At 72.8% G+C, this 57,671-nt stretch carries 41 protein-coding genes (1 of these 41 running past the window's edge); 14 read left to right on the top strand and 27 right to left on the bottom strand.

Translation table 11 applies throughout. The features are described 5' to 3' along the window. Window positions 1-699, bottom strand: partial view of an LCP family protein gene (locus tag ACFWRO_RS18465; protein ID WP_384511375.1) — the 5' portion only. The gene continues 258 nt to the left of window position 1, outside the view; 699 of the gene's 957 nt are visible here — the first part of the coding sequence; its start codon is at window positions 697-699; the stop codon falls past the left edge of the window. A gap of 357 nt (window positions 700-1,056) precedes the next feature. On the opposite strand from ACFWRO_RS18465, the gene ACFWRO_RS18460 reads away from it, so the two are divergent. Continuing rightward, window positions 1,057-2,532: a sugar transferase gene (locus tag ACFWRO_RS18460; protein WP_384511372.1), complete on the top strand. Its 1,476-nt coding sequence runs from the start codon at window positions 1,057-1,059 to the stop codon at window positions 2,530-2,532. A gap of 21 nt (window positions 2,533-2,553) precedes the next feature. Here ACFWRO_RS18460 and ACFWRO_RS18455 read toward each other — a convergent pair whose 3' ends face one another. Then, window positions 2,554-3,522: a GDP-L-fucose synthase family protein gene (locus ACFWRO_RS18455; RefSeq protein WP_384511369.1), complete on the bottom strand. Its 969-nt coding sequence runs from the start codon at window positions 3,520-3,522 to the stop codon at window positions 2,554-2,556. A gap of 126 nt (window positions 3,523-3,648) precedes the next feature. On the opposite strand from ACFWRO_RS18455, the gene gmd reads away from it, so the two are divergent. The 3 genes from gmd (at window position 3,649) to ACFWRO_RS18440 (ending at window position 8,353) form a co-directional block, all read left to right on the top strand. Next, on the top strand, window positions 3,649-4,662 hold the full coding sequence (gene gmd / locus ACFWRO_RS18450) for a GDP-mannose 4,6-dehydratase (protein WP_384511366.1): 1,014 nt from the start codon (window positions 3,649-3,651) through the stop codon (window positions 4,660-4,662). Window positions 4,663-4,848: 186 nt separating this feature from the next. Further along, window positions 4,849-7,572 carry a DNRLRE domain-containing protein gene (locus ACFWRO_RS18445; RefSeq protein WP_384511363.1) on the top strand — a complete coding sequence of 908 codons (2,724 nt, stop codon included), beginning with the start codon at window positions 4,849-4,851 and terminating at the stop codon, window positions 7,570-7,572. 79 nt (window positions 7,573-7,651) lie between these two features. Then, the gene (locus tag ACFWRO_RS18440) at window positions 7,652-8,353 is read left to right on the top strand and encodes a hypothetical protein (RefSeq protein WP_384511360.1); all 702 of its coding nucleotides are present in this window, start codon (window positions 7,652-7,654) and stop codon (window positions 8,351-8,353) included. A 77-nt stretch (window positions 8,354-8,430) separates the two neighbouring features. On the opposite strand, the gene ACFWRO_RS18435 is transcribed toward ACFWRO_RS18440, so the two are convergent. Together ACFWRO_RS18435 and ACFWRO_RS18430 are read right to left on the bottom strand one after the other, a co-directional pair. Beyond that, window positions 8,431-9,576, bottom strand: a complete 1,146-nt coding sequence (locus ACFWRO_RS18435) for a glycosyltransferase (protein ID WP_384511357.1) — start codon at window positions 9,574-9,576, stop codon at window positions 8,431-8,433. Continuing rightward, entirely contained in the window at window positions 9,573-10,109 is a 537-nt protein-coding gene (locus ACFWRO_RS18430) for a WcaF family extracellular polysaccharide biosynthesis acetyltransferase (protein ID WP_384511354.1), read from the bottom strand. The genes ACFWRO_RS18435 and ACFWRO_RS18430 overlap by 4 nt, the downstream gene beginning before the upstream one ends. A 158-nt stretch (window positions 10,110-10,267) precedes the next feature. Here ACFWRO_RS18430 and ACFWRO_RS18425 point away from each other — a divergent pair, with 158 nt between their 5' ends. Beyond that, window positions 10,268-11,803, top strand: a complete 1,536-nt coding sequence (locus ACFWRO_RS18425) for a hypothetical protein (RefSeq protein ID WP_384511351.1) — start codon at window positions 10,268-10,270, stop codon at window positions 11,801-11,803. Here the strand turns inward: ACFWRO_RS18425 and ACFWRO_RS18420 are convergent. From ACFWRO_RS18420 to ACFWRO_RS18410, 3 genes are read right to left on the bottom strand one after another with little or no spacing between them, the layout of a single operon-like run. Beyond that, complete coding sequence (locus tag ACFWRO_RS18420; RefSeq protein ID WP_384511348.1) at window positions 11,776-13,017, bottom strand: hypothetical protein; 1,242 nt, start codon at window positions 13,015-13,017, stop codon at window positions 11,776-11,778. The genes ACFWRO_RS18425 and ACFWRO_RS18420 overlap by 28 nt on opposite strands. Next, a complete protein-coding gene (locus ACFWRO_RS18415; RefSeq protein WP_384511345.1) occupies window positions 13,014-14,747 on the bottom strand; it encodes a lipopolysaccharide biosynthesis protein in 1,734 nt (577 codons plus the stop codon). The genes ACFWRO_RS18420 and ACFWRO_RS18415 overlap by 4 nt, the downstream gene beginning before the upstream one ends. Beyond that, window positions 14,744-15,949, bottom strand: a complete 1,206-nt coding sequence (locus ACFWRO_RS18410) for a glycosyltransferase family 4 protein (protein WP_384511549.1) — start codon at window positions 15,947-15,949, stop codon at window positions 14,744-14,746. The genes ACFWRO_RS18415 and ACFWRO_RS18410 overlap by 4 nt, the downstream gene beginning before the upstream one ends. Before the next feature lie 197 nt (window positions 15,950-16,146). Between ACFWRO_RS18410 and ACFWRO_RS18405 the strand changes: the two genes are divergently transcribed. After that, on the top strand, window positions 16,147-16,638 hold the full coding sequence (locus tag ACFWRO_RS18405; protein WP_384511342.1) for an adenylyltransferase/cytidyltransferase family protein: 492 nt from the start codon (window positions 16,147-16,149) through the stop codon (window positions 16,636-16,638). On the opposite strand, the gene ACFWRO_RS18400 is transcribed toward ACFWRO_RS18405, so the two are convergent. The 4 genes from ACFWRO_RS18400 to ACFWRO_RS18385 form a co-directional block, all read right to left on the bottom strand. Then, window positions 16,619-17,377 carry a CDP-alcohol phosphatidyltransferase family protein gene (locus tag ACFWRO_RS18400; protein ID WP_384511340.1) on the bottom strand — a complete coding sequence of 253 codons (759 nt, stop codon included), beginning with the start codon at window positions 17,375-17,377 and terminating at the stop codon, window positions 16,619-16,621. The two genes, ACFWRO_RS18405 and ACFWRO_RS18400, sit on opposite strands and share 20 nt — an antisense overlap. A gap of 88 nt (window positions 17,378-17,465) precedes the next feature. Further along, window positions 17,466-18,164, bottom strand: coding sequence for an ABC transporter ATP-binding protein (locus ACFWRO_RS18395; RefSeq protein ID WP_384511338.1), 699 nt, complete (start codon window positions 18,162-18,164; stop codon window positions 17,466-17,468). A 35-nt stretch (window positions 18,165-18,199) separates the two neighbouring features. Next, window positions 18,200-19,681, bottom strand: a complete 1,482-nt coding sequence (locus tag ACFWRO_RS18390) for an ABC transporter permease (protein ID WP_384511335.1) — start codon at window positions 19,679-19,681, stop codon at window positions 18,200-18,202. Window positions 19,682-19,977: 296 nt separating this feature from the next. Continuing rightward, complete coding sequence (locus ACFWRO_RS18385; protein WP_384511333.1) at window positions 19,978-21,186, bottom strand: ROK family protein; 1,209 nt, start codon at window positions 21,184-21,186, stop codon at window positions 19,978-19,980. 96 nt (window positions 21,187-21,282) lie between these two features. Here ACFWRO_RS18385 and ACFWRO_RS18380 point away from each other — a divergent pair, with 96 nt between their 5' ends. Both ACFWRO_RS18380 and ACFWRO_RS18375 read left to right on the top strand, forming a co-directional pair. Then, window positions 21,283-21,846, top strand: a complete 564-nt coding sequence (locus ACFWRO_RS18380) for a winged helix-turn-helix transcriptional regulator (RefSeq protein WP_384511330.1) — start codon at window positions 21,283-21,285, stop codon at window positions 21,844-21,846. Continuing rightward, window positions 21,843-22,775: a ketopantoate reductase family protein gene (locus tag ACFWRO_RS18375; protein WP_384511327.1), complete on the top strand. Its 933-nt coding sequence runs from the start codon at window positions 21,843-21,845 to the stop codon at window positions 22,773-22,775. Before ACFWRO_RS18380 ends, ACFWRO_RS18375 begins: the two co-directional genes overlap by 4 nt. Before the next feature lie 30 nt (window positions 22,776-22,805). Here the strand turns inward: ACFWRO_RS18375 and ACFWRO_RS18370 are convergent, their stop codons facing one another. Continuing rightward, the gene (locus ACFWRO_RS18370) at window positions 22,806-23,378 is read right to left on the bottom strand and encodes an antibiotic biosynthesis monooxygenase (RefSeq protein WP_384511324.1); all 573 of its coding nucleotides are present in this window, start codon (window positions 23,376-23,378) and stop codon (window positions 22,806-22,808) included. Window positions 23,379-23,675: 297 nt separating this feature from the next. On the opposite strand from ACFWRO_RS18370, the gene ACFWRO_RS18365 reads away from it, so the two are divergent. Next, window positions 23,676-24,677, top strand: coding sequence for a LuxR C-terminal-related transcriptional regulator (locus tag ACFWRO_RS18365; RefSeq protein ID WP_384511322.1), 1,002 nt, complete (start codon window positions 23,676-23,678; stop codon window positions 24,675-24,677). Between the two features lie 19 nt (window positions 24,678-24,696). On the opposite strand, the gene ACFWRO_RS18360 is transcribed toward ACFWRO_RS18365, so the two are convergent. Together ACFWRO_RS18360 and ACFWRO_RS18355 are read right to left on the bottom strand one after the other, a co-directional pair. Next, window positions 24,697-24,957 carry a hypothetical protein gene (locus ACFWRO_RS18360; RefSeq protein ID WP_384511320.1) on the bottom strand — a complete coding sequence of 87 codons (261 nt, stop codon included), beginning with the start codon at window positions 24,955-24,957 and terminating at the stop codon, window positions 24,697-24,699. Further along, window positions 24,954-26,231 (bottom strand): amidohydrolase, encoded by a 1,278-nt coding sequence (locus ACFWRO_RS18355; protein WP_384511318.1) that lies wholly within the window; start codon window positions 26,229-26,231, stop codon window positions 24,954-24,956. The genes ACFWRO_RS18360 and ACFWRO_RS18355 overlap by 4 nt, the downstream gene beginning before the upstream one ends. Here ACFWRO_RS18355 and ACFWRO_RS18350 point away from each other — a divergent pair. Together ACFWRO_RS18350 and ACFWRO_RS18345 are read left to right on the top strand one after the other, a co-directional pair. Beyond that, entirely contained in the window at window positions 26,224-26,457 is a 234-nt protein-coding gene (locus tag ACFWRO_RS18350; RefSeq protein WP_384511316.1) for a hypothetical protein, read from the top strand. The genes ACFWRO_RS18355 and ACFWRO_RS18350 overlap by 8 nt on opposite strands. 83 nt (window positions 26,458-26,540) lie before the next feature. Continuing rightward, a complete protein-coding gene (locus tag ACFWRO_RS18345; protein ID WP_015609023.1) occupies window positions 26,541-26,717 on the top strand; it encodes a thiazolylpeptide-type bacteriocin in 177 nt (58 codons plus the stop codon). Between the two features lie 92 nt (window positions 26,718-26,809). On the opposite strand, the gene ACFWRO_RS18340 is transcribed toward ACFWRO_RS18345, so the two are convergent. The 12 genes from ACFWRO_RS18340 to ACFWRO_RS18285 all read right to left on the bottom strand — a co-directional run bounded on the left by ACFWRO_RS18340 (window position 26,810) and on the right by ACFWRO_RS18285 (window position 45,797). After that, the gene (locus tag ACFWRO_RS18340) at window positions 26,810-28,789 is read right to left on the bottom strand and encodes a TOMM precursor leader peptide-binding protein (RefSeq protein ID WP_384511313.1); all 1,980 of its coding nucleotides are present in this window, start codon (window positions 28,787-28,789) and stop codon (window positions 26,810-26,812) included. Continuing rightward, the gene (locus ACFWRO_RS18335) at window positions 28,786-29,541 is read right to left on the bottom strand and encodes an ABC transporter permease (protein ID WP_384511311.1); all 756 of its coding nucleotides are present in this window, start codon (window positions 29,539-29,541) and stop codon (window positions 28,786-28,788) included. The genes ACFWRO_RS18340 and ACFWRO_RS18335 overlap by 4 nt, the downstream gene beginning before the upstream one ends. Window positions 29,542-29,605: 64 nt before the next feature. After that, a complete protein-coding gene (locus tag ACFWRO_RS18330) occupies window positions 29,606-30,592 on the bottom strand; it encodes an ABC transporter ATP-binding protein (protein WP_384511308.1) in 987 nt (328 codons plus the stop codon). A gap of 14 nt (window positions 30,593-30,606) precedes the next feature. Beyond that, window positions 30,607-31,743, bottom strand: coding sequence for a metalloprotease (locus tag ACFWRO_RS18325; protein WP_384511306.1), 1,137 nt, complete (start codon window positions 31,741-31,743; stop codon window positions 30,607-30,609). Next, on the bottom strand, window positions 31,740-32,819 hold the full coding sequence (locus ACFWRO_RS18320; RefSeq protein WP_384511304.1) for a lantibiotic dehydratase C-terminal domain-containing protein: 1,080 nt from the start codon (window positions 32,817-32,819) through the stop codon (window positions 31,740-31,742). The genes ACFWRO_RS18325 and ACFWRO_RS18320 overlap by 4 nt, the downstream gene beginning before the upstream one ends. Beyond that, window positions 32,816-35,575 (bottom strand): lantibiotic dehydratase, encoded by a 2,760-nt coding sequence (locus ACFWRO_RS18315; RefSeq protein ID WP_384511302.1) that lies wholly within the window; start codon window positions 35,573-35,575, stop codon window positions 32,816-32,818. The genes ACFWRO_RS18320 and ACFWRO_RS18315 overlap by 4 nt, the downstream gene beginning before the upstream one ends. 13 nt (window positions 35,576-35,588) lie before the next feature. After that, a complete protein-coding gene (locus ACFWRO_RS18310; RefSeq protein WP_384511299.1) occupies window positions 35,589-37,178 on the bottom strand; it encodes a SagB family peptide dehydrogenase in 1,590 nt (529 codons plus the stop codon). A gap of 44 nt (window positions 37,179-37,222) precedes the next feature. Then, window positions 37,223-39,190: a TOMM precursor leader peptide-binding protein gene (locus tag ACFWRO_RS18305; protein ID WP_384511297.1), complete on the bottom strand. Its 1,968-nt coding sequence runs from the start codon at window positions 39,188-39,190 to the stop codon at window positions 37,223-37,225. Beyond that, a complete protein-coding gene (locus ACFWRO_RS18300) occupies window positions 39,177-41,558 on the bottom strand; it encodes a TOMM precursor leader peptide-binding protein (protein WP_384511294.1) in 2,382 nt (793 codons plus the stop codon). The genes ACFWRO_RS18305 and ACFWRO_RS18300 overlap by 14 nt, the downstream gene beginning before the upstream one ends. Before the next feature lie 5 nt (window positions 41,559-41,563). Beyond that, a complete protein-coding gene (locus ACFWRO_RS18295) occupies window positions 41,564-43,387 on the bottom strand; it encodes a BTAD domain-containing putative transcriptional regulator (protein WP_384511291.1) in 1,824 nt (607 codons plus the stop codon). 11 nt (window positions 43,388-43,398) lie between these two features. After that, complete coding sequence (locus tag ACFWRO_RS18290; RefSeq protein ID WP_384511288.1) at window positions 43,399-43,719, bottom strand: hypothetical protein; 321 nt, start codon at window positions 43,717-43,719, stop codon at window positions 43,399-43,401. A 257-nt stretch (window positions 43,720-43,976) separates the two neighbouring features. After that, window positions 43,977-45,797 carry an ABC transporter ATP-binding protein gene (locus ACFWRO_RS18285; RefSeq protein ID WP_384511285.1) on the bottom strand — a complete coding sequence of 607 codons (1,821 nt, stop codon included), beginning with the start codon at window positions 45,795-45,797 and terminating at the stop codon, window positions 43,977-43,979. Window positions 45,798-46,001: 204 nt separating this feature from the next. Between ACFWRO_RS18285 and ACFWRO_RS18280 the strand changes: the two genes are divergently transcribed. Genes ACFWRO_RS18280 through ACFWRO_RS18270 form a run of 3 tightly spaced genes read left to right on the top strand, consistent with a single transcriptional unit; the run spans window position 46,002 to window position 55,036 of the window. Beyond that, window positions 46,002-46,871 carry a hypothetical protein gene (locus ACFWRO_RS18280; protein ID WP_384511282.1) on the top strand — a complete coding sequence of 290 codons (870 nt, stop codon included), beginning with the start codon at window positions 46,002-46,004 and terminating at the stop codon, window positions 46,869-46,871. Next, window positions 46,868-50,032, top strand: coding sequence for a caspase family protein (locus ACFWRO_RS18275; protein WP_384511280.1), 3,165 nt, complete (start codon window positions 46,868-46,870; stop codon window positions 50,030-50,032). Before ACFWRO_RS18280 ends, ACFWRO_RS18275 begins: the two co-directional genes overlap by 4 nt. Before the next feature lie 24 nt (window positions 50,033-50,056). Continuing rightward, on the top strand, window positions 50,057-55,036 hold the full coding sequence (locus tag ACFWRO_RS18270) for a hypothetical protein (protein WP_384511277.1): 4,980 nt from the start codon (window positions 50,057-50,059) through the stop codon (window positions 55,034-55,036). 89 nt (window positions 55,037-55,125) lie between these two features. Here the strand turns inward: ACFWRO_RS18270 and ACFWRO_RS18265 are convergent, their stop codons facing one another. Further along, entirely contained in the window at window positions 55,126-57,321 is a 2,196-nt protein-coding gene (locus ACFWRO_RS18265) for a discoidin domain-containing protein (protein ID WP_384511274.1), read from the bottom strand. Window positions 57,322-57,671 lie beyond the last annotated feature (350 nt).

Raw genomic sequence — 57,671 nt, 5'->3', positions numbered from 1 at the left:
GAGGTCGTCGAGCAGTTCCGCCGTCCTGACCGGGTTGGTCAGGTTGCGGGTGGTCATGGCCTTGGTGAGGACGGCGCGCAGGAAGTTCTGCTGGCGCTGGGTGCGGTCGAGGTCGCCGCGCGGCAGGTTCTTGCGCTCGCGTACGTAGACGAGGGCCTGCTCGCCGTTCATGTGGCGGACCGTGCCGTCGACGCGGAGGTCGACCCCTCCGACGGTGTCGGTGAGCTGCTTGAACCCCTCCCAGTCGATGATCGCGAGGTGGTCGACGCGGACGTCGGTGAGGCGTTGGACGGTGTCGATGAGGAGGGGCGGGCCGCCCCAGGAGAAGGCGGCGTTGAGCTTGGACGTGCCGTGTCCGGGGATGGCGACCCAGGAGTCGCGGGGCAGCGAGACCACGTAGGCGCCGGAGTGGTCGGCCGGGAGGTGGACCAGCATCATCGTGTCGCTGCGCTGGGCACCGTACTTCCAGGTCGGGGCCTTGGCGTCGCGTCCGGTGGTGGGCAGGTCGGAGCGGCTGTCGACGCCGACGAGCAGGAAGGTCAACCCGCCCTTGGAGGGGGCGGGTTGCTCGGCGGGCGGGACGTGGGTGGGGAAGGCGCCGGGGATGCGGTCGACTTTGCCGGTGTAGTGCTCGACCGCCCACCAGCCGGCGCCGCCCGCCAGCAGGATGCCGATGCCGAGGAGGGCGAGCGCGCCCAACAGAACGCGTTTCGGGCCCACTCGGCGCTTACGTGGCGTGACAGGGGGTGTGCTTTCCGCCACATCTCTAGCGCTCTCCCCCATGCCGACCTCGTCCCCCTCCACCACATCCCCACCTCTTCTTTTCATGGCCTCACGTGCGTCAACTCCCGTTGGACAGACGTATCATGCGTCCGGCCGTGACCACACCGGCCCCGATGTCACGAGATGAATACGCCATCACCTTCTGAGGTCGTTCGCGTGAACTGCAGCGGACGTGCGTCTGTATGTCGTACTGTTCCGGCGTTGCGACGCTTGTTCGTCGATCAGGGGGTCGACGAACAAGATGGCGAACGTCGACACGTGCCTGGGGGGTACATGTGGCATGCCCGCACCACTGAGACCAACTCCACTGGATCCGCAGCCGGTTCACCGGCCGCCGCGACGCGTTCCCGCACGAAGGCGGGCTGGTATCCGGTCGTCGCGCTGACCGTCGACGCCCTGGGGGTGGGCGTGCCGGTGGCGCTGGTTCTCCGGCTCCAGCATCAGCCGTACGCCTATGCGGGCGCCGTCGTCGCCGCCCTGTCCTGGGTCGCGGTGCGGGCGCTGCGCCGGAGGTACGCGCGGCGGGAACTCGGGGAGTCGCGGGGCAGCCTGCCCGTGCTGCACGACTGGCTGATCCTGCTGGGCGTACTGGCCGTGCTGCGGGCCGCCGCCGATCTGCACCACCCGGCGCTGCTCTGCCTCGCGATCCTGCTGCCCGCGCCCGTACTCACGCTGATCTGCTCGAAGTTGACGTGGCATCACCTGGTGGCCGCGCGCCGGGAGGCGCAGGTGGTCACCCGCGTGCTCGTCCTCGGCGAGCCCGCGGCGGCCGGTGACGTGGCGGAGCATCTCGCGGGGCGGACCGAGCACCCGTACGTGGTGGTCGGCGTGGTCGCGATAGGAGAGGGGCCGGTCCGCACCGGCGCCCCCGTCGCGGTGCGCCTGGGGGCCACGACGCCGGAGGCGGCGGACGGCGACACCTGTCATGTCCTCACCGCAGCGCGCGAGTTGGAGGCGGACATCGTGCTCGTCGCGGCCGGTCCCCGGATGGCGGGCGAGCGGTTGCGTCGGCTGTCCTGGGGGCTGCACGACGCCGGGACCGAACTGGCCCTGGCGCCAGGCCTGGTGGAGTGCGCGGTCAAGCGCCTGGAGACCACATCGGCGGCCGGGCTCGCGCTGCTCCGGGTCGCTCCACCGCTGCGCAGCGGCGTACAGCCGGTCCTCAAGTCGGTGATGGACCGGGCGGGCGCGGCCTTCGGTCTGCTGGTCCTCTCGCCGGTGTTCCTGGCGATCGGCGCGGCCGTGCGGCTCGGCTCGCAGGGTCCGGTGTTCTACCGGCAGGTGCGGGTGGGCCAGGGCCGGGAGCCGTTCGTCATGTGGAAGTTCCGCACGATGTTCCTGGACGCCGACGCCCGCAAGGCGGAGCTGGAGCGCGCCAACGAGCACGACGGTCTGATGTTCAAGATGCGCCGCGACCCGCGCGTGACGCGGGTGGGCCGGCTGCTGCGCCGCACCTCGCTCGACGAGCTGCCCCAGTTGATCAACGTCCTGCTCGGCTCGATGTCGCTGGTCGGGCCGCGTCCGCCACTGCCGGAGGAGGTGGCGCGGTACGGGGACGTGGAGCTGCGGCGCCTCGCCGTGCGGCCGGGGATGACGGGTCTTTGGCAGATCAGCGGCCGTTCGGACCTGTCGTGGGACGAGACGGTCGAGCTCGATCTGCACTACGTGGACAACTGGTCGTTCACCAGTGATGTGGATGTCATGGCCCGTACGTTCCGCGCCGTCGTCGACGGTCGCGGAGCGTACTGACGGGCCGGCCGCCGCATGAGATCAGCGCTGTTCCCGCCACCAGGCGTAGGTGGCAGCGATGCCGTCCGGCAGGGCGACGGCCGGCTTCCAGCCGAGGCCGGTCAGCCGGGTCACGTCGAGGAGTTTGCGCGGAGTGCCGTCGGGCTTGCTCGTGTCCCAGGCGATCCGGCCCTGATATCCCGTCACCTCGGCGACGGTTTCGGCGAGTTCGCGGATCGTGAGGTCCTCGCCGCAGCCGATGTTGACCGGCTCATCGCCGTCGTAGCGGTCCAGCAGGACGGCGCAGGCGGCGGCGAGGTCGTCGACGTGCAGGAACTCGCGGCGCGGGGTGCCGGAGCCCCAGAGGGTGATCTCCTCCCTGTCCTCCTCGCGGGCCTCGTGGAAGCGGCGGACCAGGGCGGGCAGGACGTGCGAGCTCTCCAGGTCGAAGTTGTCGCCGGGGCCGTAGAGGTTGGTCGGCATCGCCGAGACGTAGGCGGTTCCGTACTGCTTGCGGTACGCCTGGATCTGCACGATCCCGGCGATCTTCGCCAGCGCGTAGGCCTCGTTGGTGGGCTCCAGCGGGCCCGTCAGGAGGGCGTCCTCGGTGATGGGCTGGGGGGCGAGCCGGGGGTAGATGCAGGACGAGCCGAGGAAGAGCAGCCGGGCGACGCCGGCGGCGTGCGCGCCGGCGACGACGGCGAGCTGGATCCGGAGGTTCTCCTCCAGGAACTGCACCGGGTAGGTGCTGTTCGCCATGATCCCGCCGACCTTCGCCGCAGCGAGCACGACGGCGTCGGGGCGGGTCTCGGCGAGGAAGGCGGCGGTCCGCTCGGCGTCGCGCAGATCGAGTTCGGCGCGGGTCCTGGTGATCACCTCGTGCCCGTCGGCGGTGAGGCGGCGGGCGATCGCGGAGCCCACGAGGCCGCGGTGGCCCGCGACGAATATCCGGGCCCGCTCGGGCAGGTACGACGTCGTTGCTCTCGGGGCGGCGCTCGTCGATTCAGTCATGGCCCGGATCATGCCAGGCCGAGGGGGGCTTTAGTACATCAGATCGGGATAAACGGCCTGTAACACACCATTTCCGTATGACACGGATCGGCTGGGGGCCGGTCCGTCAGGGAGGGGCAGCAACGTATGGGCAAGACCGCACTCATCACCGGCGTCACCGGGCAGGACGGTTCGTACCTGGCCGAACTGCTGATGTCCAAGGGCTATACCGTGCACGGCCTGGTCCGCCGCTCGTCGAGCTTCAACACCGAGCGGATCGACCACATCTACCAGGACCCGCAGCAGGCGAACCGTTCCTTCGTCCTGCACCACGCGGACCTCTCGGACGGTGTGGCGCTGGTGAACCTGCTCCGCGACATCCGCCCCGACGAGGTCTACAACCTGGGCGCGCAGTCGCATGTGCGGGTCTCCTTCGACGCCCCGCTGTACACCGGTGACGTGACCGGTCTCGGCGCACTGCGGCTCCTGGAGGCGATCCGGGCGAGCGGCATCGACACCCGGATCTACCAGGCGTCCTCCTCCGAGATGTTCGGCGCGACACCGCCGCCGCAGAACGAGGGGACCCCGTTCCACCCGCGCAGCCCGTACGGCGCCGCGAAGGTCTTCGCGTACTGGGCGACGGTCAACTACCGCGAGGCGTACGGGATGTTCGCGGTGAACGGGGTGCTGTTCAACCACGAGTCGCCGCGCCGGGGCGAGACCTTCGTGACCCGCAAGGTGACCCGGGCGGTCGCGCGGATCAAGGCGGGGCTGCAGGACCGGCTCTACCTGGGCAACCTCGACGCCGTGCGCGACTGGGGGTACGCCCCCGAGTACGTCGACGCGATGTGGCGGATGCTCCAGCGGGACGAGCCGACCGACTACGTGGTGGCGACCGGAGTCCCGTCCACGGTACGGCAGTTCGTGGAGACGGCCTTCGCGCACGTGGGGCTCGACTGGTCCGAGCACGTGCGGTACGACCCCAAGTACGAGCGCCCCAGCGAGGTGGACGCGCTGATCGGCGACGCGAGCCGGGCGCGGGAGCTGCTCGGCTGGAAACCCGCCGTCCACGTGGAGGAGCTGGCCCGGATCATGGTCGACGCCGATGTCCGGCTCGTGGACGACCAGTTGGCCGGTGCCACGGTGCGCATCGACCGCTGAGCTGCGGTTTCCGGCCCAGTGGACGCCCGTGGGGCGGTGGCGGCCCAGGCGGCTGCGGGGCCGGATGGTACGGGATTCGCCAAGTGGCCTTATCCGGTTGTCAGTTCGTCGTACAGTTCGCATTCATCAGATGGCAGTTGCACCACTTCACGCCACATTGACTGGGCTATCACGCCTGGGGGGAACATGCGTAGATCCTGGGGGCTCACCGCTGCCCTCGTCCTGACCGTCGCGGCCGGAGCCGGGGGCTCGTTGGCCCCGACGGCCGCGGCCCTGACGCCGCCGGTGGCCTTCACCGCGGACGATCTGCCGACCTGGCAGACCAACGGTGTCGTCTGGGCTCTGGCCGAGACGAACGACACCGTCTTCGTCGGCGGCACCTTCTCCGAGGTGCGCCCGCCCGACGGTACGGCCGGCGCTCCGCGGAGCGCCGTCAACTTCGCGGCGATGGACGCGGCCACGGGCGCGCCCACCGACTGCACCCTCTCCTTCACCGTCGGAAGCGGCACCGCGACCGTGCGGACGCTCGTCGTCTCGCCGGACAAGAAGACGCTGTACGCGGGTGGATACTTCGGCGCCGTCAACGGCACCCCGGTCTCCAGCCTCGTCGCGATCGACGTCGCCACCTGCACGCCGAGGGCCTCCTTCACCCCGAGCTTCCCCGCGACCGTGCGGGCGCTCGCCGTCACCGACACCACCATCTACGCGGCCGGGGACTTCGGCACCGTCGAGGGGCAGACCCGGGAGCGGTTCGCGGCCATCACCACCGCCGGCGCGCTGCTGCCGTTCAGGGCCGACGCCGACGAGCCGGGCCGCGCGATCGAGGTGACACCGGACGGGCAGAACGTCCTGCTCGGCGGCGACTTCTTCACCGTCAACGGCGCCAACTCGCACGCCCTGGCCGTGGTGAACGCCACGACCGGCGCCCTGACGAAGGCGTACCCCAACGGCTGGATCCCGCAGAACTCCGTCGTCAAGGACATCGAGACCGACGCCACCGGGTTCTACACCGGCAACGAGGGCACCGGCGGCGGGGTCTTCGACGGGCGGATCGCCCTGAACCTGTCGAACTTCGAGCAGCGCTGGCGCGACACGTGCCTGGGCGCCACCCAGGCCGTCCGCTCGTACGAGGGCGTGCTCTACAGCGCCTCGCACGCCCACGACTGCTCCAGTGTGGGCGAGTTCCCCGACGGGCGCCGCTACCACCTGCTCGCCCAGCCGACCACGTCGACCGGCAAGCTCGGCTGGTTCCCCGACACCAACGACGGCATCGGCGAGGGCATCGGCCCGCGCGCCTTCACGGTCTCGGGCACCGGCGCCACCAAGTACCTGTGGGTGGGCGGTGAGTTCACCACCACCAACGGGGCGCCCGCGCAGGGTCTGACCCGCTTCGCGTCGGGCCCCGACACCGGCGCGCCGACCGTCCCGGTCGCCAGTGCCGCCGCCGTCGGCCCGAACTCGGTCCAGATCCGCTGGCGTTCCAGCCTCGACCTGGACGACTCGAGGCTGACGTACAAGGTCTACCGCAACGGTGCCGCGACCCCGATCGCGACCGTCCAGGGCAACTCGCTGCACTGGTCGCGCCCGCAGGTGTCGTTCAAGGACACCGGTGTGATCCCGGGCCAGACCTACAGCTACCGGGTGACCGCGGGGGACGACGCCGGCAACACCAGCGCGCTCTCGGCGACGTCCACGGTGACCGTGCCGACCTCCCCGGAGCCGTACGCCTCCCGGGTGATCGCGGACGGGGCGTCGCTGTACTGGCGCTTCGACGAGTCGACCACGCCGTACGCGGCCGACTCCTCCGACGGCGGTGACAACAGCGGTCTGTACGTCAACGCCCCCGCGCTGCGCCAGACCCCGGGCGCAGTCTCCGGTCCCTCCACGGCCGTCGCGCTCAACGGCTCGGACGAGCAGATCCACAGCGACCGGCGGCAGTCCGTCACCGGCCCGTTCACGATCGAGACCTGGTTCAAGACCACCACGAACCGCGGCGGCAAGCTGATCGGTTTCGGCAACAACACCACGCGCAACAGCGGCAGTTACGACAAGCACCTGTACATGACCAACTTCGGCAACATCGTCTTCGGTGTGTACAGCGGCTCCACGCGCACGCTCACCTCCCTCGGCTCGTACAACAACGGTGCCTGGCACCACGCCGTGGGCACCCAGGGCCCGGAGGGCATGCGGCTGTACATCGACGGCAGGCTGGTCGGCTCCAACAGTGTGACCACGAACCAGAGTTACGACGGCTACTGGCACGTCGGCGCCGACAACCTCGGCAGCTGGCCGCTGCGTCCGACGAGCAGCTTCTTCGCCGGCCAGCTCGACGAGGCCGCCGTCTACCCGACGGCGCTCACCGGCACGCAGGTCTCCCAGCACCACAGCCTGGCCTCCGCGCCCGCCGACACGGTCACCGCCGTCACGGCCACGGAGGACACCTACGCCAACGCGGGCGCGCCCGGCACGAACTACGGCACGTCCAGCTCGCTGGCCGTCCGCGGCACCTCGGCGTACGAGTCGTACCTGCGGTTCCCGCTGCCCGCCGCCCCGGCGGGCAAGGTCCTCAAGAGCGCCCGGCTCGCGGTGAAGACGACCACGATGACCGGCGCGGGCTCGACCGACTCCGTCTCGGTCGTGCCCGTCACGGGGGCGTGGGCCGAGGACACGGTGACGTACAACAACCGGCCCGCGCTCGGTTCGGGTCCGGTCGGGACGCTGAGCGGGGCGGTGGACGGGTCGACCGTCTACTCGGCCACGCTGGACACCCCGGCGATCGCGGCGGCGCTCGGCGGCTCGTACAGCCTGGCGCTGACCAGCACCGGGACCGATCCGCTCTGGCTCTGGTCGTCCGAGGCGACGGCGGCGGAGGGCACTCCGGAGCTGGTGCTCACCTTCGGCGCGCCGTAACCGGTCACCGTCCTTCCATCACCGGATGCGGGGCCCGGCCGACCGGGCCCCGCATCCGACGTACCACGGGAGTTCCCTCATGCGTCGACCTCTTCACCGGCGCCCGGCAGCGGCACCGGCGGCGGCCGTGCTCGCCGCGCTGCTCGCCCTGACCGCCTGCTCGTCCCCGAGCGACGGTGGATCCACCGAAGCTCCGCCCAAGGCGGCCGGGCCCACGCGGTCCGCCGCCGTGCCCGACCGGCAGGCCGAGGCGGCGGAGAGCGCCGGTCCGACCGCCTCCGCCACCGCGTCCAAGGGGCCGGTCGTGCCCGACGCGCAGCTGAAGCCCGTCACGGGTTCGTTCACGGAGAAGGAGAAGAAGTATCTGAGCGGGCGGGTGCCGGTGAACACGGACCCGGCCGCCGTGCTCCAGACCGGGCAGGAGTCCTGCCAGCGCCTTCAGCGCACCGCGAAGCGGGACAAGGACGCGGCCGTCGGCGCGATCGTCGCCGGGGACATCCCGGACGCCGAGGCGGTGATCACGCACCTGTGCACCGCGCAGCAGCCGCTGCTCGTGACCGCGAGGACCGGCTTCGGCGAGGGTACGGTCAAGGCCCCGCAGGCCGGCACCTACCGCGCCCTGACCACGAATCCCGCCTGCGCGTGGCAGGCCCTCGGCGCGGACGGCAAGGTCCTCGCCTCCGGTCCCGCGCCCGGCTCCCAGGGACCGGTTCGCGCGAACGTCCCTGCGGGGGCTAAGGAGTTCACCTCCAGCGCGTGCTACGCCTGGCTGCCGGCGTAGCGCGGTCACGAAGACACGCGGAGAGCCCGGTGCCGGTCCGAGGACCGCACCGGGCTCTCCCGCGTCCGGAGCGGGGGTCAGCGCGGGCCGGCGGCCCGCTCGTACACCCCGAGCAGGGTGTCCAGGACCGCGTCCATCGAGAAGGCCTCGGCGGCCAGCTTCCGGGCCGCGGCCGACGCGGCGTCGTTCTCGCCCGGCTCCAGGAGCTCCCGTACGGCCGGGGCCAGGCCCGCCGCGTCCGTGACCACCCGGCCGGCGCCCGCCTCCGTGATGTCCCGGGCGAGCCCGTTGGAGGTGGTGACGACGGCCGGGGTGCCCACCGACAGCGCCTCCAGGACGGACATCGGGAAGGGCTCGTCGACCGAGGGCAGGACGTACACGTGCGCCCGGCGCAGCTCCTCCAGCATCCGCTCGGAGGTCAGCGGCCCGGGCAGGCTCACCCGGTCCCCGACGCCCAGTTCGGCGACGAGAGCGTCCACGGCGGCCCGCTCGCCCTCGTCCGGTCCCGCCAGGACGAAGGTGGCGTCGGGGTGGTGGCGCAGGATCTCCGGGACGGCCGCCACGAAGTCGGTCGGCCGTTTACGGGCCTGGAGCCGGGCCGCGTACAGGATGCGGGGCGGTCCGGTCGGCGCGGGGCGTGGCTCCTGCGCCGGTACGCCGTTGACCAGGCGTACGGCTCCGGGGAGCGGGCCGCCGACGACCGCGTCCAGGTCCCGTCGCTCGCGGTCCGTCAGGTACAGGACGGCGGAGGCGCCGCGCAGCACGCGCCGGACGGCGACCGCGTCCAGGAGCTTGGCGAGCGGCTTGTCGCTCGGGTCGACCATGCCGTGTGTCTGGAGCACCAGCGGGCGGCCCGCCCGGAGCGCGGCCAGGGCTACGGGCAGGGTCACGAGGTCGCGGGCGAGGTGGACGTGGACGACGTCGGCGTCCTTGACCAGGGCGGCGGCCCCGGCGAGGAGCGCGGGCGAGGTGATGCCGCTGAAGCCGAGCGGGAGGACGGAGCGGGCCCGGTAGAGCCGGGCGGGCACGCCGTCGACGTCGGTCGGCAGCGGGCCCGGGAAGCCGTCGCCGAGGGCGGTCAGTCGGACCCGGTGGCCGCGTGCGGCGAGGCCCTTGCCGAGGTTCACGGCGACCCGGACCGGCCCGCCGAAGGCGTGCGTGGGGCTGTGCAGCGTGACCGCGTGCAGGACCTTGAGGCTTCGGGCGCCCCCGGGGCCGCTCACGCGGGCACCGGAACCGGTCGGCGGCCGTCGGCCGTGTGCAGGGTGAGCTCCGGGAGGTCCTTGTGGAGCGTCGTACCGGCGGCGACGACCGCGTGCCGGCCGACGGTGACGCCGGCGAGGACGGTGGCGCGGGCCGCGACCCAGGCGCCGTCCTCGACGGTGATCGGGGCGTTGCGGTAGCGGAAGTCGGCGGCCCGGTGGTCGTGGCTGCCGGTGCAGAGCAACGCCTCCTGGGAGACGCAGACTTGGGCGCCGAGCGTGATGGGCTCCAGGTTGAGCAGCCAGGCGCCCTCGCCGATCCAGGTGTGGTCGCCGACGGTCAGCTTCCAGGGCCACAGGACTCTGACCCGGTGCCGTATGAGCACGCCGTCGCCTATGGTCGCGCCGAAGGCCCGCAGCAGCCCGACCCGTAGCCGGGCCGGGCAGAACCAGGCCATGAAGACCGTGTTCATCACCGCGAACCAGAGGGCCTGCACGAGTCTGCCGCGGCCCTTGTCGTATCCGGCCAGAGTGAAGGCCGGTAGATTCCGCATGAGTTCACCCCCACCGGCGCCTCCCCAGGCGCCCGCCGATCAGACTAACGGTTGCCGGGAGGTGACAGGGGGGCGTCGGTAGACTGGCGCGAAGTGATGGTCCGGGGTGGGGACTTCGAGATCCGGGGAGCCGTGGCTCCCGGGCTCCAGGGGGCGCGATGACGACCGAAGTGCGCGGTACGGACACCCCGGCGCGACCGGATCCCGTCGTACCCGATCCCGCCGTGAACGATCCCGTCGTACCGGCGCCGTTGCTGCTCGCGCCCGCCGTGTCACCGCGCACGCTGCTCTCGCGGGCGCTCTCGATCCCGCTCGTGCTCGGCTTCACGGTGTTCCTGCCGCTCCTGGTGGCGATCCAGCCGGGCGCGGGCGTGCACGACGCCGCGTACTACCTCCAGATCGCGCTGACCATGTACGCCGGGGCGCGGCTCTCGGCCATGATCCTCACCAGTCGGCGCAAGCTCCTGCAGGGCTCGTTCTGGCTCTTCGTCTACATGGCGATGGGGGTGGCGCCGCTCGCCCAGGCCGTCCTGGGCCGGGTGCCGACGCCGGTGGTGGGTCCGCGCTCCGATCTGACGATGGCGGTGGCCCTCGTCCTGGTCGGCTGCGCGGCGTTCGACGTCGGGTCCCTGCTGGCCCGGGGCCGGCCGGGGACGTCCCGAAGGGCGGAGGGGCGGCCGGCCCTTGTGCACCGGCGGCGGCTGTATCTGCTCGTGCTGCTCGCCTTCGCGTGCAGCGGTCTGTTCGTCATGAAGCTCGGCGGGCCCGCCGTGTTCTTCTCCAGCCGCCAGGAGATCATCGCGGGGATCGAGGAGGCCGGCGTCTCACAGGCGGACTCGCAGGCCGGTCAGGCGTTCCTGCGCGGTTTCGGGACCGTGCCCGCGCTCTTCGCGCTCCTCGTGTACAGCCGCTGGCTGGTCACCTCGCGGCGGGCCAGGCGCCGTCCCATGGTGGTCGCGGTGTTCCTGGCCCTGGTGGCGCTCAACCTCGTGGTGAACAACCCCATTTCGAACCCCCGTTACTGGTTCCTGACGGTGATGTTCTCGCTGCTGTTCACGGTCTTTCCGGTGAGCGCAGCGATGTACCGGTCGGCGCTGAGCCTGGGGGTGGTGATGGCGCTGATCGTCTTCCCGTTCTCCGACCGCTTCCGGTACGACGAGAAGAACTACCGCCCGGTCGAGACGACTTCGGTCCTGGAGCCCCTCGCGCTCAAGGACTACGACCAGGTGGGCATGTTCGCCAACACCATCACGCTGGTCAACTCGGGCAGCCGGCACCGGTACGGCCGTCAGCTGGCCGGGTCCGTGTTCTTCGCGGTGCCGCGCTCGGTGTGGCCCGGCAAGCCGCGCGACACCGGGGTGATGGTCGGCCAGTGGATGGGGACGGTGAACACCAATCTCTCCTCCCCCGTCTGGGCCGAGCTGTGGATCGACTTCGGGGCGGTCGGCATGGCCGCCGGGATGACGGGGCTCGGCTACGCGGCGGCCCGGGTCGACGGACGGTTCGCCCGCCGGGGCACGCGCAGGGCTCCACCGGGCAGTCTGATCTCCCTGGTGGTGCCGCTGGTGGCGGGCTACTCCTTCATCCTGCTGCGCGGCCCGCTGCTCCAGGCCTCGGGCCGGGTGGCGATCGCGCTGATCTGCATCGCCCTGGTCACCACCTGGCGTCAGGACAAGGGCGCGGCACTGCGCTGATCCTCCGGACTCGTCGCAACGGGCTCCGGGTGGGTGCGCTTCACCCGGATCCACGCGGCAAGGGCCTTCAGCGCCGAGCCGGCGGCGAGGCCCCAGGCCGCGCCGGGGGCGCCGGCGAGGGCGTAGCCGGCGAGCATCAGCGCGACGGAGAGCAGGGAGAAGACCACCTGGACGCCGAGCGTGGCGCGGGGGCTGAGGACGCGCAGGGTGACCAGGGCGCAGGTGCCGGCCGCCATCACCGCGTACTGGCCGCCGGTGGCAGGCAGCAGCTCGGCGGTGGACTGCCAGGTGACGCCGAGGAGTTGGCGGCCGACGCGGTCGGGGAGGGCGTACAGGACGGCGGCCCAGCCGAGCGCGACGAGGGCGAGGACGGCGGCGAGCGCGGCGGCTGCCCGTACCGTCGCGCGGCGGGAGCCCGTCCGGCCGAGGAGCGGCGGTCCGAAGGCGTTGACGGAGGTGAAGAGCGTGTTGAGCGGGCCGAAGAGGGTGGTCGCGCCGCGCAGCGCGCCGACGACGAGGGGGCTCGCGAAGAGCCCGAGGCCGAGGACGGCGAGCTGACTCGAGCCGCTGCCGACGGCGAACTCGACGACGAAGCGACGGCCGAGGTGGTCCCTGCGGAGATACCGGCGGGGGGTGCCCGGCCGTTTCCGTACGTACGGGTGCAGCAGGGCGAGCCCGAGGAGCGCGGCGGGCAGGGCCGAGAGGCCCCAGACGAGGACGAGTTGGGCCGGTGAGCTGCCGTGCGGCTGGAGCAGCAGGGCCGGTACGACGCAGGCGAGCCGGAGCACGTCGGCGGCGAGGGCCCGGTGGGGCGCGCGGAGGGCGGAGAAGCCGTAGCGCAGGCCGTCCTGGACGAGGACGACCGGGAGGACCGCGCCGAGGGCGAGCACGGCGAGGCCGGTGGGACCGCCGATGATCGCGCCGGCGGCCAGGAGGAGGACTCCGGCAGCCGTGGAGGCGACGGCGGTGAAGGTGACGGCGGACCGGACCGCCGCGCCGACCTCGGGCTCCTCGCCCTTCTCCAGGACGACGCTCTGGCCGACGAAGGCAGCGCCGAGGCCGAGGAGCACGGTGAAGACGATGTACACCATGGAGAAGGCAGCGAAGCCGTCCGCGCTGGAGGCCCGCGCCGCGATCACCAGGACGGCGATGTTGGTGAGGCTGGCCGCCGCCTGGTCGAGGACCGAGGCGGCGACGGTCACGGCACGTCTCAACGGTCGCCCGCGCGGATGTCGCCGGTGCGCAGCTCCTCCGCGCGGAGTGCGCGCAGGGCGACGGTGTCGGAGCCGTCGCCGAGGAGGATCTGCTCGGGTTCGGCGGCGAACTCCTCGGGGGCGGGCGGCGGCGTGTACCGTCGGCCGCCGCCGGACCCGCGATGGCCCTTGTCCTGCTTGGCGGGGCGGCGGCGCCTGCGCCCGGAGTGCACGACCGCGCCGAGGACGGTGCCGCCCGCGCCCGCTATCAGCTCGCGGATGCGCTGGAGGTCCGTACGGTGGACGGCGCGCTGGTCGCAGACGATGAGGACGCCGTCGACGCGGTCGACGAGCGCGAGGGCGTCCGCGTAGTTGAGGACGGGCGGGGCGAGGACGACGACGGTGGCGTTCGGCGAGTCGGCCTCGGCGATGAGCCGGGTGACGCGGGGGCCCGTGAGGGCGCGCGCCACGTTCCGTACGCGCTCGCCGGGGACGAGGCCGAAGGAGCCCGACTCGCCCGCGTCGACGGAGAGTTGGCGCCCGGTGGGCCAGCCGTTCTCCTCGTGCTCCGGGTTCTCCACCGGGCTGCTCCAGCGGGGCGCGGTCGCCGCGTGGGCGCGGAGCCGGCCCTTGAGGGTGGGGTCGCGCAGGTCGGCCTCGATGAGCAGGACGTCCTTGCCGGTCTCGGCGAAGGAGGCGGCGAGGTGGGAGGCGACGGAGACGGCGGCCTCGTTGCAGCCGCGCGGGGCGACGACGAGGAGGCGCCGTCGGTCGGCGAACCGCTGGTCGTAGGCGAGCCGGAAGGCGACGGAGCGGTACTCCTCGGCGGCCCGGGCGTCCGTGTGGTCCTCGGCGAGGAGGACGTCGGTGGAGCCGCGGGGCAGGGTGCCGAGGACGGGGGCGCGCACCGCGCGGGCCACGTCGCCGGCGGAGCGGGGCGCGGGGTCGAAGACGAGCCGGACCCAGGCGCCGAGCAGGCCGAGCGCCACGCCGACTAGGGCGCCGAGACCGAGGCTCATGGGCAGCCCGGGGCCGTCGGAGTAGCCGGGGGCGGTGGCGACGCGGATGACGGTGCCGGGCGACATGTCGAGGGACTTGAGCTGGCTGATCCGGGCATCGAGTTCGTTGATGCGGTTGAGCAGGTTGGTCTTGACGCCGTACTCGGCGTCGCGGGCCGCCCCGTCGGGCATCCGGTCGAGTTCCTTGGTCTTCTGGTCGTGCTTCTTGGCCACCTCGTCGAGCTGCCGCTGCTGCCCGGCGAGCATGGTGGCCCGTACGTCGGTCCACTGCTTCTGGCGCAGCGCGAGGTAGGCCTGGGTGACGGCGTTGGCCCGGTCGGCGGCTGCCTGGGGCGTGTCGGCGGTGTAGGTGAACTGGAGGACCTGGCTCTGCGGCGGGTTGGTGACCTGGAGGTCCTTCTGAAGTCGGCCGATGGTGCCGGTCCAGCCCAGCTTCTTCGCGGCCTGTTCGGCGACGCTGCTGCTGAGGGCGGTCTGCCGCTCCGACCCCATGTTGAGAGTCTTGTCCTGCGAGATGCTTGGGTTGAAGGGGTCGTTGACGGGAGCGCGCAGCACGACCTGGCTGGTGGCCACATAGATGTCGGCGTTGGACATCCCGAACCAGACGCCGCCGAGCAGTCCGATGCCGATGCCGGCGATGATGATCGCGCGGTAGCGCAGGAGTTGACGGAACTGGTCGCGCAGCAGCTCCGGTTCGTCGTCCTCGACCGCGGTGACGTGCGAGTGTGTCACGTGCTCGGACCCCCCAGAGCCTCGTCGATCAGTGCGTCGATCCGGGCGAGGCCGGCCGCTCGGGTCAGATGGGCCTCGACGTGGCGGGGCCCCTGTGCGCCGAGCGCGTCGGCGGCCGTCGGATCTGAGCCGAGTCTACGGATTTCGGCCAGCAGCGCGTCGGGATCCTCCGGAGGTACGAGCACTCCGGCACCGGAACGGAGGACTTCCTGGGCGGTGCCGCCCTCGGCGGCGACGGAGGCGACGACGGGGCGTCCGGCGGCGAAGTACGAGGTCAGCTTGGACGGCACGCTCATGTCGAGGACCGAGGCGCGCTGGGTGACGGCGAGCACGTCCGCCGCGGCGAGGGTGTCGGGGAACTCGTCGTCGCCGACGGGCGCCATGAAGTCGAGGTTGGGGACGTCGGCGCCCAACTCCTCGAGGTGGGCTCGCTGGTTGCCGTCGCCGAGGAGGACGATCCTGATCTTCGGCTCGCGTCGGGCCGCTTCGACCAGGACGTCGAGTCCCTGCTTGAGGCCCATGTTGCCGGAGTGCAGGACGACGGTCTCGCCGTCGCCCCAGCCGAGCCGGTGCCGGGTCTCGTCGCGGGAGCCCGAAGGACCGGCCACATGGGACCAGTTGGGGACGAGCCGGATGCGGCGGGGGTCGACGCCCATGGCGGCGACCTTGTCGACGAAGGTCTCGTGGATGACGCCGACGAGCGCGGCCCTGCGCAGCGCGTACGTCTCCGCCCGGGCGGCGAGCGCGGCGGCGCGGTCCCCGCCCCGGATGCCGCTCTGCGCGGCGGCCGCGCCCATCAGGTCCTGGACGACGGGAACGTACGGAACGCGCCAACGGGCAGCGAGGCGGGCGCCGATGACGCCGCCGGCGAGGCTGGGCATCTGGGCGAGCACGGCGTGCGGGCGGGCCATGCTCGGCGGCGCGAGGAGTCCGTGGGCGAGCACGCTCGCCTCGAACGCGGCGCGTTTCAGGGCGGTTTGGCGGGCGGGGACGGTGTGGCGCCGGCGGTGGACGACGACCCCCGCTCGTTCCTCGGTGCGGCGCCACGCCTTGGCGTAGGCCGGGTCCAGGGACCAGGCGGGGTAGTGCGGCATGCCCGCGAGGACGTGGGTCTCGTGACCGCTCGCCGCCCAGTGCTCGGCTATCTGCGTGGCGTACGGGCCTATCCCGGCGTGCTCGGGGGCGTAGTTGGTGGAGACCATGAGCAGCCGTCTGCGCGTCGCCCGATTCCCCAAGTCGCCGCTCCCTGACGTCACTTCGTCCACGCGACCGCCCCTCTCCCCCAGTGACGCGAACCGGACTTCACCCTAGTCGTTCACCCACTCTCAACGGAACGTGCACGCTATCGTCGAAACTCCTTCGCGCTGGGGAGCGCGAACGCACCTGGGGGGTTTGGCACATGACCGCAGGAAGGCCGTATCGCGTCGGCTACGCACCGGGGGCCTACGACCTCTTCCACATCGGGCACCTCAACATCCTTCGCCACGCGCGCAGTCAGTGCGACTACCTGGTGGCGGGGGTGGTCTCGGACGAGATGGCGGAGCTCGCCAAGGGCCGCCGGCCGGTGATTCCGCTGGTCGAGCGGTTGGAGATCGTGCGCAACGTGAAGTACGTCGACGCGGCGTTCGTGGAGACGGTGCCGGACAAGCTGGAGACCTGGAAACAGGTCAGGTTCGACGTGCTGTTCAAGGGTGACGACTGGCGCGGGACGCCCAAGGGGGACCGTCTCGAGCGGGACTTCGCGGGGGTGGGGGTGGAGATCGTCTACTTCCCGTACACGATGCACACCTCCAGCACCCAGCTGCGGCGCGTGCTCGACCTCCTGACGCAGGAGGCCGAGCCGGGCACCGGAGTCGGCGGGATCAGCGGGGTCAGCGAGGGGCTGCGCTGAGTTCGCGGAACCACTTGGCGAGGAAGGCGAGGAGGAACACGGCGCTCGCGACACCGAGCGCCGTGTAGCCCCAGCGGAACGCCGTTCCGCCGCCGAGGAGCAGGAAGACCAGGCAGAAGACGCCGTGGTCGACGGGGAGCAGGGCCACCGCGCGCAGGGTCGAGGGCTGGGCGGCCGGGGTGCCAGGCGCCGGGCGGGGCTTCAGCTTCTCGGTCAGCAGTCCGCCGAAGAAGGTGACCACGGCGGCGAGTTGGAAGCCGAGGGGAACCAGGAACCAGCCGTCGTCGGCGGTGCCGAAGTGGCCGGGGTGGCGGTAGAAGGCGATCAGCACGGCGAGGTGCAGCGCGGTGATCTTGGCGCAGTCCACGACGTGGTCGAGCCACTCCCCCGCGGGGCTGCCGCCACCCCGCAGCCGGGCGAGCTGTCCGTCGGCGGAGTCGAAGGCGAAGCCGACGGCGAGCCCGAGCCAGACCAGCAGACCGAGCGTCCAGGAGGGGGTGCCGAGGGCCAGAGCGGCGACGCCGGCGAAGCTGAACCCGGCGCTGATCAAGGTGACTTGATTGGGAGTCAGGCCCAGCGCGTACGAACCGGCCGCGAGGAGGCGGCCCACCGGTCGGTTGACGAACCGGGAGTAGAGCGAGACCCCCTTCGCGGACTTCTGGGCGGATCTCAACTCGCTCAGCGCGCCGCCGATCGTTCCCGTTCCTGTTCCCGTTCTCGTTCCGGTTCCCGTTCCCACGAACCCCCCAGGACCTTTGTGCGAGTTTCGTACTTTCGTACGTGATGGCGCACATCATGGCATCACCAGGGGGTTCGCGGGGGCGGGTCTAGGCCTCCACGGCCTCCGCGTGGCGGTTTTCCTTGATCGTGATCCGGCCCTTGCGGATCGTCGCCAGACGCGGGGCGCGGCGGGCGATCGCGCTGTCGTGGGTGACCATCACGAAGGTCAGGCCGTGCTCCTTCCAGAGCCCTTCGAGGAGGTCCACGATCTCGTCGCGCATGGACTCGTCGAGGTTGCCGGTGGGCTCGTCGGCGAGGAGCACCTTGGGGCGCTTCACCAGGGCACGGGCGATCGCGACGCGCTGCTGCTGGCCGCCGGAGAGCTCGGACGGCAGATGCGCCCGGCGCTCGCCGAGGCCCACGGACTCCAGTGCCTCCGCCGCCATCGTGCGCCGCTCGCCCGCCTTGATGCCCATGGGGACGAGCGCGGTCTCCACGTTCTCCTGGGCGGTGAGCGTGGGGATGAGGTTGAAGGACTGGAAGACGAAGCCGATGTTCTGGCTGCGGACGGCCGTCAGCCGGCTCTCCGGCAGTTTGGCCAGATCGACACCGTCGAGGACCACGCTGCCCGAGGTGGGCCGGTCGAGACCGCCCAGCATCTGCAGCAGCGTGGACTTGCCGCCGCCGGTGGGCCCCTGGATGACCAGACGGTCGCCCTCCCTGATGGTCAGATCGATGCCGGCGAGCGCGTCGACTCTCTCCTGGCCCCTGCGGTACTGCTTGGTGACGCCGGTGAGTTCGTACATGGTGCAACTCCTGCGATACGTGAAGGGGGTTCGGGCTACTCGACGCGGCGCAGCGCGTCCGCCGGCCGCAGGCGCGAGGCGCGCCAGGCGCCGAAGCCGCCCGCGACGAGCCCGCCGCCGAGTGCGAGGAGGACGGCGAGGCCGACGGTCGTGACGCTCACGGGTGCGGTGAGGGCGATGTCGAGGGTGTTGCCGCCCGCCGCGCCCTCGCGGACCGCGCTCATGCCGGGGCCGCCGAGCATCCGGCCGCCGCCCTGGCCCCCGGCCGTCAGCGCGCCGCCGCCGAGTTCGGCGGTCAGGGTGGGGCTGACGGCGGTGACCAGGTACGCGCCGGCGAGGCCGACGGCGATGCCGAGGGCGCCTCCGATCAGGCCGTTGACGAGCGCCTCGCCCATGACCTGCCGGGTGACCCGGCCGCTCTTCCAGCCGAGCGCCTTGAGCGTGCCGAACTCGCGCACCCGGCGGCTGACGGCCGAGGAGGTGAGCAGCCCGGCGACGAGGACGGCGGCGACCAGGACGGCGTACGAGAGCCACTTGCCCACGTTGGTGGCGAGGTTGGCGGCGGTGTCGAGGGAGCCGGAGACGGTCTCGGCGAGGTCGGCGGAGGTGGTGACCGTGGTGCCGGCGACGTTCTTTTGGATGGCGGACTTGACGGCGTCGATCCGCGTCGAGTCGGTCGCCTTCACATAGACGGTGGTGACCTTGTCCTTGGAGTCCGACAGGGTCTGCGCCTGCTTGAGCGGCAGGTAGACCTGGGCGGCGGACTGGCCGCTGTCTGCGGTGGCGATGCCGATGACCTCGAACTTCACCGCCTTGACCGTGAGCGTCTCGCCGACGGCGAGGCCTTCCTGCTTGGCGTAGGCGCTGTCGACGACGACGGCCTTGGCGTCGGTCTCGGTGGTCTTGAAGGTACGGCCCGCGGTGATCGTGGAGGTGGTGAGGGGGCCGAGGTCGGGGGTGGTGACGTCGGTGCCGTAGAGGGTGAAGGAGTTGACGTCGAAGGCGGCGCCGCCGCCCTCGACACGACCTCCGCCGCCGTTCCCTCCGCCGGCACCGTTGCCACCGTTTCCACCGGGCTGGGCGGGCTGCGCCTGCTGGAACTCGCCGCGCTCGAACTCGCCGTCGATCTTGAGGTTGGTGAGGCTGAGGCCGCCGACGGCCTGGGCGACACCGTCCTGCTTCGCGACGGTGGTGACGGTCGACGCGGCCAGGGTCTGGAAGCCCTGGACCATCAGCCGGTCGCTGCTCTGCTCCTCGCCGTCCTCGCCGGCGTCGAACTCGAACCGCGGCCGCTGCGCCTGCTGACCGGCCTGGGGCTCCTCGCGGGCCTTGGTGACGGTCAGATCGGTGCCGAGACCGTAGAGGGACTCCAGGACCTGGGTCTGGGCCTGCTTCATGCCGGCGGTCACGGAGTTGACGACGATGACCAACGCGATCCCGAGCGCGAGCCCGGAGGCGACGACGAGCGCCGCCTTTCTGCGACGGCGCAGCTCGCGCCGGAGGTAGGTGAAGAACATGAGCGCGAAGCTAGGGGCGCGCGGTGATGGCTGGATAAGGCCCACGTGAGAGTGGGATGAGAGTCGCTACGAGGGGCCGGGTGGACGTGCGGCACGGGGCCGGCGCGCGCCCGGCGGCCGGATGAATGGGCGGCATGGGCCGCCTGGCGAACGGCGGACGTGCGGCGGGGGGCGGACGGCAGGACGAGCTGACCGCCGCGCAGTCCGAGCCGCGGACGGCGGACGAGCGGACGGCAGGACGCGTAGACCGCCACGCGGGCCGACGGGCGGACGCGCGAGGCCGCGACCGCGAGCCCTCAGGGCGTGTACGCCAAGGGGTCGTCGAGGACCTGGCGCATGACGAACGCGGCTGCGCCGCGCGACGCCGGGGTCGCCGGGGACGCGGGGCGGAGGCGGCCCGCCGCCGGGGTCCAGAGGCCGGAGACCACGCGGCGGGCCAGTTCGGCGTCGACGGCCGGGCCGAGACGGGGCATCAGCCGGGGGTAGATCCCGCCGAGGACGACCGCCTCGGGGTCGAGCAGGTTCACCGCGCCGGAGAGGGCGAGGCCGAGCATCCGGCCCGCCTCCTCGACGGCGGCCACCGCGCGGGGCTCCCCCGCGTCGGCGGCGCGCGCCAGCTCCTCCACCCCGGCGGCCCCCGCCGCCCGCAACAGCGCCGACTGGCCCGCGTACTGCTCCAGACACCCGCGCGAGCCGCAGCGGCACAGGGGGCCGTCCGCGTCCACGGGCAGATGGCCGATCTCGCCGGCGAAGCCGTGGGCACCGCGCAGCAGTTCGCCGTCCACTACGATCGCGCCGCCCACCCCGATCTCGCCGGTCAGGTACAGGAAGCTCCGTACGTCACCGAGGGCGCCGAACCACAGCTCCGCGAGCGCGGCCGCGTTCGCCTCGTTGTCGGAGGTGACCGGCAGCTCGGCCTGCCCCGGCCACCGCCCCGCTAGGGCCTCGCCGAAGAGCTTGTCGGCGGGCACGCGGTTCCAGCCGAGGTTCGGGGCCTGCTGGACGGTTCCGTACGAGACGAGGCCCGGCAGGGCGAGCCGTACCCCGGTCGGGCGCAGCTCCCGCTCGGCGGCGCTCCGCAGGGCCTTCGCCGCGAGCCCGGCGGCGCGCGCGAGGACCTCGGCCGGTTCGGCCGCCCGGTTGTCGAGGGGCTCCGCGACCCGGACCCGGTCGGTTCCCGCGAGGTCGACGACGCACACGGACACGTAGTCGACGTTGATCTCGACCCCGAGCCCGGCCGGACCGGTGCCGGCGGGCTTCAGGACCGTCCCCGGCCGCCCCGCCTGTCCGCTGAAGGTCTTGCCCGACTCGACCAGGAAGCCCTGCTCCATGAGCTGTTCCACCAGGGAGGAGACGGCGGCGCGGGTGAGGCCGACGCGCGCCGCGACGGCCGCGCGGGTCGTCTCGCCCGCGTCGTGGACGGTGCGCAGGACGAGGCTCAGATTGTGGCGTCGCACGCTCGCCTTGTCGGCCTTGGGCTCCCGGATCGGTGGAGTCTTCTTCATTGCGCCCGAGCCTAATCCCCCTCCGCCCCCTTCTCCTTCATCCCCGTTCCGGGAAAAGAGTTCAACCACCGAACTCTCTGCGCTACTGTCTGCCGCATGCCACTCCCCCGCGACTACAGCGGCCAGAGCTGCGCCCTCTCGCGCTCCATGGAGGTCGTCGGTGAGCGCTGGACGCTGCTGATCGTGCGGGACGCCTTCTTCGGGGTCCGCCGGTTCGGCGAGTTCGCCGCCCATCTCCGGCTCCCCCGCGCCGTCCTGGCCGACCGGCTCGCCACGCTCACGGAGTCGGGCGTCCTCGCCCGCCTTCCGGACACCGGACGCCGCGAGGTCTACGGCCTCACCCCCAAGGGCGTCGCGCTCTGGCCCGCCGTCCGCGCGCTCACGTCCTGGGGCGACGGCTTCTACGGTTCCGCCCGCGGCCCCCGCCGCGTCTTCCGCCACGTCGACGACGACGCGCCGATCGCCGAGGACGGCCGCTGTACGGAGTGCGGGGCCCCGGTCCCGGTCGGCGACGTCCTCGTGGCACCGGGCCCCGGCCTCGCGCCCCCGGCCGACGGCGACGACCCGGTGACGGCGGCCCTCGCCCGCCCGCACCGACTGCTCCGCCCCCTGCTCGCACCGTCCACCGCGCAACGTTCCCCGAGAGGTCCGCACTCATGAAGATCCTGGTCGTCGGCGCCGGAGCCACCGGAGGCTACTTCGGGGCGCTGCTCGCCCGTTCCGGACAGGACATCACCTTCCTGGTCCGCCCGCGACGCGCCGCCGAGCTGGGCCAGCGCGGCCTGCGCGTCGTCGGCCGGGGCGAGGAGTGGTCCGTCGCGCCCCGGCTCGTCACGGCCGACGCGCTGGACACGACGTACGACCTCGTCCTGCTCTCGGTGAAGTCCACCGCCCTGGAGCAGGCGATGGAGGACGTCGCGCCGGCCGTCGGACCGGACACCGTGATCGTGCCGCTGCTTAACGGCCTCGCCCACATCGACGCCCTGAACGCCCGGTTCGGTGCCGCGCGGGTCCTCGGCGGCGTCGCCAAGGTGGTCACCACGCTCGACGAGCACGGGGACATCGTCCGCCTCGCGCCGATCGCCCATCTGACCATCGGCGAGCAGGACGGGACGCCCACCGCGCGCGTGGAGAAGGTCCGGTCCGTCCTCGCCGAGGCCGGCATCGACGCCCTGGTGCCGGCGGACGTGCTGACGTCCATGTGGCACAAGTGGGTCTTCATCACCACGTTCGGCGCGGTGACGAGCCTGATGCGCGGCACGGTCGGGGAGGTCAACGCCGTCCCGGGCGGCGCGGAGCTGGGCCCGGCCGTGCTCGCCGAGGCGGCGGCGGTCGCGGAGGCGGCAGGCCGTCCCGTACCGCAGGCGGAGCGGGACCTGACGCTCGGCATCGTGACCGCCACCGGGTCGCCCATGGTGCCCTCGCTCTACCGGGACCTGGTCGCAGGGCGGCCGACGGAGGTCGAGCACCTCTTCGGGGACCTGGTCGCACGCGCGCGTGCCCTGGCCGTACCCACTCCGCTGCTCGACCTGGCCACCCTCCACCTTCGCGTCCACCAGGCGCGGGTCACGGCTCCCACCGCGCCCTGAGGACGACCCCAGCACCCTGAAGAGAACCCCTCAGCGGCTCAGCCAGCCCCTGAGGAGCCTGCTCACGGCCGGCATCGACACGTACGTCATCAGGACGTTGAAGACGCAGGCGACGACCGCGCTGCTCAGCGCGAGCGGCAGCGCGGTCAGCCGGGGCACCAGGAACCAGCCGCCGAGGAGGGAGATCGGGTAGATCGCGAGCGTCGCGCTGATCGCCATCTTCCACCGCGGCGGCGCGGGCCGGGTCGAGCCGGGCTTGGCGAACCAGGTCTCCATGCCGGTCAGTTTCCGCCGGGCGACCTCGGTGTGGTGGTGCCCCTCGCAGTCGGCGAACCAGGCCGCCCGCTCCGGCGACTCCTGCCAGATCCGGCAGGCCTCCGCGTCCCGGAACCGGTGGACGAGGAACCAGGGGGCGTCGCCTCCGGACGAGCGGAAGAGGCCGTACCCGAGATGTCCCGGGAAGGCGGCCGCGCTCTCCAGGATGCCCCCGGCCCACCGCTCGAAGGCCGCTTCGTAGCCGGGCTCCACCCGGCGGGCTATCAGCAGGGTCACCTCGCCGGTGTCGGCGGGGACGGTGGTGTGCTCAAGACTCACCGCGGTCACTCGTACTCCTCGTGATCACGCCGCGCCCGCCGCCACTGTACGCGGCGCCCGGCCGAGGACGGCGATGAGGACGCCGACGGGGACGGCGATGAGGGCGGCGATGAGTGACGGTGATGAGGACGGTCATGTGGCCCATCCCGGGGGGAACCACCCACAATTCACCGACGCTTCGTACACGCTCCGGTCCGAGCCGGTCACGCTCGGAGGTGCGATCATCTAGTGTTCCCACGACCACACCGGTGGCCCGCGAGACCCGCACACCGCCACCGTGGATCAGGGACTGGGGGCGATGCGCACGTGGCCGAGAACGAGATGGCCGTGTTCGGAGTCTCGGCTCCGGAGGAGGAGCTCTACCGGCACTTCCTCCGCAACCCGGACACCCCCGCCGACGACGTCCATCTGCTGCTCCACACCGACCCGGACGAGACCCGCGCCTGCCTCGCGCGGCTCCGGGCCCTCGAACTCCTGCACCCGGAGCGGCCCGACGGGCGGGTCTCCCCCGCCGAACCCGAGGCCGCGCTGACCCGGCTGACCGACCGCCGGCTCACCGAGCTGCACCGGGAGCTCCAGCGGGTCACCCGATCCCGGCACGTCATCGACGGGTTACGCGCGGAGACCTCGGCCCGCGCGGACACCTCCGTCGGCATCGAGCAGCTGGACGGCCTCGCGAACATCCGCAACCGGATCGACGACCTCGCCTTCTTCGCCCGCGACGAGATCCTGGCCGTCGAGACCTCTCCCCGCCTCTCCCCCGAGAACATCGCCCGCTCCCGGCCGCTCGACATGCGATGTCTGCGGCGCGGCGTACGGATCCGCAACGTCGTCGTGCGCGCCGCGCTCGACGACCGGCCGACGGCCGACTACCTCCGCGAACTGGCCTCCCACGGGGCCGAGATACGGGTCACCGGGGACACCGCCGAGCGGATGATCGTGTACGACCGCTCCACCGCGCTGGTGCCCCTCGACCCGCGCAACACCGCGCGCGGCGCGCTGCTCGCGCACCAGAGCGGCCTGGTCACGAACATCATCGCGCTGTTCGAGAAGATCTGGGAGGGCGCCGATGACCTCACCTCCTCCGCGCGCCACGAGGGCTCCGGGCCGGGCGGCGGGGAGCTGACCGAGCGCGAGCGACAGGTGCTGGCGTTCATGTGCACGGGCGCCAAGGACGAGGCGGGCGCACGCGAGTTGGAGGTCTCCGTCCGTACCTATCGGCGCTATGTGGCCGAACTGCTCCAGACCCTCGGTGCCAACAGCAGGGCCCAGGCCGCCCTCCTCGCGCGCGAGCGCGGCTGGATCTGACCATCCCCGGCGGACGTCGTCAGCCCGGCACCGACCAGCCGTGCAGGGCGGCGTCGGCGAGGACGGCGGCCACCGTCCGGGACACGGCCGTGCGGTCGACGTCCTCGTCCAGGGCGATCCGCAGCCGGATGCGGTCGGCGGCCACCTGGGGGGTGCAGGCCCAGTGCCCCGGCAGCAGGGAGAGGAGGCGGATCACCGTCGTCGGCCCGGCCGGGGCCGTGGTGTCGTGGCGTACGGCCACGACGTCGACGAATCGGAGCGCGTAATCGGTCACGATCATGTCCCCTCTCCAGCCGTGAGGACGTGCAGGGCGGCAGCCGTGAGGGCGGTGATGCCGGTCGGCAGGGCGGTCCGTACGTCCGGGGCGAACTCCGGTGCGTGGTTGGGCGGGAGCGGCTCGCCCGACTCCACGGCCCGGCGCCACCGAGCCGCCCCCACCGTGCCCAGCAGCCAGTACGCCAGGGGGACGCCGTCCGCGCCGAAGGCGGCGTAGTCCTCGGTGGCGGTGAGCGGGGGCGTGAGCGTGACCCGGCGCGCGCCCAGCGCGGCCGCGTGGACCCGGCGCAGGGCGGCCGTCGCCGCCGGGTCGGGGACGAGGACGGGCGAGCGGGCGGTGACCGTGAGCTCCGGCTCTCTCGGGCAGCCGGAGGCCGCGCACTCGGCGCGGACGATCCGCTCGACGGCCGCGTCGACGCGGGCGAGCGCCGCCTCCCCGAACGCCCGGGTGGAGATGCTCAGTTCGGCCCGGTCGGGGATGACGTTGGCGCGGTCCCCGGCACGCAGGGAGCCGACGGTGAGGACGACGGGCTCGGCCGGCGCGGTCTCCCGCGCGACCACCGACTGGAGCCGTACGACGGTGGCGGCGGCGGTCAGGACGGGGTCGACGGAGAGGTGCGGGGTGCCGCCGTGGCCGCCGCGCCCGTGGATGACGACCTCCAGGGCCGTGCTGGCGGGCATCAGCGGACCGGGGCCCGCGTGCGCGACCGTCCCGGCGGGTAACGGCGCGGCGTGCTGGGCGAGGACGAGGTCCGGGGTGCCGAACCGCTCGTACAGCCCGTCGTCGACCATCGCCCGCGCGCCCTGGAGGGTCTCCTCGGCGGCCTGGCCGACGACCAGGACCGTGCCCCGCCAGGCGGAGCGGGAGCGGGCGAGCCGGGCGAGCGCGCCGGCGGCGGCCGCCAGGTGCAGGTCGTGGCCGCACGCGTGCATCACGCCGGGGACCGAACTGGCGTACCGCAGGCCGGTGCGTTCGGTGACCGGCAGGGCGTCCAGTTCGGCGCGGAGCAGCACGGTGGGTCCTGGGCCGTTGCGCAGAACTCCGACGACGCCGTCGACGCCGTGGCCCTTGCCCACGCCACGGGCGACGGTACAGCCGTGCAGCTCCAGCCAGGCGGCGAAGCGGTCGGCGGTGCGTGCCTCGTGGCCGGAGAGCTCGGGGTGGGTGTGCAGGTCGAGGTAGAGCTCGAGGGCGGGCCGCAGCTCCTCCTCGGGCACCTCGAAGACCTTGGGCACTTCGAAGACCTCGGGCACCTCGGTGGCTGGCGTCGTGTCCATCTCTGTCTCCTGCCGGGGATGCGGACGGCCGGGCGTCCTGGTGCGGCCGGGTGCCCTCGGGCTGGTGGGCGTCCTCGGGTTGCTGGGCGTCCTCGGGCTGCCGGGTGTCCTGGTGCGGCTGGGTGTCCCGCTCTTCGCGAGGGTGCGGTACGGGCCGGTCAGCGCGGCCTGCCGGGCGCTGTCACGGGGTGACAGCGAACTGAGAGCGGCACGACGGCCGATCTGACAGCGGGCCCGGCTGGAATGAGGCCTCGCAAGGGAGTGCCGCCGGAGCAGCCGGCGGACCCCTGTGACGCGAAGGAGAACCCCATGGCGCCCAAGACGGAGCTCGCGACCCTCGCCGACGAGATCCTGGAGCTGGAGTCGGAGACCTTCGAGATCTCGGACTACTCGGACGCGGTCGAGGTCGTCCTGGCCGGGTGCACCTCGTCCTCCTCGACCTCCACCTGCTCCAGCACCACCAGCACCACCTCCTGCAGCGCCTGATCGCGCGGATCCCGCGATCGGCAGCCCCCGCCCGGCGGTGAAATCCGCCCGGGCGGGGGCTGTCCCGCGTTCGGTGCCCGTACGGAGGCGGATCACGGGAACGGGTGCGGCACGGCCTTGATCTCGTCCTCGCGCAGATCGGCGGCCCGTCTGCCGGACGCCCGCAGGGCGGTGCGCAGCCGGGGCATCAGCAGGGCCCGCTGGCGGGTCCAGCCGAAGTCGAGGGGCAGCAGGCCCGGCACGATCGCGGCGACCGTGTGCAGGCCCATCCGCCGCTGCTCGGGGGTCGTCTGGTCGACGGCGATCACGTCGTGCCCTGCGCGTACCAGCTCGTCGCGGAGCAGCCGCAGGTCGTCCATCAGGTCCCCGGTGCGCGGGCGCTTCGGCTCCCAGTCGGCGAACGCCTCGTCGAGCGAGAGCACGCCGTCCGGCTCCAGGTACTCGGCCGCGTGCACGGTCATCGAGGGCAGGCCGTAGAGCTGGGCGTGGTCCTTGAGGTGGAGGACCTTGGTGAAGTCCTGGGCCATCTCCTCCAGTTCGCCGAGGCGTTCTGCCACCTGGTAGGGCAGGTGCGGGATGTAGGTGAGGACTTCGGAGAGCGCGGAGTCGACCGTGCTCTCGGGGTCGAAGCCGGCCGCGGCGGCGAAGGAGAGCGCGCCGGGGCCGCCGTCGCGGCGGACGGCGAGCGCGGTGACGACGGGGACGGAGAGGTCCACGCGGTTGTCGTAGGCGTACACGTCGTAGCCGTGCAGCGCGGCCCGGTCGATCATCGAACGGATCGCGGGGGCGCGGCAGGTGGCGAGGTCGATCCGGGTGAGCCGGGCGCGGCCGTACCAGGCGAGCAGGAAGGCGTCCCGTTCGATCAGCTCCAACAGGCCGAAGAGGATGGCCTCTTCGAGACTCCCGCCGGTGGCGCAGCCGTTGGAGCACTCGAAGACGAAGTTGTCGGCGTCGACGCCCGCGCTGTAGTGCGCCAGTCTGGCCGGTACGAGGACGGGCGCGTCGGAGCGCAGCGAGTGGCCCCACACCCAGGGGATGGCCCGGTCGGGGTCGAACGGGCTGACGAGGTGGTCGCGTTCGTACGTCTCCGGGGCGTACAGGCCGCACTCGGCGGGGTCGAGGACGGGCGTCCCGGCGGCGACGAGCGCGTGGTACGAGGCGGAGACGGGCGCCGTGCCGCGTCGGCGGTGGGTGCCCGCGTAGCGCTCCAGGCCCTCCAGGTGGGCCAGCGTACGGCTGGTGCCGTAGCTGTTGGCCTGGCCGCTCCAGGTGACGTCGTTGAGGCCCGCGTAGCCCCGGACGAAGTGGGTGCCGGCGACCGGGGCGGTGGTGGTGGAGACCGGGTTGATCCAGACGTCGGAGCCGAGGGCGCCGCAGACCGGGTTGGCCAGGGCCGTGGTGGGCAGCGGGTACGAGCCGAGGGACCGCAGCCGGTATCCGGCCGGGTCGGGCTTGGGGGCGGGGCCGAGGGTCATCCGGGCCGACTCGGCGGTGTCGGGGCGCTCGCGCACGCACGAGGGGCAGAGCGGCTCGGGCAGCAGCGGGAAGGTCGCCGTGGCGAGGGTCGCGAGGTCGACCCGGGTGACCTGGGGCAGCTCCCCGTCGGGCGCGGACGCCGTGGAGGGGCTGGGGCGGTCGCCGGGGAGCGTCGCCCGGTACGCGGCCCAGACGGCGTCCAGGGCGTAGTCGGTGAACACCGGCCAGGCGACGGCGCCTTGAGACTCGTAACCCAGTTCCAGGGCTTCCCGCTCGGAGCGGCTGCGCAGCCGCTGCCAGCGCATGGCGAGGCACTGCCCGCAGGCCGCCCGCGCCCCGTCCCGGCCGCCCCAGGGGCCGAGCAGCACGGCCCGTGAGGTGAGGTGGACGGTGGCCTCGGGCCGCACCAGGGCGTACGGGTCGGGGCGGCCGAAGCCCAGGGTGTCGGCGGCGCCGAGCGGAACCACCAGCGGCGCGGGCAGCCGCTCCTCCCCGGCGTGGCGGGCGGTCAGCGCACGCTGGAGCAGCGCCCTGGCCGCCTCCAGCGGCGCGCCCGCGGGGGCGGCGGACGGTGTGCTCGGCGCCTGGGTCGTCATGACTTGTCGCTCCAGCGGAAGGTCTTCAAGGCGATGGCTCCGAGGACGACGGCGACGCCGGTGAGGACGGCGCAGGCCACGGCGATGTCGCCGCCCGAGCCGTTGCCGGTGAGCGCGGCGGAGACGCCGTCGTTGAGGTAGAAGAGCGGCAGGGCGTGGGCGAGGCTCTGCATCCACTCCGGCATCGCGTCCAGCGGGAAGAAGGAGCCGGAGAGGAACGCCATCGGGATCATCAGGCAGTTGGCGACGGCCGCGACCGCCTCGGGCGTCTTCGCGAAAGAGCCGACGATGACGCCGAGGGCGAGGAAGGCGGTGATGCCGAGCACGAGGACCGGCAGCACGAGCGGCCAGGACCCGGCCGGCTTCAGCCCGAACCAGGGCAGCAGCGCCACGCCCACGAACAGCGCGGTCTGCACGACGCCGATGGCGACGGCGAGCCCGTAGCGGGAGGCGAGCACGGAGGGCAGCCGGACCGGCGTCATCCGGATGAGCCGCAGGATGTCGTCGCGGCGCCACTGCATGAGCACGAAGCCCACGCCGAAGACGGCCGCGTTGGCGACGCCCCAGGACAGCACGCCGGGGGCGATGTAGTTGATGTACGGCTGCCCGCTCTGCTCGACCTCCTTGCCGTGGAAGATCAGCCCGAAGACGACCAGGAAGAGCAGCGGGAAGGCGAAGGTGAAGAAGAGGGTGGTCTTGTCGCGGGTGTAGGCCCGGTAGCCCGCGCGGGTCAGTGCGGCGTATGCGCTCATGGGGTGGGTCTCCGTGTCCGTTCTCTGAACTCTGTCCACGTCCGGTGGACCGGGCGGGGCGTGGTTACGGCTGCGGGGTGACGTCGCGGGTCAGTTGGAGGTACACGTCCTCCAGGCTGGCCGTGCGGGTGCGGATGCCCTGGAGGCCGGCGATCTCGCCGACCGCCGCGAGGACGGGCCCCGCGTCGAGGGTCTCCAGGACGACCGCGTCCGGCTCCTCGGTGACGCCGAGGACGCCGGGGATGGCCCGCGCGTCCTCCGGGGAGAGCCGCCCGGAGGGGACCACCAGGCAGGTGGTGGGGCTGCCCGCGGAGACGAGGCGGGCCGGGGTGTCGAGCGCGCGGACCCGGCCGTCCACGATGATGGCGACCCGGTCGCAGAGCGCCTCGGCCTCGTCGAGGTGGTGGGTGGTGTACACGATGGTGCGGCCCGCGCCCTTCAGCTCGCGCAGTACCTGCCAGAGCGCGCGGCGGGCCTGCGGGTCGAGGGCGGCCGTCGGCTCGTCCAGGAAGATCAGCTCGGGCTCGTGGACGAGGGCCGAGGCGATCGCGAGCCGCTGCCGCTGGCCCCCGGACAGGTCCTCGACGCGGACCGCGCCGTGCTCGGTGAGACCCACGGAGTCCAGGGCCCGTGCGACGGCGTCCGTTCCGGCACCGTAGAGCGCGGCGACGGTCTCCAGGTGCTCGCGGGCGGTCAGCCGGACGAAGAAGGCGGAGGTCTGGGTCTGCACGCCGATCCGGGGCAGCAGGCCGACGTTGCGGGGCCAGGGGCTCTCCCCGAACACGGCGACCGTGCCGGAGTCGGCCTGCCGCTGCCCCTCCACGATCTCGATCAGGGTGGTCTTCCCGGCGCCGTTGGGGCCGAGCAGTCCGAAGAACTCGCCGCGCGCCACGGTGAGCGAGATGCCGTCCACGGCCTGCTTGGAGCCGTACCGCTTGTGCACGGAGTCGAGCACGATCGCCGCGTCCTGGCGCTCCGCGCCCCCTCCCGGCTCGGTGGTCTCGTGCGTGGCCGCGCTCTCCCGCGCGGGAGACGGGGTGGTGGGGGGCATGGTGCGCTCCTTGGTCACGCGGCTCGGGCCGCGGTCAGCAGGTGGTGGACGAGTGCCGCCGCCGAGGCGGCGAGGACTCCGAGGACGAGCAGGGTGCCCAGTCCGTAGGCGGTGTAGACGGTACGGGCCCGGCCCGGGTAGCCGGCCGCCGCCGGGTCGCGGCGGACGGCGAGGCGGAGGAAGTCGCGGCTGGAGGAGGCGAGTTCGGTGGCTCCCGCCCACTGGCTGACGATCTTGTAGCCGTCGAGCGGCGGCAGCGGGACCAGCATCGCGAACGCCTGCACGCTGCCGAGCAGCAGCAGTCCGGTCAGGGCGTCGTGGGTCGCCGCGTCCAGCGGTGCCCAGAGCCAGAGGGCGCAGAAGGGCAGCAGGAAGAGGAGGTTCATCACGGCGCCCGCGACGGCGGTCGCGATCCGGTGCCAACGGGTCCGGAGGTAGAGGTAGTTGTCCACGGTGCAATACATGATCACCACTGGGAGCCGCCAGCGCAGCCCGATCTCGCCGACTCGTCCACCGAAATGCCGTGCGACCACGCCGTGCGCCAGTTCGTGGAGCGCGGTGCTCAGCCAGAGGAGGACACCGGTGGCGGCCAGAAGGACGGGGTTGAGGAACAGGTCCCGGGCGGCGAGCACCGCGTCTCCGAGGCGCAGGGCGAGGACGGTCTCCATGGCGAGGACTGCGGCGAGCAGCGGCACCATGCACACGGGGTGCAGCAGGAAGCCGACGGCGCGGTGCAGGCGCGCGGTGGTGGCGTCGGCGTCCGCGACGAGCCGGATGCTGCCGGAGAGGAGGCGCCGTGGGGGTGGTGCCTCGGGTGCGGCTGCCGGGTCCGTGGCGGCGGTCGCGGGCGCGGCGGCGGTCGGGGCCGAGTCCGCCAGTAGGCCGCGCGTGCCCAGCATGCCGAGCAGCTGCCCCCAGTTGGCGTCGCCGAGCCGGCGCCCGTACTCCCGCGCGTACGCCTCGCCGAGCTGGCCGAGCGTACGGCTGCCGTCCATCCGGGAGATGAGGAAGGACTCCTTGACACCGACCTTGAAGGACTGGCCGCCGGCGGTGTCCTTGATCAGGTGCACGGTGGCCGGGCCGCGCAGGAAGGGGTCGCTCACGAGCACGCCCGCGCGGAGCGCCGGCCGGTACTCGACCTCCGCCGTCATGGGGACTCCCGCAGGCAGCGGCCCAGGACGTGGGAGAGGTACGCCTCGTCGCGGATGGTCACATGCAGCCGGTTGTTGGTCATGTGCATGTACGGGGAGAGGAGGAGCGGCAGCGCGACCGCCGGGTCGGTGACGCGCTCGTCCCGCTCGCCGTCCCAGGAACGGAAGACCAGGTCGCCGTCGCGCGCGAGCCGTTCCGCGCGCTCCCGCAGTTCGAGGCAGTGGTCGGCCCAGCCGCCGAGGAACGAAGGCAGCCGTCCCGGTCGCCGCCCGCCCGCCGCCACGGCGGCCCGGACGGCGGCGAAGCGGGCGGTCAGGTCGGGGGCCATGGCGGCGTAGTTGCGGTCGTACTCCTCGCTCCCGATGAAGCCGGTGCCGGGGAACGCCTTGTGCCAGAACTCGTAGTAGCTGTCCAGGTAGTCGGCCAACTCCCGTCCGCCCGGCAGGAAAGCCGCAGACATGACCATCATCAGCTGCGCGGAGGTGCCGAGCAGCACCGTCCGCAGATGGAGGTTCTTGGTACGGAAGGCGTCCACGACCAGTTCGCTGGAGTGCCGGAAGTGCCACTCGGCCAGCTCGATCCCGGCCGGGCCGCCGTACTTGCCGAACTCCGGCTCGTACGGCTCGGCGCTGCGCGAGTTGTTGGGCCGCAGCATCATCCGGCCGTCGTCGTCGACGTAGGGCGCGCGCTCGGCACCGGGGAACTCGATCTCGAAGAGCGTGTTGTAGAAGTCGTGCAGGAAGCCCGAGTCCACCTCGTACAGCGCCGGGCGCTCGGCCAGGAAGGTGTCGATCGCCCGCTCGGTACGACGGGCGACCTCGGCCTCGACGGCGGGCGAGGAGGGGCGGATGCGGAGCCGGACGTGCGGCCCCTGGAGCCAGTAGTTGATGAAGAACCAGTTGCCGAGGAGTCCGTCCGCCGCGAGTTCGGCCACCAGCGGGCGCACGCACTGGAGCAGGAAGGGGCGAGGGTTGGCGGCGTAGAAGACGTGCGTGGCCTGCCAGGCGCCCGGCGCGGCCGCCGGGGCGGCCGCCGTTGCGGACGGCGGGGTCGCGGGTGGGGTGGTGGCGGTCATCGGGAGTTCCCCTTCCGGGTCTGCGGGGACGGCGGGGTCGCGCGGGGTGCGGGGGTTGCGGGGGTTGCCTCCGCCGCCGTCGGCAGGGTTTCCACGGACAGTTCGGCCACGTGGCGCCCTCGCCCCGTCGTGACGTGCAGCTCGTCCTCGTCGGGCAGGGCCTCGCGGAAGACCACGCGGGCCTGCTCGCTCTTCAGGAGCGCCTCGAACGCGGCCAGCGACAGGGCGCTGTCGAAGTCGACGTACTGCGGCTTGGCCCCGGTCGCCCCGCGGGCGCCGCTGTCCGAGACTGTGGCGAACACCCGGTCCGGCAGCCCGTGTGCGCGCCGGAACCGGTGCCAGCCGAGGAACCGCTCCGCGTCGGCGGCGGGCCCCTCGCCCTCGCCGGCCGTGCGCGGCGGAAGCGCGGAGGCGGGCGCGCTCCAGCTGCGGCGGGCCAGGACCAGGCCGCCGTGGCGGACGCGGGGGCGGGAGGTGACGCCGGCGGTCGGCTCGCCCTCGGGCACGCCGCCCCAGACGTTCAGCGGCGCCATGGAGGTCGGCGAGAGCAGCAGGAGCGTGCGGGCGAGCTCGGGCAGGGCGAGCGGGACGAGGTAGCCGAGGTAGACGGGGACCACTTCACGACCGAGGCGGGTGGACCGGAGGACGAGCCGGTCGGTGGCCTCGTCGTGCTCGACGTGCAGGTCGTCGAGGTCGATCCGGTACTCCGCTTCCAGGGTGCCGGTCTCTCCGGGGCAGACGATCTCGTACGGGACGAGCCGGCCGTGCAGGTTCAGGTTGCTGGTCACCGGGCCGCCGGTGACCTCGGCGAGGACCGCGCCCGGCGGCACGACGGCGGCCGAGGCTTCGAGGAGCCGCTCGGCGAGCCCGTCGAAGAGCTGCGTGAAGCGGCTGAAGGGGAAGGAGAGGCCGCCGTACGAGCGGTTGAGGACGAGGAGCGGGCTGCCGTCGGGGCGGTCGGCGAGCTGGAGGTGGTGGCTCATGGGCGCGAAGTGCGGTGCGATGCCGTCCAGTTCGGCCGCGACGTCCGCCATGAAGGCGTCGTCCAGAAGGATTTCGTCGGCGCCGGTGTCGTCGGCCGCCTCCCACAGGGACCGCATGCGGTCCACGAACGCCAGACGGGCGGTGTCGAGCGCCTTCAGCTCGGGCTGCCCGAGCCAGTTCTCCTCGGGGACGTAGCGGCCGTCCGCGTCGAAGGGGGTGCGCTTGGCGGTGAACGACATGTACTGCTCGAAGAAGTCCTCGTGGAAGTCGTGGACCAGCTTGAGCAGGTCGTCGCAGCGGCCGCCCTTGCCGTACCGGGCGAGGAAGAAGCCCTTGAGGATGAGTCGTTGAGGGAGCGTCAGATCGAAGGCGGGCAGGACCTGTTCCACCGCCGCCAGCGGGGCCTCGGCGAGCCGCGCCCAGGTCCCGGCGTCGGGACCGGTGGCGGTGCCGGCCGCAGCGTCCTCGTACAGGACGGTCTGCGGTACGCGCCCCTCCTCGGCCCCGAGCCCGCGCTGGATCTCCCGCAGCCGCTCGCGCACCGCGCCGAGCACGGCCGGGCGCTCGTCGGGGGCGGCCACCGCGAACCGGTCGACGAGCGAGACCGGGGCGTCGAGCTCGGCGGCCAGCTCGTCCGCCCAGGGGCGCCCGACGGCGCGCAGGGCCGTCTGGAAGGCGCGGAGCGGATCGGTGTCGTGGACCTCGGTGCGCAGCACGGGCACCTGGAGCATGCCGACGTCGAGGAGGGCGCCGAGATACCGCTCGACGTCCTCGGCACCGTCCGGGCCCGCGCCGTGCTCGGCGGCCAGCCAGGCGGCGAGTTCGCCGTGGCGCAGGGTGCCGCGCTCCTCGAAGAGGCCGAGCAGCCGCTCCAGGGTGCCGCTGCGCCGCAGGAAGAACAGCCGGTCCTGTACGGCGTCGAAGGTGACGGCCGTGTCGTCGTCGCCCGCGGTGACCCAGCGGCGGACGTACCGCACCCGGTCGTCGTCACGGCCCCAGCCGCTGGCGAGGGACACGGGCAGGTCCGCGCGGCGGACCGGGTCGGCGGCGACCGTCTCGGCGAGCCGGCCGAGGGCGACCACGTTCAACCGGGCGTGCCCGGTCCACTCGTCGTCGACCCGGACGGCGAGGCCGTCCTCGTGCGCGGCGAACTCCCCGAGGGCGACCCCGGTGAACGTGGAGAACGGGCTGGTCTTGCACACGGTCCGGTAGAGATACGAAAGGAGTGACCGCTCGATCTTGCGCAGCTTCTTGCCGGGGGTACCGACAGAGGCCTCCCCCACCGCCCGTACGTACGCGTCGAGTTGTCCGTGCAGGACGGGCGAGGCCAGCAGCAGGGCCTTGCGCAGCCGTTCCTCGTCGGCGAGGCGGGCAAGGGCGGCTCGGGCGCGACCGGTCTCCTCGGCGAGCAGCGCCGTACCCTCGGCGCGCCGCTCCGCGAGCCTGCGGTGGTCGGCCAGCCAGGCGTCGAGCGCGCGACCGGTCTCCGCGTCGAGCGAGGCGACCAACTCCCTTGCATTCTCCGGGTCCTGGGGCGGGCGCCCGTTGAAGACGGCGCGCCGCAGCGCGAGGAGCCGCCGCCGGACGCCCTCCTGACCGTCCTCGGTGTGCCCGACCAGGCCGTGCAGTCGGTCGCCGACGGCCTCGCCGGCCACCCTGAGCGCGTCGGCCGCGTCGGCGACCTCGTCGGCCCAGCGGCGGCTGCCGGGACAGCGCAGCTCTCTCACGGTCTCCACGGGCAGCCCCGCCACCCGGATCACGAAGGGCGCCATGATCCCCGCCCCCTCAGGCGATCTCGTAGCGGAAGTCGGCCGGGACGGGCCGCTCGTTGCCGATGAGCATGATCAGCAGAGGGGACTCGCCCGTCCCGTCGAGGCCGAGTTCCTCGATGTACGAGATGTTGTCGAAGCCCAGGGCCACCCCGCAGCCCAGGTCCATCGCGGCCGAGGTGGTGTACACGGCCTGGGACACGGCCCCGATGGTCGCGCCGACCAGGCGGTACCCCCGGTCGCCTACCGTGTCGAGGACCGCCGAGGTCCGCATGGCCGGCACGAGTACGGCGCCCGCCTGCTCCAGGTTGTAGTTGGCCAGGAAGTAGTTCTTCTGGAGGAAGGCGCCGGGGCGCCCCTCCTTCACCAGCCGCAGGACGCCCGCGCCGGGGTCGTACGCGTAGCTGCCTGGTGCGAGCCCCTCGACGTGGTTGACGAACGCGTACATCCGTGCCGGCAAGGCGTCTTCGGCCCCTCGGGTGTCGCCGCCCAGCCGGGACGCGGACGTGGCGGCCGCCAGGCACGTCACCAACTGGTCGAGGGAGACCGGTCGTTGAGCGTCGAAGCGGCCGAAGCTGCTGCGCCGACGGCGCAGCGCGGTGCGGACGTCCGCCGTCAGGGGGCGGGGCGCGGGCAGCCCGAACTCAGCCGACTCGGCGCGCGGCGGCGCCACGGCGGCCCGGTCGAGGGCCTCTGCGGTGGGACGGTCGGCCGCGTCCCGTGAGGTCGCGGCCTGCATCCCCGTCACCGCCTCGAAGGTGAGGACGGTGCGGGACCGCTCGACGTCGGAGCGGCGCACCGAGGCCCCGACGGGCGCGGTCGCCTTCGGCGTGCCCGTCCAGCGCAGCGGCACGACGGCGAAGACGCCCTCCTCCTCGGACCGCACGCCCAGGAGCCGGGCGAGCCGTTCCTCGTCGAACCACAGGGCCGGCTCGATCTCGAGTCCCCGGGCGCGGGCCCACATCCGCCAGGTCTGGAGCACGGTCCCGATGTCCATGCTCACGGCGTGGAAGGAGAAGCTGTTGTACTTGAAGGCGTTCTGCCAGTACTTGACCCCGAGGACCAGGTACTGGTCGGTGAGGCCCGGCCCGGGCGCCCCGTGGCCGAGCGCCGCGCGCACCTCGCCGGTGACGTCGCCGGTCAGCAGGCGCTGCATCGCGTGCTGGCGGGTCGCGTAGTAGTGCACGCCGGGCGGCACGGGACCGCTCGCGCCGGACACCCAGTAGACGCTCACCGGGTAGAGCCCACCGCCGGAGGCGGTGCCCCGGGACCAGTTGGCGAGCGGGTACGAGGGCAGGGCGCTCAAGTCCGTGTTGGCCTGGACGCCGAGGCGGCGACCGGTGAGCCCGTAGGAGTCGCGGAGCATGCCGGAGAGCACGGAGAGGTCGAACAGGCCTGTCTCGAAGGCGGGTTCGGCGAGACCGAGACCGGCGTCGAGGGCTGCGTCCGCCGGGTAGTCGGCGTCGGGCAGGGGAAGGCGGTCGACGCCCGGGTAGAACTTCGTCTTGCGCGGGGCGTCGGCCCAGTTCGGGACGTGGTCGGCCGGGGGCATCGGGACCCGGCCGCGCCGCATGATGGCGGCGGCGTAGTCGTGGGCGTACCCCATGGGGGACTCCTTCGGGTGCGGCAGCGGTCGGCTCGTGGGAAGGGTCATGGGAAGGGATGGGGAGCGGGGTTGAAGTCCCCAGGAACCAGGTCGTGTTCGCGCAGGCCCGCCTCCCGGAGCGCGGTGCGCAGCCTCGGCATCCCGAGCGCGCGCTGACGCGTGTGGCCGAAGTCGATCGGCAGCAGGCCCGGCACGAGCACGCTCACGGTGGTCAGGCCGAGGCGCCGCTGCTCGGGCATGGTCTGGTCGACGACGATCGTGTCGAAACCGGCGGCGGCGACCGCGTCCACGCACACCTGGAGGTCCTCGCGCAGGTCGGCGGAGACGGGCAGCACCCGGCCGTCCCCGTACACCTCGGCGAACGAGCGCTTGGGCGGGCGGGGCGCGCCCGGCTCCCCGAGCAGGAAGTGGGCGTGGTCGCCCATCTCCGGGATGCCGTACGCCAGCGGGTGGTCGTGCAGGGCCGCCACCTTGTCGAAGTCGTACGCCATGGCCCGCAGCCGCTCCTCGTCGCGTTCGGTGCGGCCCTGGAGGTTGACGGCGTCGGTGGCGATCTCGCAGAGCGCGCCCGCGAGCGCGGCCTCCGGGTCGAGGCCGGCGCCCGCGCCGAAGCACATCCGGCCGAGCCCGCCGTCGGGTCGCACGGCGACACCGGTGACGACCGGGACGGGGAAGGTGATCCGGGTGTCGAAGAAACGGGCCTCGTAGCCGTACATCGCCAGCCGGTCGACCATGTGCCGGGTCGCGCGCCGGGTGCTGGTGCTCGGGTCGATCTCCGGCAGCGCCGCCCGCCCGTACCAGGCGAGGAGGAAGGCGTCCCGTTCGACGACCTCCATCAGGCCGAAGTAGGCGGCCTCCTCCAGACTCCCGCCGGAGGCACAGCCGTTGGAGGACTCCTGTACGAAGCGGTTCTCCAGGCCGGGTGCGTGATAGTACGTCAGAACCTCGGGTACGAGGACGGGTTCGCGGTCGCGCAGCGAATAGCCCCACACCCAGGGGATCGTGCGGTCCGAAGTGAACTGCCGCACCCGGGGGTTGGCCCGGTGGAAGGCGTCCGAGTAGAGCCCGCAGAGGCGCGGGTCGAGGGCCCGGACGCCGCGCGCGGTGAGGCCGTCGAGCGAGTCGCGGACCCCGGCCCGCTTGGCCCGGGCGCGCATCCCCGCATACCGCTCAAGGCCCTCAAGGACACCGATGCGGACGCTCTCGGCGAAGGTGTCGGCGTGGCCTCCCCAGAAGGTCTCGCGCAGGTACTCCCCCGAGCGCATCGAGAAGCACCCGATGGTGGCGGAGGTGGAGAGCGAGGCGACGTCCTGGACCACGGAGGGGCCGAGCGAGCCGCAGACGGGGTTGGCGTACGGCTCGACGGGCAGCTCGTAGTCGCCGATGTCCCGGACCCGGAAGCCGCCGGGGCGGTGCTTGGGCGCGGGCCGCAGGTCGAGGACGGCGCGGTCCGCGGTGTCCTCCTCGATCTGGCCGCACGCGGGACACTCGGGATCGGGTACGAGCGGGTAGTGGCGCACCTTCAGGGTCATCAGGTCGACCAGGTGGACGGCGGGGAAGACCCGTTCGCCTGGGCCGCCGCCGGCGAGCCGGGCGGCGATCAGACCGGCGATCGCGTCGGCGGCGAAGGGGGTGACGTACGGGGACTCACCGGCCGCGCGGGTGCCGGAGCCGAGCTCCAGGGCCTCGCGCAACGCGACGGAGCGGACGGCCTGCCAGCGACGCTCCAGGCAGCGGGCACAGGCCGGCCGGCCGTCGGGGCCGCCGGGGAAGGGGCCGACGACGGCCTGTCGTCCGTAGAAGCGGACCGGAACCCCAGAGGCCGAGGTCCCGCCGCTGACGCCGCCGTTGCCGTTGCCGTTCCGGAAGGCGTCGCGTACGCCGATCGGCGCCACCTCCACGGCCTGCTCCGGGCGGCCGTGGCTCTGGAGCGTGCGCCGGACGAGCCGCGCCAACTCCCGGGCGGACGGCGCCCACACCTCTTCGGGCGCGGTGGTTTCAGCGGTGGGCATCGGCGGCGCCGCCCTCGGTGGTCGCCACGGTGACCAGGACGCGCGCCGTGCTCACGCCGCAGGCCGCGAGGTCGGCCGGGGTGGTCGCCACGTACAGCACGTCCCGTCCGGCCGTCCGCAACCGGTCCAGTACGGCGTCGAAGGTGGTGACCGCGCCCTCCGCCGGGCGGACGACGGTGTCGGTGACGGTGACGGTGACGGCGATCGTCGCAGGGGCGAGGTCGGTGACGAGCGGAAGTCCGAGGTCGATGTCCTCGGCGGGGTCCGCCGCGGGGTCCGCCGCGAGCTGGGCGCGGCCCAGGAGGTCGCGCAGCGCGTCGCAGGCCGCGTCCCGGCGGGAGAGGCCCGCGCCGACGGCCCAGCGGTCCCCGTCCGTCCCGCCTGTCCCGCCTGCCTCACGGGCAAGGACCGCGTACGCCGAGGAGCGCTCGTCCTCGCCGAGGTCGAGGAGCTCCACGGTGACGCCGAGGTTGGCGGCGGACCGGACGAGGAACACCAGCTCGGGGTCGTCCGCGCCGACCGGGTCGGTGTCCACGGCCGGGAGCGCCACGGGCGTCACCCGGGTGTCGCCGCGTACCGCCCGTACCAGCGCGTCGTGCGCAAGGGCCGACAACAGCCCCCGGCCCGCCGCCTCCTGGGCCGAAGCGCCCGCGCCTGATCCCGCGCCGGTCGCCAGGTGCGAGCGGTCGCGGTTGGCGGGCCCGAAGGGGCGCACGGCCGCCTCGGGGACGGCCACGCTCTCCTTGGTGAGCAGCGAGGTGGCGCTCGCCCACGCCGAGACGCCTTCGGCGCCCGTACCCGTACCGCCACCGGTGGTCAGGGCGTCGGGCAGCAGGCGGACGGCGGGGGCACCGGCCTCCTGCCCGGCGTGCTCGGGCAGGGCGACGTGCTCGGCGTACGTCTCCGCCGCCGCGTACAGGGCCCGGGTCCGGGCGCCCGCCAGGTGGTGCACGTCGAAGGCCGCGATTCGGCGGCGCACGCCGTGGCCGAGGGCGAGTTCCAGGCGGCTGATCTTCAGCGGGGTCTGGGTGAGGTCCTCGTCCTCGTAACGGCGGAAGATCCCGGTGTGCGGGCGGACGAGCGCGGCGTTGAGGGCGTTCAGGCGGTCGACCTCGGCCTCGGCCTCGCGGGCGGTCGTCACGCTCGCGGTCTCGGGCAGCGTCAGCGTGGCGGGCGCGGCCTCCCGTTCCCGGCCGCCGACGGCCGTACCCGCCCGGGCCTCCGTCAGGGCGAGCGTGGCGCAGCGGCGGCAGCGCGGGTGCGGGTGGAGGGGCTCGGCGACGACGTCCAGGGACGCGAGGTCCTGGAGGAGCACCTGCCCCGCGGTCTCGGCGGGCAGGGCGCCGGTGGTGAGGCGGAACACCTCGTACCCGAGCAGGTTGCCCGTCATCGCCGCCACCGGTCCGGTCAGCGGCCCGCCGCCCTCCATGGACGCGCCGGCGCCCGGGACCGAGCCGCCGGCCACCTCCGCCCACAGCTCGGCGGCGGCCGCCGCGTCCGTGTTCGCGCCGAGCCGGAGCACGGCGCAGGACCAGCAGCCGGTGGAGGAGGCGGTCGCGAGCGGGCCGACGACGGATCGTTCGCCGAAGGTCCAGGCGGGGATGAGCGTACGGCCCTGGGGCACGCCGGATTCGAGCAGCCGGTGGACCCGGCCCGTGGCGCCCTCGCCGGTGACGATGACGACGTCGTAGCCGGCCAGGTCCGCCCAGTCGGCGTCGGGGGCGAGGCGCTCGATCCGTACGGGGCAGCCGCGTGTTCCCGCCTCGGCCGCCTCCTCCGTGACTTCCGGGAAGTCCTGGCCGACTCCGATGTGGGCGCAGCCGTTGCGGACCAGGCTGAGCGCGCACCAGCGGGCGGTCTCGTCGCCGCCGAGCACGGCCACGCGCGTGTGGCGGAAGCGCGCGAAGCGGGCGGGGGCGCCCTCGACGTAGTGGTCGACGTACGCGATCTGGGCCGCGAACTCCCGCAGGACGGCCTCGGCGTGCGGGTCCGCGCCGAGGTCCCCGGGCTCCGTCTCGGGTACGTCGCGGGCGAACGAGCGCGCGTAGAGGGTGCCCACCAGGACGGCGGCCATGGCCCGTTGGGCGGGACCGAAGCCCGTACACAGCTCGGCGAGTGTATGACCGCCCGTCAGGTGCGGGGCCACGAGGGAGGCGAAGCGGTACGCCGTCTTGCCGGTGAGGTGGAAGCCTCCGTCGGCGTTGTGGAAGAGGACTCCGCCGGGCGTCTCGGTGAAGAGGACGTCGCGGCGGATACGGGGGCGGGTCCCGGCGAGCGCGTCGAACGCCGCGTCGGGGGCGGGCGCGGGCCGGGGGGCGCCGCCGGGAGCGGACGCCGTGCCAGCCATCTCAGCCTCAGCCTCAGCCATGTGCGTCACACCTTCTCTGTCGGTCGCGTACGTTCGGCGGCGGTACGTTCAGCAGGACGTTCGGGGTTGCGATCGGGGTCGTTCTCCGGGTCGCGTTCGGTGCTGCGCCGCGCGTAGGTGCGCAGCAGGTCGTGCATCCGGTACGGGCCGGGCGGCCCCGCCTCCAGGAGGCCGGAGTCCGCGAGCCGCTCCAGCGTCCCCTCGGCCTCCTCGATGCCCCGGCAGTCCTCGGCGCGGAACTCCGGGGGCAGGGCGCCGAGCCGGCCGAAGACCTCGGCCAGGCGCGGGTCGAGCCGGCCGATCGCGCCGGCGAGGACCCGGTCCACGGACATGTCCGGGGAGTCGGGCAGCGCGAGCCGGGCGACGGGGTCGCCCGCGAGCCAGTCGGCGCCGTCGGCGAGCCGCAGCTCGGGCCGGGTGAGGAGGCGGGCGGCTGCGATGCGCAGGGCGAGGGGGAAGTGCCCGCAGAGCTGGGCCAGTCGGTGGACGGCTTCCGGTTCGGCCCCGGCGCGTTCGGGGCCGAGGACGGTGTGCAGGAGCCGGTGGGACTCCTCGGGCGCGAAGACCGAGAGCCGGTGGACCCAGCCGCCGTGGGTGGCGATGAGTCCGGCGAGCCCCATACGGCTGGTGACGACGGCGGCGCCGCCGGGGCCGACGGGCAGGAGGGGCCGTACCTGTTCGGCGTCGGTCACGTCGTCCAGGACGAGCAGCGCGCGGTCCTCGGGGTGCCGGTCGCGCAGGGCCGCCGAGACCTCGGCCGCGACCTCGCTCGTGGGGCGGGGCGCGCCGTGCGGGTCGGTCATGCGGACCAGGAGGCGGCCGCCGGGGAAGGCGTCCCGCACCAGGTGGGCGACGTGCGCGGCGAGCGCGGTCTTGCCGATGCCGGGCGCGCCGGAGACCAGGACGGTCACCGCCTCGTCGCGCGGCTCGGTCAGCCGGGCCGTCATGGCGGCGACCTCGGCGGCGCGGCCGGTGAAGGAGGGGACCACGGGGACGGGCGCGACGAGCGGCGGCCCGGGTTCGGCGGGGTGCGCCGGGGCGGCCGGGAGCGCGAGGCGTGCGGGCGCGGCGGTTGCGGAGCGGGCGGGGCCCAGGTCGTCGCCGCGCAGGATGGCCAGTTCCAGCCTGCGGAGCGCCGGGGAGGGGTCCACGCCCAGCTCGTCGAGGAGGTACTCCTTGATCCGCCGGTACTCGGCCAGCGCCTCAGCCTGCCGCCCGGTCCGGTACAGGGCCTCGATCAGCTGCTCGTGGAAGCGCTCGTAACCGGGGTGGGCGCGGGTGACGTCCCACAGGTCGACGAGCGCGTCGCCGCAGCGGTCGAGGACGAGGTACAGGTCGCAGACGCGTTCCACGGCGCGCAGGCGTTCCTCGACGAGCCGTGGCACGACATCGCGGTGGAGCACGTCGGAGCGCACATTGGCGAGCGGGGCGCCCTGCCAGAGCGACAGGGCGTCCTTGAGCAGGTGCAGTTCGGCCTCGGGGTCGTGCTCGGCGGAGCCACGCCCGACCTGGTCGCGGAAGGCGATCAGGTCGAGGGTGCGCGGGCCCGCGCCGATGCGGTACCCGCCGGGTACGGCTTCGATCGGGGTCTGGGTCACGCCGTGCTTGACGAAGAGCCGGCGCAGGCGCATGACACAGGTCTGGAGGGCGGCCTTGGCGGTGGCGGGCTGTTCCTCGCCCCAGATCGCCTGTTGGAGGTAGTCGGCCGAGACGACGCCGTTGGCGTGGAGCAGCAGCGCCGCGAGGAGGTTGGTGGGGCGGGACGGGGCGAGGACGACGGTCTCGGCACCGTCCGCGAGGCTGAGCGGCCCGAGCAGCTGGAACCGCATGGCGGCGCCGCCTAGTCCCAGCCGTTGACCAGCTTGCACACCGGCGGCGGAGCGACGGCGAAGGGCAACGAGGAGGCGAAGGCCTCCCACTCGGCGCAGAACGCGGCGAGTGCCTCGTCCGGGGTGTGCGGGAACCCGGCGGCGGACGCGGGGAGGTGCGGGGCGGCGGGTCCGGCGACAGGTCCGGCGACGATGGGCGCGGGGACGGGTTCGGCGGCGGGTTCGGCGGCGACCGGTCCGGCCGACAGGGTGAGCGTGCCGAGCGTCAGGGCGAGCGCCGCGGCGGCTCTCGTCCACGCGCCGGGCTTCTTCTTACACGGATGTGCGTCCATGGATCCCCCTGGCCTGGTGGTGGATTCCCCGCCTCGCCGGAGCGGATCCGGCGGACCCGACGATGCCAGCGGACCCGGCCGGATGGAGCGCCCCGGCGTGACAACAAGCTGACGCGCCCTGTCAGCTTGGTGCCACATCCGTACGGAGGGCACCCCACCAGCCCGGAAGGTCCGTACCAAGCCAGGGCGAGGGGGCGCGACCCGAGCCCGACCGGGGCCCGGACGAGCCGGACCCAGGCCGAACCGAGCCCCCGCCCTCACCCCACCTCGGCCCCCGCGGGACTGTCGTCCAGGAAGCCGCCCGACTGGTGCTGCCAGAGCTTCGCGTAGGCGCCGCCGGTGGCGAGGAGCTCCTGGTGGGTGCCCTGTTCGATGATCTGCCCCCGGTCCAGGACGACCAGGCGGTCCATGGTGGCGACCGTGCTGAGCCGGTGCGCCACGACGAGCGCCGTGCGCCCCTCCATGAGCCGCCACAGCGCGTCCTGGACGAGGATCTCGCTCTCGGAGTCGAGGGCGCTGGTCGCCTCGTCGAGCAGCAGGATCGGCGCGTCCCGGAGGATCGCCCGGGCGAGGGCGACCCGCTGGCGCTGGCCGCCGGAGAGCTTCACCCCGCGCTCGCCCACCATCGTGTCGAATCCTTCGGGCAGCGCGTCGGCGAACTCGGTGACGTGCGCCGCCTCGGCCGCCCGGCGGATCTCCGCCTCGGTGGCGTCGGGCCGGGCGAAGGCGATGTTGTCCCGGAGCGAGCGGTGGAACATCGCCGGGTCCTGCGGTACGTAGGAGATCTGGCCGCGCAGTTCGGTCTGCCGCAGCCGGCTGATGTCCTGTCCGCCGATCAGGATCCGTCCGTCGTCGATGTCCGTCATCCGGAGCAACAGCCGGGTGAGCGAGGTCTTGCCGCCGCCGGACCGGCCGACCAGGCCGAACTTCGCCCCGCTGGGCACCGTCAGGTCGAGCCCCTTGAAGAGCGGCTCGGCGCCCGCGTGGGAGAACGTGACCCGCTCGAACCGCACCTCGGCGGTCCGGCCGGCCAGCGGTTCCGGGGCCGGCGGGTCGAGCACGGTGGGCGGGTCCAGGAGCAGTTCGGTGAACTGCGCCGCCTCCGTCATCGAGCTCTCGAGCCGCCGGTAGATCTGGTTGAACTCGAACATGATCCGGGTGGCGTTGGCGTAGTACGTGAAGGCGACGATGACCGCCTCCACGCCGAGCTGTCCCCCGCCGAGCGAGAGCGCGAGGAGCAGCCCCAGGACGTTGGTCAGGACGGACATCGGCGCGACGAGGGTGTCGATGCGCAGATTGCCGTAGTCCCAGGAGCGCAGCGTGAGGCGGCGCGACTCCGCGACCCGCGAGCGGTGTTCGGCGGCCTCGCGTTCCTCGGCGGCGAAGGACCGGACGGTGTCCATGTTCATCAGGCTGTCGGCGACGTGCCCGGAGACCCGGGCGATGGCCTGCTCCCGCTGGGCGACGAGCGCCTGCCGGCGCCGGATCAGGGGTGCCACGCCCACCGCCGTGACCAGGATCATCGTCAGCAGACCGACGACGAGCAGCGGGTCGTACTGCCAGAGCACCACCGACGCGAACACCAGCGGGACGAGGCTGCCCATGACCGAGAAGGTCAGCGTGTCGACGAACTCCTCGAAGCGGGAGGCGAAGCTGAGGACCCGCTTGGTGAGCGAGCCGGCGAAGTTGTCGTGGAAGAACGAGGCGTCCTTGGCGAAGAGTTCACCCATTCCGACGACGTACAGGTGCTCGATGCCCCGGGCGTCGAGGCGGTTCAGGCAGTGCAGACCGACGCGCCACAGCGCTTCGGAGAGCAGCAGGACACCGGCGAAGGTGAGGACGTACGGCAGCATCGGGCCGACCGCGAGAACGGCGCCGCCGTCGCCGGCGATCCGGCCGACGAGCTTGGCAACGACCAGCGGCGCGATGTACTGGATGCCTACGTTGCCGAGCGCGGGCAGCAGCATCGCGGGCAGTGTCATCCATCGGAGACGGGCCAGTTCCCTTCCGTAGTGGCGGAGGGCGAGGAGGACGGAACCCCTGCTCGGGGCTCCTTCGGACGATTGATGTGATCCCATCACAAGCCTGTACTTTCGGGCCGTCGGGTGAGCCAGAAAGTCTTCCGTGCCGACCCCCGCCCGGTCCAAGCGTTTTTTGAACCTTCCGCTACGCAGCGCGACTTGATTACCCATAGCTGCTATCCGCTTACCGAACTTGCGGCATGATGGTTCCTCAGGTCTTCTGCGTGGGAACCACCTCGACCTAGGCACCAGGGGGGCACAGTGTCGCGTGTAGTCATCTGCCACGGCATCGGTTACCAGTACAAGCACGCCGAGACGATGCTGACCGAGTGGTACGAAGCCCTCCGGGTCGGCATGACGGACGCCGCCCACCCGGTGCCGGACCCGGCGGACGTGGCCGCCGTGTACTACGGCAGCTGCTTCCGCAGCCGGGACACCAAGGGTGGCGGCGTGGACGACGAGCTGGCGGACATCCCGGCGTTCCAGATCGGTGACGTACGCGACCCACTGGAGCTGGAGCTCCTTGAGGCGTTCGCCGAAGGTACCGACGCTCCCCTGCCCGGGGGCAAGGGCATCGGCCAGATCGCGCTGCGCCGGCTGGAGCGGCACGAGGGGCTCGGCAAGCCGATGGGCCGCACGGTCATCTGGATGATCCGTCAGGTACGGCGATACCTGGACGCGTCCGACACCGTGCGGGAGTGCGCGCAGAAGCGCTTCGAGCGGGTCGTGACCCCCGAGACGAGGGTCGTCATCGGCCACTCGCTGGGCTCCGTCGTCGCCTACGAGGCGCTCCGCGCCCACCCCGAGTGGAACGTGCACACGTTCATCAGCGTCGGCTCCCCGCTGGGCCTCCGCGCGGTCCAGGACCTCCTGCTGCCGACGCCGCCCTCCGCGGGCAACGCGCTGCCGCCCGTCGCCCGCTGGGTCAACGTGGCCGCCAAGGACGACCCCATCGCGCTGGTCAAGCACCTCGAACCCGCCTTCGGCGACGTCGACGACCGGCCCGTCGTCAACCTGCCCTGGCACAAGCCCGGCAAGTACTTCTTCGGCAGCCACTCGGTGCTCCGCTACCTCACGACCGAAGAGGTGGCCGAGGCCGTCGCGACAGGGCTTGCGGCCGGCGAGCGGTGACGACGGCTTCGTACCCCGTCGAACGGTCGGCGGATCTCGTCCGGGTGGCGCTCGTCTCCGGGACCAGTGGATTCGGAGCCGGGTTCGATCCGCTGCCGCGCGTCCCGGACGAGCTGCGGATGATGCGGGCCGCCCTGGTGGAGGCCGGATTCACGATCCACCGCGGGTCGCAGACCGATCCCCAGGTCAAGGACGTCCTGAGCAGCTTCGAGCAGGCGCTGAACGGCGAGGACGGCACGCCGCCCGACATCCTGCTCTTCTACTACTCCGGGCACGGCGTCGACTTCGGCGACGGGGACATCCTGCTCGCCGCCCACGACAGTGAGAAGGCCAAGCGGGCGAGCATGCTGGAGGTCGCCCAGCTCATGTCGCTCATCATCCCGGGCACACGGGCCACCCGGCCGCGCGAGGTGGTCGTCCTGCTGGACGCCTGCCGCTCCGGCCTCGCGGTCAACCGACTGGACCGGGACGCACTGGAACAGCACGTCAAAGGGGCCCCACTGCCCCTGCTCACCCTGATCGGCTCCACGGACCGGACCACCGATGCGCAGCAGATGCACTTCGCCGACTCCTTCGCGCACGCGCTGCGCAACACCCGCGGGACGGACGAACACCTCGACGTCTACGACCTCGTCGAGGAACTGAAGGTCCGCATGGAGAAGGGGTCCGACGCCCCCAAGGACCCCCAGTTACCCAGCTTCGTGCCCGCCCGGGGAAAGATCCGGGCCTTCCGCAATCCGCGCTACCGGCCGAGCCACGTGCGCCGGCCACCCGAGGCGAACGACGACAGCGGCTGGGCCTTCTGCGGACGCGCCGAAGCCGTACGGGACGTCGTCGCCCACCTGGAAGAGGCGTCACCGTCCGCCCCGGACGCGCCCCTCGTGGCCACCGGCGGGACGGCCCTCGTGGCTACCGGGGGCACGCCGCTCGTAGTCACCGGAGGGCCGGGCTCGGGCAAGTCCGTCCTCCTCGACTGGATCCACGCCGCGTCCGAGGGACAGCCGCTGCCGACCGGGACCCGAGCGCCCGCCGCCGCGCCCGACGGATGCATCGACCTGCTGCTTGACGTCCGCGGCAAGAACGCGGACGACGTGGCGGACGACCTGGCCCACCACTACAGGACCAGCCAGGAAGACCTGGTCGAGGCCCTCGGCGGCCGAGGACTGCGCCTCGTCTTCGACTCCGTCGACGCGAGCAACGAACCCGAGCTCCTCTACAGGATGCTGCTGGCACCCCTGGCCGCCCAGCCGCGGACCCGTGTCGTCATGGCCACCAACGACGTACCCGACGGATTCGAGGGACGGATCCTCGACCTCGACTCGGAGGAGTACTTCCACGAGGCCGACATGGTCGCTCTCGTGGAGCACGTCCTCAGGAACCGCAAGGGCACGCGGTGGTCGGCCACGAACGCCGGGTCGAAACGCGACATCGCGCTCAAGACGACCGCCCTGGTCGGCCGGTCCTGGCTCCGTGCCTACCTCTTCGCCGTCGACACGAGCACCCAGGACCCGGCGACCGCCAGGCTCCAGGCCGAGCGGTCCAACGCCGACCTCGTCCTGCGCGCACTCGAGCGGCTCAGCCGGACGCTGGACGACGACGATCCCCAGTGGGCCAGGGAGATGCTGCTCCCCGTCGCCTTGGCCCAGGGCGACGGACTCCCGGCCGACGGGCGGCTGTGGGCCGCGGTGGTCCGCGCGGCGGGCCGCCGCGGAGCGGGTCCCGCGGCCATCATCGAAGTACGCAGAGAGGCAAGGGACTACCTTGAGGTCCCGGAGGACGGCATGAACAGTCACGGATGGAGGCTCAAGCACCCTCTGACCGCCGGCTATCTCGCCGAATCGTCCGAGGAGCAACGCAGATACCACGCGCTGTTCGTCTCGGCCATGATCGAGCAGCTCCCCCTCCTGCCGTCCGACCAGCCCGACTGGTCCGCCGCCGACCAGTACACCCGCGAGCACTTTCCGCACCACGCGCGGCTCGCCGGCACCCTGGACACGTACCTGGACCAACCGGAATTCCTGCTCGCGATGAACAGCGAGACGCTGTACCGGACCCTCGGCCTCCTCCAGGAGTCCACCAACGACCGGGTGGCCAACGTCCGTGCGCTCTGCTGGGAGTTGATGGGGGATCGCTGGCAGCCCGACGGGCACATCCTGGCGCGCCTCGCACTGCACGCCGAGGTGCGCGCCCTGGACGAACTGGCCCGGCGGGCCCGTGAGTACGCCCTCGGCTGGCAGGCCGTGGCGGTCGACTGCCGCCCGCCCGCGCTCCGCCGGAAGCTGGACGCCCCCGACCTCCCGGCCGACCGGAGCGTCAAGACGGTCCACTGCCTGCCCGACGGCGGCGAACTGGCGCTGACCGGCAGCCGTGTGTTCCACCGTCCGGGCGGCGCCGACGACACCGCCTGGACCGTGTTCAACCCCGGGAACGTGGCGAGCCGCAGCGGCGTCCCGCACCCGCCGCGGATCACCGCCTCCTCGGTCATCGACCACAACGGGCAGCCCGCGCTGTTCGCGGGGGACATCACCGGCGGAGCCTGGGTCGCGCTCCTGGACGGCCGGGGGCAGGCGATCGAGCCATTGGACCTCCACTGCCCGCTGACCAGCTGCGTCAAGGTCGGACAGGACCTGCTGATCGCCGGGGGCGAGGGGTGGCAGTGGCGCAGCGGGGGAGAGACCTGGCCGCGCGTCGACAGGCCGGGGCTCCGCCTGGGCGCGGCCACGGCCGCGATGACGTCGGCCGGGCTCCGGGTGGCGGCGCGCACGGCGACGCAGGTGGTCGTGTGGCGCGGTGACGGCGAACGGCTGCACACGTTCGAACCGCCGCAGGACCGCGGCCTGATGAAGATCGCCGCAGACGCCCACGGCATCTACACGGGCGCCGGTGACGGTTCCATCTGGTTGTCGGACTGGAGCGGCCGCACCCACCGGTGGATCGCGAAGCACGCTCGCGGGATCAGTGAACTGCGGCTGTGCACCGTGGGCTCCACCCGGGTCCTGGTCAGCGCGGGCGTCGACGGCGACATCCGGGTGTCGCCCGTCACCGGTTCCGGACCGGCCCGCCTGTTCGACATCGGGCTCGACGTCCACTCGGTGGACCTGCACGCCAACGGCCAGATCCTCGTCGGAACCGCCGAGGGCCTGGTCCGCATCACGCCATGAACGATCGCACAGGGGGAGTCGAGCGTGAGCCAAGAGAACCCGACCTCGTCCACCGTCGGCAGGGAATCGTCCCTGACGCATGAACTGCACATGGCGCTCCACGCGCTGGCCACGGACCTGATCGGCCCCTCGGCCGACCCGGTCCGCGTCGAGTCCCGGCTCCGTACGGTCATCGGACTCGGGCAGAGGTCCCTGGACCGAAAGATCCCCCTCCCCCGGCGCCCCTTCGACTTCTCGGAGGAGCGGAACCCGATCGGCCCCGGCGCGCTGCTCTTCGAGTACGCGGAGGAGGGCGCCACGCACCTGGGGGCGCTCCTCGGTGAACTCGACGCCGAGCTGCTGACCGAGCTCGACCAACTGGTGACGCGGGCCGACCGCGTGGGCGCCGAAAGCGGCGAGGTGCCCAGACCGACGCCGGTGGGCGGGGCGCCGCTGCTGCTCGCGCCGGTGGACGACTGGTACGTCATCGCCGGCGCCGACATCGTGCTCGATCCCCGCGACGGCGCCCTCCCCTCGTCGCCGTTCCCCGACTCCGCCGCGATCGACCGGGCGCTGAACGCGGCCGGGCCCCTCGTGGCGACCGTGGGCCGCAGGCTCTCCGAGGTCCACCCCCGGGTGGACGCCCCGTACGTCCTCAGCCCCTCCATGGTCGCCCCGGACTCCGCCCCGGCCGCCGTCGCCCTGTCCTGGATCGCCGCCGAGGGCGGCCTCCCCGACCTCGGGACCCTGGGGGTGCTCGCCCTCGCGGGCGTGTCGCCGGACGGTGACTGGCTGCCTCCCACCGTGATCGAGCAGGCGATGGGGGCTGCCGCCGGGGCCGGCCTCGACGTGCTGTGGCGCGACACCGACGGCTGGCGGCTGCACCGGGCGGGCACCGTGGAGTCGGACGCCGAGCCGAGCCTGCTCGGCGCCGCCCGCCTGCTATGGGGAGAGCGGTGGCACGCCGCGGTGGCCCGCCGGGCGGCGCAGATCCTCGAAGAGGCGGAGTGGAGCATCCTCCACTCCTCCGCCCTCGGTGACTCCGCGCCGGGGTGGCGCGGACCGGCCGACGAGCGCCTGGTCGACTTCGACTGGTCCTCCTCCCTCTTCAAGCGGTACCACCAGCGGCCCCAAGCCCGGGTGATCCAGTCCGGCGGGCGCAACAGCGGGAAGACGGTGCTCGCCCAGCAGGTGGTGCGGAAGCTGGAGGCCGCCGGCTGGCAGACCGTCGTCCTCTCCCCCGACCTTCGCCAACTGCCCCCGGACGGCGATCTGTTGCCCGTGGTCGAGGCAGCGCTCACCGCCACCGGCGTCGACACCGTGCGCCGGAAGGTGCTCGTGGTCCTGGACGGGCTGCAGGCCCTGGACGACGGCAACATCGGGGAGGCCATGGAGTCGCTGAGCAACCTCAAGGTGGCCGTGCTCGCGCTGACCCGGTTCGTCGACGGGGCCGCCAACCGGTGGGAGCCGCACGGGGTGACCGCGTACACCACCCTCGTAGCCGCGGCGGACCTCCCCGACCTGGCCCGGAGCATGATCCGTCAGGCGCCCGGGGAGTACCGGGTCCGTGCCGACGACACGGCGGCCGTCGGCCTGGCCGTCGAGGCGTGCCACGGGGACCTCGGGCTGCTGGCCGATCTGCTGCGCGAGGAACCGGCCGACAAGCCGGCCGCCGCGGGGACCCTGCCGGACAAGGGTCTTGGCGCCGACCGCGTACGGGCCCGGGCGCAGGCCGTCTGTGCCGTCCTCGACGCCGACGCGCTCGCCGCGCTGTATCTGGTGGCCGCGGTGTCGTGGCTGGACGAAGGTGTCCCGATCGCGCGGGTGGAGGTCATTCCCGAGGAGACGCGCAGGGCGCTCGGCGTCGTCGTCCACCACGGGCTCGCGCGCATCCCCAGCACCGTACGGGCCGAGGCGTTGCTCGCCTCCGCGAGCCCCAAGGGGCTCGACGACTTCCCCGCCCGGCTCGAACCGTACGTCCTCGGTCTCATCCGGGACGACAACCAGCCGCGACTCGACGCGCTGCTGCGCAAGTGCGCCGCGTACGCGCCCGAGCGGCTCACGCAGCTGCTCAGACTCCCCTCGGTCCGCGCGGCGATCACGGACTGGGCGGCCGCCGCCCACCCCCGCAAGGCCCTGTGGGTGCTGCGGCTGTGCCGGCGCAACAGTGACGCCGACTGGACCGCCGCCGCGCTTCCGGCGGTGCTCCAACACCTCACACGGGTCGACGATCTGACGGTCCGTGATCTCACCTTCGGGCTCACGGCGCTGTGGGACGACGAGTTCCGGCTGCAGCGGAACGTCCTCGCGGAGCTCGTCGCGTGGGCGGGCACACCACAGGGCCTGCGCACGGTCCTCGGCAGGCCCTCCAGCCTCACGGACCGGTACCACCTCGTCACCGCCCTGCTCAAGCTGGCGGGCGAGGGCACCACACCGACCGCGACCGTCTGCGACTGGTTCGAGCAGCTCACCGACCAGCTCGTCCGGGACGCCGACCCCGCGAACCACCGGGACCTCATCGCCGTTCGGCGCATGGACGATCTGCTCTTCGCCAAGTCGCGGCAGGCCCGGGAGGACAATCCCGCTTCGGCGCTGCGCCCCCTCTTCAAGCCGGCGCAGTACCTCATCGACGCCGCTCCCACCAAGGACAGGTCCCTCGCCGCGATCCTCTCCTGGATCTCGCTGCGCCTGCACTTCGACGGTCCCCGGGACTGGGACCAGATCATCGAGCAGTACAAGTCACAACTCCAGGCCGCTCTGGCGCACTCGGACGCGATCCAGATAAGCCAGGCCCTGTTCGACCTGGCGCAGAGCAACCGCGGGCTCTGCAACCGGCTGCTCAACCACCTGAAGTTCGGGCGCACCCTGGTTCCCGTGGTGAAGGCGGCACCGCCCGCCGAGGCGGCCATCCTCATCTCGACGGTACGGAACATCCACGGCGGCACACTGCGGACGCTGCTGTACCACGAGGACCGGGACAAGGACCTGCTCGCCGACGCCAATCTCGCCCGCGAACTGGCCAAGACCGTCCGCAGTTTCGAGGACGCGCGGGGCGCCGGGATGCTGCTCAGCGCCGTCAGCCGGGTGGACGATCTCTACTGCGCCACCAAGGAGCGGTTCAGCTACCGCCTGGCCATGGAGATCGGTCAGGAGTTCGTCGAGAACGTCATGCGGCGCGAGCGCCGGCCCGCCATCGTCTACCACCTGCTGCGCGGGCTGTGGGAAGCGGGCGCGGACTACCGGCAGGACATCGAGGAGGGGGCGCTCGGGCTCGTCGTCTCCAGCATCCACGCCCAGCGCGGCACGGCCCGCCCCTGGGGTCCGCGCCTCGCCATGCTCCTGATCCAGGACGAGTACTTCGGCCAGACCTTCCTCCAGAAGCTGGCCGCGCGCCTCGACCGGAAGGTGCTCTGTGACCGGATGTCCCAGATCAGTCTGGATCCGGAGAGCATGGTGCACACCCACCGGCTCGGGCTCGCGCTCGTACCGGACATCGGCGTGGACTACGCGCAGCGCCTCAAGATCGACAAGGCGGTGCAGGCTCCGCAACTGAGCAGTGCGAGCAATGTCGCGCAGAAGCTCCATGTGATGGCCGACACCCTGCGGGCCGGCGGCCGGGTCGAGGCGACCGAGTTCGTGCTCGGCTACTTCAAGGAGCAGCACCCCGAATGGGTCTGGGCCGAGCGGCTCAAGGTCGGCCGCAGCATCGGCGCCTTCACCACGGCGCTCGGCCAGCTCCGCACGCTGAATCCGAGCGAAGCGGCCACGACCGTGCGGAACCTGAGTCAGCCGCACGGCGGGCAGGACCTCTCCCACCTGCGTGAACTCGTGCTCCGCAGCGTGGTGCACCCGCCGCTCACCGCCGAGCTGCTGAGCGAGGTGGAGCGCTGCGAGCCGGGCCTCGGCAAGGCGGAACTCGAAGCCCTGCGGGACGAACGGCGGCGCTGGCTGACGCTCGTCGAGGCCTTCAAGTTCGAGCAGGACCCGCTGACCCAGGGCCATGTGGGGCGCGCCCTGGCCCGGCTCGGGGTCACCAACCGCACCGAGGAGACCGAGTGGATGCACACCCTGGTCGCCAACCGGCTGGAGTCCACCATGCATCTCTTCGCCAGCCCCCGGGCCGTGGTGGAGGTGCTGACGCTCGCGCACATGTGGGAGCCGCAGTGGGGTGAGCAACTGGCCGCGAGCGTCGACGTCAACCGGCTGCTCAGGCGGCTCCGGGGGAAACTCCGTTCGGACATGCAGGAGGTCCCCGGCCTGCTGCAGGCCCTGTGGCTGACGGGTGCGCGCAAGGCGTTCAAGGACATCCTCGACCATGTGCTCGGGCTGAACGCCGACGTCCTGGCGAACGCGCTGGGGATCCACCAGGCGAGCAAGCTCCTCAAGGTGGTCCACCGCGCGCACCGGTCCGCCGACGCGCTCGCCCAGGCGGTGGGTCGGCTCATCGAGCAGGTGGCGGGGCGCCACCTGGTCGTGGACGCGGAGTCGCACTGGCTCGGCATCGGGTGGGCGGCCCAGGCCCTGCACGAGTGCTCCGCGCAGCGCCACCTCCCGGACGTGGTCCCGGCCCTTGCGCCCAACATCGTGGCCCACACGTCCGCCGTGGCGTGGGCGGCCACGTGGCTGCCGCGCTCCGACTGGACCATGTCGACGGTCACGCAGGCCGTCGACACCCACGAGAAGTCCGGCTCCCAGCATTGGCACCCGCAGGACACCGGCCGGGTCCTGATCGCCGCCGTGCGGGCCGGACTGCCGCCGGCCGTCGAGACGGTCGACACCGACTGGCACGGGGCCGCCTCGGCGACCCCCGAACTGGTCACCCTGCTGACCCGTGAGGCGGACAACTCCGAGGTTCTGCGGGCGTACTTCGCGAGCAAACTGATCGCCCCGCTCCTGCGGGAGCGGCTCAACGGTCCGGGCCTCTCCCACCACCCGTGCGAACCGGAACTGCGCGCGGCCGTGGCCCGGCTCTGCCCCAAGCCCGTGATCCCCGGCCCGAGCGCGGGCGGGGGGCTCGGCCTGTAGGGGGACGAGACGAGCAAGGCGCCGAGAGCGCCGGAGGGGCCGGTGTCCGCCGTGGCGGGGCGTGGCGGGCGGACACCGGCCCCGGTCGGTCAGGGGAAGGAGACGACGGTCGAGGGGATCGTCTCGGTGCCCGACGTGGGCGCCCCGATGTCGTTGATGACGTGGTCGAAGTGGCCGTTGCCACCGAGCGAGACGGTGAGCAGGCTGTGGAACTTCACCCCGGGCTTGACCGGGGCCTTGAAGCCGTGTGCCTGACGGATCGTCGGGTCGACGTTGTAGTAGCAGTAGCTGCCGAGGCCCCAGCCCTCGTGGGTGTTCACCGAGTCGTCGACGCGGTAGGCGGCGTAGCCCTTGGTGGCGCCGTTCTGGATGGCGGCCTGGTTCGGGGCGTCATACGCCTTCTCGTTCTGGAAGAAGATCGTGCGGCCCCGCTCGCCGTACCACTCCACGTCGTACTTGTTGAAGTGCTCGACGAACAGACCGGTGGCGAGCACGTCGTCGCCGTTGACACGGACGCCGTAGTCGGCCCGGTTGGTCTCCCAGCCGACGCCCTCACCGTGGTCGGCGCGCCAGACCCAGGTGTGGTCGATGATCGTGTCGTCGCTGTTGACGACCATGCTGGTGGTCGCCTTGCCCGCGCCCGCGCCGCCGATGCGGATGTACACGTCCTGCACGGTGGTGGGGTTGGCCGCGTGGTCGGCGGAGGCGTTCTGCGGGCCGACCTCAAGCAGCGTCGGGGAGTTGACGGGTCCCGCGTCGATGAGGAAGCCGGCGAGGCGGACGCCGTCGACGTCGGCCACCCGCATCGCGGTCACGCCGTTGTCCGGGATGATCGTGGCGAGGCCGAGGCCGAGGACGATGGTGTCCGCCCGGTTGATCTCGATGGTGCGGTCGACGTGGTACACGCCCGGGGTGAAGAGCAGGTGCAGGCCCTGCGCGACGGCCGCGTTGATCGTGGCGGCACTGGCGCCCGGCTTGACGACGTAGAACTGGCCCAGCGGGATCGACGTGCCCTGCGGGGTGCCGTTCGCCCAGGTGGTACCGCGCGCGTTGGTCCGCTTGGCGGGCGCGAAGACCTTGAACTCCCCGCCCTCCCAGAAGAGGAAGGGCTTCTCGCGGGAGATCGGGGTGGTGTCGAGTGTGGTGTAGCGGGGCTCGGGGAAGCCCGTGGCCGGAGCGCCCTCGACACCGGAGAAGACCTGGTTCCAGACGGAGTTGGACCAGCCCCCGATCGCGCTGTCGCGCGTGTACCACTGCTGCTGCGAGTAGTTGCCGATCTGGCCGTCGACCTTGCTGTCGGCGATGTAGCCGCCGCTGGCCCAACCGTAGCCGTCGGGCGCCAGGTTGAGGCCGCCCCTGACGTGCATGCGGCGGAAGGAGGCGGCCTGGGAGACCGCCCACCGGTTGGTGCCGTTGACCGGGCTGAGGGCCAGGTTCTCGGCGGAGCGCCAGAAGTTCTGGGTGGCGTTGCCGTTGAACCAGCCCGCGTCGACGGTCACGTCGCCGTTGATCGAGGTGTCGTCGGGGCGCAGGCCGAGCCCCGCGATCTGGGTGTAGAAGCCGATCTGGGCGTTGAGCCCGCTGTAGGTGCCGGGCTTGAAGAGGAAGGCGTGCCGGCCGGGGCCGAACTGCGCCGACTCCTGCTGCCGGAAGACCTCGTCCAGCTTGGCCTGGATGCCGGGCGTGGCCGGGTCGAAGACATGCACGTTCGGCCCGAGGTCGCCGCCGCCGGGGATGACCGGGCCGCCGTCGGTGCCGTACACCTGGAACTCCCAGAGCGAGTAGCCGTATCCGGTCGCGCGGGTGACGCCCTGCAGGCGGACGTAGCGCGCCGTGCCGGAGACGGGGACGGTCTCCGCGCCGCCGGCGCCCGTGGTCGTGGAGTGGGCGGTCGTCCAGTCGGTGCCGTTCGTGGACAGCTCGATGCGGTACGCCGAGGCGTGGGCCGCCTCCCAGCGCAGCTCCACCCGGGAGAGGGCGGTGGGGGCGCCGAGGTCGACCTGGAGCCACTGGTTGTCGGAGAAGGCGCTGGACCAACGTGTGCCGAGGTCGCCGTCGACGGCCGCCGCGGCGGCGGTGCCGGCCTGCTCCACGCTGGAGGCGGTGACGGGCTTGCCCTGCGAGACCGGCAGGGGCGCCGCCTGCGCGCCGGTGGTCGGGGTCAACGCGAGCAGGGCGCCGGCGAGGGCGGTGGCCACGGCGGCGGCGATGCCTCGGCGGGCCGGCGCGGATCCGCGGCCGTGGCTGCGTGACGTGAGGGGTGGGTGTTGCCCAAGGGGAGACATGCGGGGCTCCTAGAGGGAACGGAAAGCGGGAGAGCGCTCTCCGACACCCTGCACGGCCCGGAATCTGACGGTCAATAAGTCTGACCGCACTTTTCTTTCGACTTGCCTTAAGCCTGAATCCAGCGGTACGCCGGGCACCGGAATGCGGAGAGAAGGGGCGCGTCAGGGTGCGGAGGTGGGCAGACTCACCTGCTGACCGAGCACCTCCAGGGCACGCGTACGGAACCCGCCGCGCTGGTGTTCGTCCCCGAGCTGCTCGTACGCGACTCGTCCTGAGGGCCGGCTTCCGTGGGGGGGGGGCCCGCCCCCCCCGCGGGGGCCCCCCCCGGCGCGGGAGGGCGGGCGGCGCC

Origin of the sequence: Streptomyces sp. NPDC058579 (genome assembly GCF_042718575.1) — a bacterium.
Taxonomy (GTDB): domain Bacteria; phylum Actinomycetota; class Actinomycetes; order Streptomycetales; family Streptomycetaceae; genus Streptomyces.
Note: the sequence above shows the minus strand (reverse complement) of the source record. Positions and strands in the feature narration are given on the sequence as shown.

Bases quoted from the DNA above. Each gene is read 5' to 3' on its own strand.
- ACFWRO_RS18445 (WP_384511363.1), top strand. From the start codon at position 4,849: ATGCGTAGATCCTGGGGGCTCACCGCTGCCCTCGTCCTGACCGTCGCG.
- ACFWRO_RS18295 (WP_384511291.1), bottom strand. From the start codon at position 43,387: ATGCGGTTCCAGCTGCTCGGGCCGCTCAGCCTCGCGGACGGTGCCGAG.
- ACFWRO_RS18395 (WP_384511338.1), bottom strand. From the start codon at position 18,164: ATGTACGAACTCACCGGCGTCACCAAGCAGTACCGCAGGGGCCAGGAG.
- ACFWRO_RS18320 (WP_384511304.1), bottom strand. From the start codon at position 32,819: ATGACCGCCACCACCCCACCCGCGACCCCGCCGTCCGCAACGGCGGCC.
- ACFWRO_RS18330 (WP_384511308.1), bottom strand. From the start codon at position 30,592: ATGCCCCCCACCACCCCGTCTCCCGCGCGGGAGAGCGCGGCCACGCAC.
- ACFWRO_RS18355 (WP_384511318.1), bottom strand. From the start codon at position 26,231: ATGGACACGACGCCAGCCACCGAGGTGCCCGAGGTCTTCGAAGTGCCC.
- ACFWRO_RS18455 (WP_384511369.1), bottom strand. From the start codon at position 3,522: ATGACTGAATCGACGAGCGCCGCCCCGAGAGCAACGACGTCGTACCTG.
- ACFWRO_RS18430 (WP_384511354.1), bottom strand. From the start codon at position 10,109: ATGCGGAATCTACCGGCCTTCACTCTGGCCGGATACGACAAGGGCCGC.
- ACFWRO_RS18440 (WP_384511360.1), top strand. From the start codon at position 7,652: ATGCGTCGACCTCTTCACCGGCGCCCGGCAGCGGCACCGGCGGCGGCC.
- ACFWRO_RS18405 (WP_384511342.1), top strand. From the start codon at position 16,147: ATGACCGCAGGAAGGCCGTATCGCGTCGGCTACGCACCGGGGGCCTAC.
- ACFWRO_RS18305 (WP_384511297.1), bottom strand. From the start codon at position 39,190: ATGCCCACCGCTGAAACCACCGCGCCCGAAGAGGTGTGGGCGCCGTCC.
- ACFWRO_RS18300 (WP_384511294.1), bottom strand. From the start codon at position 41,558: ATGGCTGAGGCTGAGGCTGAGATGGCTGGCACGGCGTCCGCTCCCGGC.
- ACFWRO_RS18375 (WP_384511327.1), top strand. From the start codon at position 21,843: ATGAAGATCCTGGTCGTCGGCGCCGGAGCCACCGGAGGCTACTTCGGG.
- ACFWRO_RS18390 (WP_384511335.1), bottom strand. From the start codon at position 19,681: ATGTTCTTCACCTACCTCCGGCGCGAGCTGCGCCGTCGCAGAAAGGCG.
- ACFWRO_RS18325 (WP_384511306.1), bottom strand. From the start codon at position 31,743: ATGACGGCGGAGGTCGAGTACCGGCCGGCGCTCCGCGCGGGCGTGCTC.
- ACFWRO_RS18345 (WP_015609023.1), top strand. From the start codon at position 26,541: ATGGCGCCCAAGACGGAGCTCGCGACCCTCGCCGACGAGATCCTGGAG.
- ACFWRO_RS18360 (WP_384511320.1), bottom strand. From the start codon at position 24,957: ATGATCGTGACCGATTACGCGCTCCGATTCGTCGACGTCGTGGCCGTA.
- ACFWRO_RS18425 (WP_384511351.1), top strand. From the start codon at position 10,268: ATGACGACCGAAGTGCGCGGTACGGACACCCCGGCGCGACCGGATCCC.
- ACFWRO_RS18385 (WP_384511333.1), bottom strand. From the start codon at position 21,186: ATGAAGAAGACTCCACCGATCCGGGAGCCCAAGGCCGACAAGGCGAGC.
- ACFWRO_RS18290 (WP_384511288.1), bottom strand. From the start codon at position 43,719: ATGGACGCACATCCGTGTAAGAAGAAGCCCGGCGCGTGGACGAGAGCC.
- ACFWRO_RS18380 (WP_384511330.1), top strand. From the start codon at position 21,283: ATGCCACTCCCCCGCGACTACAGCGGCCAGAGCTGCGCCCTCTCGCGC.
- ACFWRO_RS18310 (WP_384511299.1), bottom strand. From the start codon at position 37,178: ATGGGGTACGCCCACGACTACGCCGCCGCCATCATGCGGCGCGGCCGG.
- ACFWRO_RS18335 (WP_384511311.1), bottom strand. From the start codon at position 29,541: ATGAGCGCATACGCCGCACTGACCCGCGCGGGCTACCGGGCCTACACC.
- ACFWRO_RS18460 (WP_384511372.1), top strand. From the start codon at position 1,057: ATGTGGCATGCCCGCACCACTGAGACCAACTCCACTGGATCCGCAGCC.
- ACFWRO_RS18265 (WP_384511274.1), bottom strand. From the start codon at position 57,321: ATGTCTCCCCTTGGGCAACACCCACCCCTCACGTCACGCAGCCACGGC.
- ACFWRO_RS18315 (WP_384511302.1), bottom strand. From the start codon at position 35,575: ATGGCGCCCTTCGTGATCCGGGTGGCGGGGCTGCCCGTGGAGACCGTG.
- ACFWRO_RS18340 (WP_384511313.1), bottom strand. From the start codon at position 28,789: ATGACGACCCAGGCGCCGAGCACACCGTCCGCCGCCCCCGCGGGCGCG.
- gmd (WP_384511366.1), top strand. From the start codon at position 3,649: ATGGGCAAGACCGCACTCATCACCGGCGTCACCGGGCAGGACGGTTCG.
- ACFWRO_RS18410 (WP_384511549.1), bottom strand. From the start codon at position 15,949: ATGGTCTCCACCAACTACGCCCCCGAGCACGCCGGGATAGGCCCGTAC.
- ACFWRO_RS18285 (WP_384511285.1), bottom strand. From the start codon at position 45,797: ATGGGATCACATCAATCGTCCGAAGGAGCCCCGAGCAGGGGTTCCGTC.